The following is a 57,671-nucleotide window of genomic DNA, read 5'->3' as shown; positions in this document are numbered from 1 at the left end:
TGGAGGAAAAAATAATAAAGTTCTTATTGACCTGCCTCTTTTTTATGATGGACGGTGAAGATGTAGAAAATTATAAATGAATAAAATGAGAAAGCCATACGAACTATTGCGTATGGCTTTCCTGGTATAGGGATTTCGATACTATTAATAACCTGTATTTTGTTTTAATTCAGGATTAGCAACAATATCAATTGTTGGAAGTGGTAAGAGTAAATAGTTATCAGACCATGGTTGTTTGTAATCAATTTTGCTAAGTGCTTCGGTTGCTTTGTTTAATCTTTTCAGATCAATAAATCTTGTACCCCATTCACAGAAAAGTTCTGTCTGACGTTCATGATAAATTGCTGTCAGCATAGCCTCTTTTGTAGTGGCGGTTGTATTTGGCAATCCGGCACGCTTGCGGATGATATTCAGATCTTCTGCTGCACCATTGATATCCCCGATTTGTGCTTTCGCTTCTGCTCTGATCAGGTATTGTTCTGCCAGGCGAAGAACATTGTAGTATGGGGGGGCATATGTTTCCATTCCTTCATTTATGAATTTTTCATGTTTTACTGATTCATAGATTGTTTTGCCATAATAAGGTGCAACCTTCGGAACAGGAATGCTATCCATCCATTGTAGCTTACGCTGATCATTTGGTTCGAAAGCATCTACCAGGGAATTGGTCAGATGATATTTACCAAGAAAATATATAACAGCCATTTGTGAGAATAAATCCGGATCTTCAACTATTGCATCAAAAAAACCTGGAGGGGCAAACTTTGTTCTGAATATTCCAACAAGATCATCTGGTTCATAAAGACCACTGAAGGCATCATTTAGGGTAAGTTTTAATTGCCAGATAGCTTCATCACTGTTTGGTTGAAATACCTTGTTAAGTGGAGCCAGGTTATATTTGCCACTGTTGATAACTTTATCCGCTGTTGCAATAGCTTCTCCCCATTTATGATCGAAGAGATAAGCTCTTGATAGGAGGGCGGTTGCAGCCCATTTATTAATGCGTAATTTTTCTCCGCCTGAAACTTTATAATTTTCTGGCAATAAATCAACCGCAGTAGAAAGATCAACAATCATTTGTTTGGTAACATCTTCTAACGAACTACGTTTCAATCTTGTAGTTTGTGTAACGTCGCTCGTCAGCGGCATAGGTACAGGGCCATACAGATTTATCAGATAATAGTAACAAAATGCTCTTGCTGCCCTGGTTTCCCCTGCAATAAGTCTTTTTGTACTATCAGTAAGATTAGGTGAAGTAGAAGCTGCAGCGCCTTCCATCACAGAATTAGCATAAAAAATGGTTTTATACAAATCCCGCCAGAAAAAATCTGATACTCCATTTTGTAAAGTTATATGGCTTGTATAAAACTGATAATATGGATATTCAGGAAGCGCAATCGTTGGTGTTAGTTCATCGGCCATTAATCCGGCATAAATGGTAGTACCGCCATTGGTTGCATTTTCTCCCTCGGTACTCATTAGCAATGAATATACCGACATAAGTGCTGATGTAGCATTTGCATCATTTTTAAAAGTTGTTTCATTACCGGTTGAGTTGATTGGAGGATTGATGGAAATCAGTTTTTTACAACCGGAAACGGGTAATAGACTGCTGATTAACAGCAGGCATTTAATGAATGGTCTGTTATATTTATGAATTGAAAACATTGGCTTGAATTTTTGATATTAGAAGGTAGCACCCAGTGTAAAAGTTATAGTGCGGGTAGGCGGGTTACCACCATAATTCAGATCATGATCCGGATCCAAACCCTTATAATTTGTGATTAATAAGAGATTATTTGAATTCAGTGAAAGATTCAGATTTGCCATCTTTACAGCCTGTGCCCATTTAGCAGGCATTGTGTACTTGAATGATGCATTGCTCAATCTTATTACATTAATCATTTCATATCTAATGTCAGCATCTGAGAAAAGATCCCTGTCAATAGGTAATGTACTGGCTTTAGGGGAAGTGGCGATCTGACCCTCATACTGCCAATGCCCTTTCACCTGTTCATGAGAATAGTTTCTCAACTCACCAAGTTTGCTTGTTAGCACGTTCAGCTGATTATTACGTTTATAACTGAAAACCAGGGTTAGACTGAATTTTTTGTAATTGAGACTGGAAGTTAAGCCTCCTGTAATAGGCGGTGTTGTATTAACAATTTCTGTACGGTCATCTTTTCCGGTTCCTGCAGGTACCGATAAATCATAATCAATTTTGCCATCATTATTGGCATCCTGATAGGTTGGTTGTCCTGTTTTAGGGTCAATACCCGTGAACTTATATTTATAGGCTATGCTAAGTGGATAACCGATCTTATAGGTTGTATAATATGGTGAATACTCAAACAATGGATAGGAAAGCAGTTTGTTTCTATTGATTGAAACGAAGCCGGAGAGCGTCCAGTTGACCTTCGATGATTGAATGATTCTACTGCTCATACTGATATCCCATCCTGAATTCTGTACATTGGCCGGCGAATTGGCTGTATAGCTCATAAATCCGGTATAACTGCCAACAGGATAACTTACCAGCTGGTTATTGCAACGATCTATATAACGCTGAGCATTTAGTAAAATACGGTCTTCCAGCAATCCCAGATCAACAGAGAATTGCATTTTCTTATTTTGCTGCCAGTGATAATCATTGTTTGCCAACAAAAGAGGATAAAGGGATGGGATACCATTATACATCTGTGGGGTAGTACCTGTATTACCCCAACTCGGAAGATATTGATATTCGCCTACACCATCGCTTCCGGTTATACCATAACTACTTTGTACTTTCAGACTACTAATAAATGACGGAAGAATCTTCTTAGCAAAGGCTTCATCACTGATAATCCAGGCAAGACCAACAGACCCGAAATTACCAAACTCCTTACCGGGGCCAAACCGGCTGCTGCCATCTCTTCTTCCGTTCAATGAAGCAATGTAACGGTCTTTTAAGCGATAGGTAATACCTGCGAAAACTCCTGCATATTTATATTCAGTAGAATAATCATGTCCTAAAATTTTTGTGGCATAAGATATAGAACCCATGAGATCGTCAGACAAATATCCATCTGCATTGATGCTATTGGCAACAGTTTTGTTGGCCTGATAGGTCGCCCCGGCAAATGCATTGATTACACTATTTTTGATAGTTACATTATAGTTTAACCTGGGTTCTACGCTGATATTAGTGTTATTGGTATGACCATTGTTGGTTTTACCTGTGTGCGATCCGGGGCTATAAGGGTTTATTCCTTTTATTGGATTGAAGCTAGAACTGTTATTCAAATTTTGTGTTAAACCAAAAGTAGTTGAAAAATCAAGCCCACTTGTAATATTATAGTTTACATCAAGCCCGCCTCTTATATTGTAACTCTTGGAAGTCATACCACTATATAATCCAGCGAATGGAGGTAAATCATTACCATAAGCATGGTAATCATCGAAGTTTAAACTTCCATCCGCTTTTTCAAAATCCGGAGCATTGGGAGGAAGAAATATGAGTTGAGGAGTGTAACTGCCCAATTTATCTACAGTCGTGAAACCATAAGTACCATTAAAGTTTATCTTCAATTTATCGTTAAGGGCCTGAGTTCCTAATGAAACGCCTACACTGGCCGCCTGATTATTACTTCCATTTCCAGAAATATCATTTGCCTTATTATAGTTACCACTAATCCGATAGGTGCTTGCCAAACTTCCACCTGAAACAGAAGCACTCACATTGGTGAAACTGGCAGGATGGTTCCATAATAATTTTTGCCAGTTAACATCTCTTGTAGAATCCCATAACATCAGATCTGGTGCAAAACCTTTTTGCCCGAAAGTTTTGCTCGGAGTAATGCCATCATTAGCAAAAGCTTCCCTTCTCAATGCCAGATATTCAGAGGTGCTTAGCATATCTAAGTAGTGGGTAATATAGGTCTGACCTTGAGTTAGGTTCACATTTATATTGGTTCTTCCCGATTGCCCTCTTTTGGTATTGATAAGAATTACCCCATTAGCGCCCCTGCTCCCATATATAGCTGTTGCATCTGCATCTTTTAATACAGTTATAGAAGAAATATCATCCATGTTCATTCCGTATAATGGACTGATACCTTTAGTATAGCCGCTGGTAATCCCCGTTTGATCCAGACCCGATGAAACAGTGGTGTTATCAGTTCTGTAAGTTTGCGGTCCTGCATCCATGACAGAAAATGGAACACCATCAATTATGTATAATGGTTCACTCGTCATATTCCGATTCAGGGAATTTCTGCCGCGTATTTCAATTTTTACAGGAGAAGCCGGATTTCCATCAGTTTGTGTAATTACCATCCCAGGCACTCTGCCCTGCAGAGCCATAATAGGATTCATTACAGGTTGTTCGGCAATTTCTTTACCACTTATGCTAACAATGCTACCTGTACTGAAACGCTTGGTAGTAGTACCATAGGCTTTAATTACAACATTATCGAGGATATTTTCGCTCGGCTTTAACGTAATGAAATAATCATTTTTTACTTCAATAATAATTTTGTTTTGCTCGTACCCTAAATAGCTGACAATAATTAATTCTCCTCTTTTTACTCCCTTTAATTTGAAACGGCCATGTACATCAGTCATTGCACCACGTTTGGTAATGCTGGTCATAACAGAGGCATTTTCCAAAGCACCTTTGCCTGTTCCGTCGTAGATGATACCAGTTATCGAAATAGTATCTGCTGGTACCGGATCTGCGATCCTTGTCTTTTTTGCGGTATTAACTGATACCAGTTTATCATTTACCTCATAAGCATAGGGAGTACCTTCAAAGATCTTCTCCAACGCTTCTCTGACAGGTTGATTTTTGATATTTACACTTACCGGATAAGACTTATCCTTCAGGTCATTTGCATAAATGAAATAGAATCCGGTTTGCTTTTCAATTTCTTTACAAACTTTTGTAATAGGTTGATTGGTGACAGAAAGGTTCACCAGCTGCGCCTGTACAGTAAATGTCAGAAATGTTGCAAAGACTAAACTAAGCATAACTTTCCCAACACGCTTGTAGCAGCGTGACTTATATTTTGGTTGATTCATGACGATAGTAGTTTCTTTTTTTAGTTTGATGATTGAGCTGTTGGATAAACAGTAACTGTTTTCCCAACTACTTTAAATTGAACCCAGCCTGTGGATTCCAATGCTTTCAGGACTGTAGAAAGCTTCGTGTCGCGCGGAATTTTCCCGTTGAACTGTTTATCTGTTTTACCTTCAAAAATTACATCTACATCATACCACCTTGAGATTTGTCGCATTATTTCCTCGAAGTTGGTATCTTCCATATAAATGAATCCCATCTTCCAGGCTATTGTGGCCTCCATATTGGCTTGCTGTACTTTTATATCTGCATTCTTTGTTAGCAAGGCTTGTTTACCAGGTTGTAATACCACCGCCTGGTTGTTAGTGTTTACACTCACCTTACCGCTAACCAATGAAGTTGTCAGGGCTGGTTCATCGGCATAGGCCTGTATATTAAATTCAGTACCTAAAACTTCAATGTTCATTGGTAAATGCCCGCTAACATTGGTGTTTACACGAAAATGCTGGTTGGCATTCTGTGCAACTTCAAAATACGCTTCCCCACTTAATTCCACGGTTCGTTCATTACCTGTGAAAGCAGTAGGATAGCGTAGGGAGGAGGCAGCGTTTAGCCAAACTTTAGTGCCATCAGGTAAAGTGATAGTATATTGTCCACCTTTCGGCGTTACGATTTTATTATATACAGGAGCCTGATTATTTGTTGATTCATAAGTCAATACCCCTTCTGCATTTTTGACAATCCTGGCATTCCCCTGAATGGTAAGTTCACCTTTGTTGGCGCTATCTAATGTGATGGTACTTCCATCTGCCAGTTGCAGTAGGGCTTTATCGCTGCCCGGTAGTACCTCGTTCTGATAACGCGTGGCCTGTGGCTGACTGGTTGGCTGCTTATTTTCGGGATGACTATTGATATACCACATGCCCGTACCTATAAATAGCAATATTGCGGCAGCAGCTGCCCAATAACTCCAGATCACACGTTTTCCGGGTTTCTGCACATTCAGCCACTCCCTCATTTGTTCTTCCGCTGCTTTGTCATCTATATTATCCAACTTCAGTAGCTCAGCTTCAATCTCTGGCCAGCTGGTAATTTGTGCATAGAATTCCTGGCTGGCTGCCGGTTGTTCTTTTAGCCATTGATTTAATAAGGTAGCTTCTTCTGCTGTTATAGTGCCTTGCAAACGACGTAACAACAGCCTGGCTATCTGTTGCATGGCCTGAAAATCCTGTTCATCTGTTGATGTCATACACTATTCTTTTGGTACATTTTTCTCTTTAAGTTATGCTGCTATAACTTTCAGGTTTGATAGAGTCAGGTAGTAATCAAAATGAGAGCAGCTAAACGGGTAAATGCGGCATCGGTATATTTCGTTCCTGGTAGATTGGAAATAGCATGGTTGATAAAGCACTTATTTTTCCCTGCTGCAAATTACAAAGATCTCGCACAATTATTGCACTTATTTTAAAGCTGTTGAATGGCTTTTTCGGCCACAGACCCGGCATTCGGGCTCTATACAATATGATTTTTTCTAACATAATTCCCAATTAAAGATGATTCATAATCCCTATAAACACACTGAAGTTGGGTTGGAACTACAAGGACTCAGAAAAAAAATCAAAAATTAACATTTGTCAATCTTCCATTGCTGAAATCAGGAATATTATTTAGCTTTAGCCGCTATGAGAAGGCAGCTTCCTGCCAAAAATCTGCTAACAATGGAGAGTCATGACCTGGATGTATTGATGCCCGCTTTTAGAAAGGGCAATGCTGACGCTTATATGGCTTTTTTTAAAACCTACTATAAACCACTGGTTTATTTTGCGGACAAATTTTTGAACGACATACCCGAAGCAGAGGATGTGGTAAAGGATAGCTTTTTCAAATTGTGGTCGAAACATTCAGACTTCGAATATGCTCAGGCGGTAAAAAAATTCCTCTACCTCAGTACTAAAAACGCCTGTCTGAACATTATCCGTCACTCTAAAGTAGTAGGTACTTTCCGCAAGGAAATGGAATATCTCGACTCCCAAACCGATGAGAATCTGGTGCTGCAGAAAATGATTCATACCGAATTGTTACAAGCGATCCATGAAGAAATTGCCAGGTTACCGGAAAAAAGACAACAGGTATTTCGCATGTCTTTCTTCGAAGGATTGAAAAACGAAGAAGTAGCTGCAAAACTGGGGATCTCAGTTTTTACAGTGAAAGAACAGAAAGCCAGAGCCCTGGCACAACTACGATTGAAATTTACGGATAAACAACTCCTGCTATTCCTTGCATTTTCGGCTTTAAATCCGATGCTCATAAAACATTAAAAAATGACTAGTTCATTTTACTGGTTAAAGTGTTTAAGTATTTATCACATTAATTCAGTAAATCAATAATGAACATTACAATTTCAACCAAAATGGGCGCTTGCTATGGCTTACTTGCGCATTTAATTATTCTAATCGGTGGACAATTCATCGCGCTGCTGGTTTTATTCTTCTATCATATTCCTTTTTCTGCAGGCATAGAAATGCTCAAAATCCTGGAGACCAACGTATATGCTTATATATTTTTTATTCTACTCTTAGCCGGTGGATGGATCATGGGTCGGGTAGCCACCAAACAGATAGGAGAGCAAAGGAAAGGTGCTTTTAAAGTTGGTTTGGTTTCAGGGTTTCTGATAGCTACAGCTACAATGGTTTACTGGATTACAATTGACCTGGTAATGAGCGGAGGTGCAACCACTAAATCAATGTTCAGAGAACCAACCGCAGTTGCTTATGGGGTTTTTATATTGAACTGGTTACTGGTAGCAGCGCTTATCAAAAAGAAAATTAAGTAAAATACTTTAATAATAACACGTCGCTTCTCCTTTACGAAGCGGCGTGTTATTATTAAAAAAGATATTTATCGTTTTTAGTTTATCCTTCTTTCAACAGCTTCTTAATAATCGTAATCTGCCCCAAATGATAATGTGTATGTTCTGTTACCCCCAGCAGATTACGGAGATAATTACCATATTTGGCATCAGTAAAGTCTTCAAATAAAATTCCTTCATCCAATTTCTCTATTTCTGCTGCTAAGACTTCAGCTTCCTGAAGTACTTTATTCACAAACTGCCGCCATTCCTCTTCTGTGGTAATTGGAGGTAAATCGAAGCTGAATTTATCTTTAGCATCTAACAGACCACCCTGTAATACTTTCAGGATTGCCCCTACGTAGTAATTGATATGGAATACTAATATGCCTATGGTATTTAAATTTTCGACTTGGGTCAGGGCCTGAGATAGGGTAACATCGGCCAGTGTATCCTTTAGGTTTACAGTAGTCCAGTTTCCGCCAAAATGTACGTCTCTGAAGTGTTTGGCTACTTGCTGTACTTGTGAATGGGTTTTACCTGCTTGCATGTTGAAATATTAAATTATATATTTTAAAATACAATTTTTATTAAAATTCGGTTTCAATATTTTGAGTTTACCTCCGAATAATTAACTTTAAGGTAACAATTAGCCGCTAACTTTGCGGATCGTCAATAGGCTTAATGCTGTATACCACGTGTATGAAATAAAGAGTGAGTTCAAAAATGATGGAGATTTCTGACCAATATCTGCTGACACAAATTGCCAGAAAGGATTTAAAGTGCTTCGAGTCTTTCATGTTTCGTTACGAAGAAAGAGTGTATAATTTTGTGCTAAAACTGGTGAAATTACCGGAGTTGGCCGAAGAGATCACACAAGACACTTTTATCAAAATCTGGGAGAATGCCGGTAAATTATCAGATTTGCAATCTATTCCTGCCTGGTTATATACTACAAGTAAAAACCATTCTCTGAACATGCTTAAACAAATGGCTGCCAGATATTTCAGAGAAACCACTTATTCTGCCTCCCTGCCTCAAACCTCAGATGAAGGCGAAACAGCGCATGAGTATAAAAACCTGCTGTTTTCTTTTGCCAATCATTTACCCCCTAAAAGAAGAGAGATTTTCTTATTGAAAATTGAGAAAGGCCTTACAAATGAAGAAATAGGAAACCAGTTACATATTTCTCCACATACGGTTAAAAGCCAGTTACAAAAGTCTTTTTTTACAATCCGACAACTGCTCTCAGATAATATTACTATCGTATTGATCCTACTTTATTATCGCTCTGAAGATTTTTTTTAATCAGAGTAATCCAATAATCAATTTTGCTTTGTCATATTAGTATGATGGATGAATTAAGGTTGAAAGAACTGTTTGAAAAATACCTGAATGGCCATCTGACAGCTGAAGAGAAAGAGCTTTTCTTTAAAGCAGTATTAGATTCCCGGTATCAGGAAGTGGTAGAAGAAATGGTAGGTACGCTATGGAACAATGGAAACAATAGTATACCAACCGAGCCTTCACCTGAAAGTATCCAAAGAATTAACAGGATCATAAAAAGTGTGCGACCGCCGGTATATAAACGGCTGAATTGGTACAAAATAGCAGCTGCCGCAGTATTGATATCTGCTGTGGTAACAGGTTTGATTAGATTTAGAACGTCAAAACCCACAGCTAAATACCTGGTTACTACGCTAAACGGTGAACGTAAGAATCTCACTTTACCGGATGGCTCACAGGTTTATTTAAACGCTGCCAGCTCTATTGAGTATAGTAAGGATTTTAACAGGAACAATCGAATAATAAAACTAACGGGTGAAGCCTTCTTTGAAGTATCGCCCGCCGGTAATAAGCCTTTTATTGTTAAAAGCAGCCACCAGATCAATACGCAGGTGATTGGTACCTCTTTTAATATTAAAGATTATGAAAACGAACCATCAATTAGCATAGCAGTTATTTCAGGAAAAGTAAAAGTATTAAATAATGATGTTCCACTAAGTGTTCTTGAGAAGGATACCAAATTAATATATGAAAAACAAAATCGGCACTTTCAGTTAGAGAAATCCGATACAACAAGTTGGAATAATGGTTTCCTTGTATTTAAAAATGATTCACTCAAACACGTTATGTCTACGCTTTCAAGAACTTTTGCAACCAAAATTTCAATTTCGCATGAAGTTCCCGACTTCCTGCTGGTTAATGCTTGTTTGGATGAAAACCTGGGCTTACACAAAATACTGGAGCTTATTTGCAAACTCCATGAACTCAAATACTCGGAACGCAATAATCAGATTATAATTTATAAGTATAAATAGATAGACCATGAGTTTCTATTACACAACCTTTAGACCAAAGGGTGAACGGGATAGGCATTTCAAATTTGGCTGCTTTTTCGCTCTGTTATCCTTAACTGCCACGACCCACGTTGCTGCAACAATACCAGCAAGGGCAGTTGTTGTAAGCCAGGGAATCAGCGGCATTGTAAAAGATGAAAACGGTGAACTTGTACCTTTTGTAGTTGTAACCACTTCTAAGAAAAACGTTCATGCTGAAACTGATACCAATGGTAAATTTACAATTAATGCAACGGTAGGGGATACACTGATTTTTTCTGCTATCGGGTATGAGAAACTGGAAGTTGTAATCAAATCAGAAAAACAGTTAAGCATCATCCTAAAAAGGAAAATAAGTGCTATCAATGAAGTAGTAGTAACAGGTTATGGTACTCAGAAGGTAGTAGAAGTAACTTCCTCTATTGCTCACGTTGGAGCAAAGGACTTTAATCAGGGAGGGGTACAATCGCCCCTAGATCTCGTTAGAGGAAGAGTGGCAGGTTTGAGTATTACCCGCCCGGGAAGTAACAATAATCCTAATTCCGGCACTTCTGTTCAGCTCAGAGGCGTAACAACAATAGTAGGTACCAACGAGCCATTAATTGTAATTGATGGAATCCCCGGTGGAAACCTGAATCTGCTGCAACAGGATGATATTGAAACTATCGATGTACTGAAAGATGGATCCGCAGCTGCTATTTATGGTACCAGAGCCAATGCCGGTGTAATCCTGATTACTACTAAAAAGGGAAAATCAGGCACTCCTCAATATGCCTATTCTGGCTATGTTTCACATGATGCCATTCGTAAAAGACCAAAGGTACTAAGCGCCCAGCAATATCGTGATCTCAAAGCCGATCCAAATAATTCTGCTGCTTCCCGTATGTCTGATTTGGGCGATAATGTGGATTATTTTGACTTATTGATCGATAAAAGCAATCTGACACAATATCATAACCTTTCTGCTTCCGGTGGTTCTGATAAAAGTAATTACAGAGCCTCGCTTTTGTACTCAGATAATAATGGTATTGCTTTGCAAAATGGTAATGAACAATACGGCGGACGTATAAATATTAATCACAAAGGGTTGAAAGATATGTTGGATATGCAATTCAACCTTGCTGCCAATATCCGCAGGCAAAATCTAAATGGTGGAAATAGCTCCGACTTTGAACAGGCAATTCAGCAAAATCCTACTCAACCTGTCTTTAATCCTGATGGTACTTATAATGTGCTCACTGGTTCCGGAAGCTATTATAACCCTATCGCCAGATTGAACCAGGAAAAGAAAATGGGAGAAAGAACCCTTCTTTCCGGAGATGCAAAATTTACACTCCATATTCTGCCAGGGCTTAATGCCAGCGTATTTGGTGCCATTACCCGCAATAATTATGGAGAAGACCAATACAGGGTAAGAGCATCCAAATCTTCACTGGAATCTTATAACGGTGGTGGATACGCATATAAGTATAGCGCGTTAACGGTAGACAGAGTATTGGAATCGACTATCGATTATACTCATACTTATGATGGTATGCATACTATCAGCTTAGTTGGAGGTTATAGCTACCAGGATAGAAACTATAATAACTTCAGCGCTAACAACTCAGGTTTCCTTACAGATGCATTACAGGAAAATAACCTTGGTGCAGGTGCTGATCTGCCTTTAGGAAAGGCTGGAATGAGCAGCTCACGTTCCAATAACCGCCTGGTTGCATTTTTCGGAAGAGCCAACTATAGCTATAAAAGTAAATATATGTTATCGTTGATTCTTCGTCATGAAGGCTCTACCAGGTTTGGCGCAAATAACAAATGGGGTAATTTCCCGGCTATTTCTGCGGGCTGGAATATCAGAAGCGAAGAATTTATGTCGGGGGCCAGTTTTATTGATAACCTGAAACTGCGTGCCGGTTATGGTATTACCGGAAATCAGGATCTCGATAACTACATTTCCTTAGTGACTCTGGGTACCGGTGGACAATATCTGAACAATGGTACCTGGTTCCAAACCTATGGCCCGGATAAAAACCCTAATCCAGATCTTCGCTGGGAAAAAAAGAAAGAATTGAATCTGGGGCTTGATTTTGGTTTTTTTCATAACAAGTTGACAGGTAGCCTGGATGTTTATAACCGCAAAACTGTAGACCTGTTGGCCGAGTATAATACTCAGGTTCCGTCTTACGTAATGCCTAAATTATACACCAATGTGGGTACAATTGGAAATAAAGGAATTGAACTTGCCTTACAGGGTGAACTAATGAAAACAAAGGACCTGGTCTGGAGAGTTAATTTCACCGGAAGCTACCAAACCAATAAGCTGATCTCTCTGTCCGACGATATTTATAAAATAACTTACCTGACTTATGGTTCCCTTCCGGCGCCGGGTTCATTGGGTGATGCCATCAGAACTGTTGAAGGAGGTCCTCTCGGTACTTTCTATGGTAAACGATTTGCAGGATTTAATGATAAAGGGCAATGGTTATTTTATAAGAAAGATGGCACTACCGGTCTGGCAAAGGATATGAAAACTGAAGATCAGAGCTTCATAGGTAATGGTGTTCCTAAATATATGTCCTCTCTTGGTACCAGCCTGTCGTATAAAAACTTTGATCTAAGTATCTTCTTCAGAGGTAAGTTTGCTTTTGATGTGCTAAATACTCAGGATATGTATTTTGGTAACCAGAAATGGCTAGGTAGTAACATCTTCGAAAAAGCCTTAACCAAATATGCTCAAATCACAGAAGATCCTCAATACTCAGATTACTATCTACAGAAAGGTGATTTCGTAAAGCTCGATAATATCACCATCGGATATAATGTACCATTAAAAGCTGGTAGCAGCGTCAGAAGCCTGCGTGTTTATGTAAGCGGTCAAAATCTTGCTGTTATCACCAAATACGATGGCCTCGATCCTGAGTTACAGGATACTGGTCTTACCACTGGTATTGATAACCGTAGTTTTTATCCTCAAACCCGTACGTTCACTTTCGGGATTAACCTAAACTTTTAATGAATTGATATATGAATACGAAAACGTTTTTATTATCAGCATTGCTATCAACATCCCTTGTAGCATGTACGAATCTTGATGAAGAAGTATTTTCAAATATTGTTGCCGGTAACTTCTATAAAAGTAAACAGGAAGTAACTGCAGCGGCATTAAGGCCATATACTCACATTGGTGCAAGTATGTTTTCCTGGGGTGGACAAAGAAATTTCTGGCGGCTTAATGAACTGACTGCCGATCAACTGGCCCTTCCTCAGAAAGGCACCAACTGGTACAACGGTGGTGAATTTATTCGCCTTCATTATCATACCTGGACACCAGATGAGTTGAGCATCCAAAACCCATGGGATTTGCTTTACAGAGGGGTTGGGTTTTGTAATAACGTGTTGAGTGAACTTAAAGGAGTAAATCCTCAGAAAATTGGAATGACAACAGCTGAGCTGGATGCTATTAAGGCGGAAGTTCGTGTACTACGAGCGTTTTGCCACCTGAAACTGATGGACCTTTTTGGTAATATTCCAATTGCCACAGAAATCGGTGTGCCTAGCATTCCGGCCTCTCCAAGAAAGGATGTAGTGGCATTCATCGAAAAGGAAGTAAAGGAAGCAGTAGAACAACTGCCAGTACTAAACGATGGTAATATCGGTCGTATGACAAAAGCTGGTGCCTATGCCGTGTTGGCGGAATTATACCTGAATGCTGAAACCTGGACAGGTACCCAACGTTGGGATGATTGTATTGCTGCCTGTAATAAAATATTGAATGGAGAAGTAGGTGGGCAAAACGGAGTGGCTAAACTGGAGAATAATCTGACTTCTATGTTTAGCACGAAAAATGACAAATCTCCTGAAGTTCTTTTCTCAATTGCCTATAACTTTGCGGTCACCAATTATCGCTTCCAATGGAATAATGATTTATGGCATTACAATCAGAAAGATTTCTATAATGCTAATCAGAGCGGAAATAACGGAGTAGTTGTTGCTCCCGATGCTTATGACCAGTTTAAAGATAATGACCTGAGAAAAAGCACCTGGATGCTGATAGGCCCTCAGTATAAATTTGGTACTACCACTCCTGTTGTTGGTACCCAGGAATATAAGGGGAAACCATTGGTTTTTGTAAAGGAAATACGTCGTAACTCTGAAGGGAAAACAGTTTCAGATATGACTCAGGGGGAAGAGAACAGTGGCGCAAGATTCAATAAGTATGTTCCTGGTCAATATACCGATGGAGACTATTGGAGTAATGATCTGGTGATTTACCGGATGGCCGAAATCTATTTCGATAAGGCTGAAGCGATTATGCGAAAAAATGGAAATCAAGCTACTCCTGAAGCAGTAGAATTAATTAATACTACTAGAAAAAGAGCCTTTAAACCAGAAGATTGGGCTACGGAAGCTTATACGGTCGGCACTTTAACAATGGATGAATTGCTGGCAGAAAGAGGAAGGGAATTTATCTTTGAAGGCAAAAGAAGAACCGATTTAGTGCGCTTCAACAAATTCGCCGAAGGAAGCTGGTGGGATCATAAACCTACTGCCACTACAAAGAAGGTGTTCCCGATCCCGGCAACTCAAATAGCAGCTAATCCTAATCTTCATCAAAACGAAGGGTATTAAGGGCGCTGTCATATTGTTTTATGATGCGTAAATTCCTGTCATGTACTATTGTACTATTGTTGATGCACCTATTTGTATCGGCGCAGGAGAATAATGCTTTAAAATTAAAAATTTCAGTAAAAGAGAATAGCTCTTTAACAGATTTACTACAGCAGGTAGAACATCAAACTTCCTACAGGTTTCTTTATGATCCCTCGGAGCTGAAGAAGAACTGTAAACTTCCAATAGCCGGAAGCTATACGTTTACACTCTCTCAGCTTTTATCCAATCTGGGTTTATCTTACCTGGTTGATGGTGTTCAGGTAATTCTTAAACCTGCTGTAGTAAATAAAGATCCCGGAGTACTTAGCGATACTTTGTTGCCATTGCAATTGCTCAATGAAGTATTTGTAATAGGTTATGGAACTATCCAATCTAATTATGTTTCTTCATCTATCAGCAAAATCAATAGCCAGCAATTTCATAAAGGCAGCGTAATTTCCCCGCTTGAAATGATCAGAGGCAAGGTTGCCGGTCTTTCAATCACCCGCGTAGGAGGCAATAATAACCCCAATCAGGTAAGTACCGTACAGCTCCGGGGCGTTACCACACTAAGCTCCTATGATGCCTCCAATCAGCCGCTGATTGTAATTGATGGCGTGCCTGGTGCAAGTCTCGACTTAATTCAACAAGACGATATTTCCTCATTTGATGTACTGAAAGATGGCGCCGCTGCAGCCATATATGGTACCAGGGCAAGTCCGGGGGTGATTCTGATCACTACTAAAAAAGGACGGCCAGATTCAACACTGCTTGAATATAGCAGCTATATTTCTACAGATCAGTTGAGAAAACGTCCTGAAGTCTTATCGGCTGAAGATTACAGGAGACGGATGCTCGACCCGCACAACTCAAGGAGAGGCATAATGATCGACTATGGAGCAACAGAGGATTATTACTCGCAATTAGTGAACAAACAAAACTTAACTCACTATCACTACTTATCCGCCTCCGGAGGAACAGAAAAGAATTTATACAGGGCGGCTCTGTATTATAATTCCCGACAGGGAATTGCCAAAGAGAATGGTAATAATCAATATGGTGGCCGTTTAGGTCTTCAACAAAAGAATAAGGACAATAAAATAGGACTACAGATAAATCTGGCAGCCAACATTAAGGAAATAAATTTAAATGGTGGGAACCTTGAAGATTTTGAACAGGCATTGCAGCAAAATCCTACTCAACCTGTTAAAGATGCCGACGGTGAATATTTCTACACAAGTGGTACTGGCTATTATAACCCCATAGCCAGATTAAACCAGGAGCAACGCTCTGCTACCATCCAAACCCTGGCAGGCGATGTAAAAGGTACCTATCAGCTGCTTCCTCATCTCGAAGCTGCGGTTACCGGGGCTTTTTTTAAGCGCAACAGAACTGAACATAACTATATCAGCAAAAATGCAAAAAATTCTATAGATAACTATAAAGGTGGCGGATTTGAGGAACAGAGCAGCCTGATCGATCAAACACAAACCCTGGAGGCTACATTGAATTATAAACTGGAAAAAGATAAGCAATACCTGAATGCCATTACGGGTTATGCCTATCAACGAAATGTTAGTACCTCTTTTTCAATAGGAAATTCAGGATTCATGGGTGATGGTCTGCCTTGGATTAATATCGGAAGTGGTACAGATCTCGCATTGGGTAAGGGAGATATGAAGAGCAATAAAACGGCTAACAAGCTTGTTGCCTTCTTTGGTCGACTCAACTACGTTTATGCCGATAAGTATATTGCAGCGGTGACTCTCAGAAAAGAAGGCTCTTCGCGTTTTGGTACAAATCATAAATGGGGCATGTTTCCGGCCTTCTCTTTTGCCTGGAATATCAGCAATGAATCCTTTATTCAAGAGTTTTCATTTATAGATGTTCTGAAAATTCGTGCAGGGTATGGTATTACCGGAAATCAGGCTATCCCGGAATATCAATCTCTCATCACATTAGGAACAGGAGGAGCCTACCTCAATAATGGTATCTGGTTCCAGACCTATGGCCCTAACAAAAACCCGAATGTAGATCTGCGATGGGAGAAGAAAAAGGAGTTGAACTGGGGATTGGATTTTGTGTTGTTTTCCAACAAACTCTCCGGAAACCTTGATATTTATAACAGAACAACTATAGATTTATTAGCGAATTACAGCACTCAGGTTCCAACACTTATCACACCAACTATCTATACCAATGTTGGTTCAATAAAGAATAAAGGAGTGGAGCTTACCTTACATTTTAATGCAGTCAGGAAACCTGATTTTAGCTGGAACATAGATTTTATTGGAAGTGCTCAACGTAATAAACTTACAAAACTCTCAGACGATCTCTTCAAAGCTACCTATTTCCAATATGGCTCATTGCCAGCTCCTGGCTCATTAGGGTATGCAATACGCGCAGAAGAAGGAGAGGCGCTTGGTAGCTTCTATGGAAAACGCTTTGCCGGGTTTACCAACGATGGTAAATGGTTATTCTATAAGGCTGATGGCAGTAAAGGCACAGCAGCTGAAATGTCGACAAACGACTTAACGTATATAGGAAATGGAATTCCAAAGTATATGTTATCGTTAGGCTCTGAATGGAAGTATAAACAATGGGAATTCCGATTGTTTTTCCGAAGCAAGTTGAAATATCAGATCCTCAATCTCCCTAATCTTTATTATGCTAATAAAAAGATGCTGGGAAATAATATATTATCCGCTGCCTATTCCAAATATCAATCTCTGAATGATGATCCTCAATATTCGGATTATTATTTAGAGAAGGGCGATTTTCTGAAACTCGATAATGTTACCTGTGCCTACAATTTCAGGACGCGCAATAAGCTTATTCGTGCTGTTAAATGCTATTGTTCTATTGATAATATAGCTACTCTTACTTCCTATTCCGGCCTCGATCCTGAAACAGAAGACACAGGTTTAACAACGGGAATAGATACCCGCGGTGGTTATCCTCCAACCAGAACAATTACAATAGGCGTTAATCTCTCTTTTTAATCTTTTGCTAATAATTTTCTTTGAAGGTTTCGCAAGTCCTGCGGATCATAATGAGGCTTATACCATTCTGTGGTCTGAAGATAAATTGAATCTTCTTTCTGTACCCTGTTGCGGAAATGATAATGATCAATTAGTCGCATTGCTTCTATAGCAAAGGCAGTTACTACATCTTTATCTCTTATTTCGATGAGATTATCTCCATTCTCTGATTCAGCCAGTTGAGCAAGATTACTGCTTCCGCAATAAACAACAGGATTCTTACCTTTAAAGTCGACCACTACGAATTTATGGTGAACACTGATGCCTGGTGTTTTATTTTCTTCTTTAAAAGGTGGTGGAAGTTTACTACCAATACCTTTACCTGCAACCCTAACACCATTGAGTTTTCCAGGTTTGTATAAGGTAACATCCTTGCTGCTGTCAACTATGCCATAGGTAAAAATATCGGTTCTTTTATGGGCTTCTCTTATTTGTTTTAATAGCTCTCCACTTCCAGTTGTATCGTTCATTACAGCAAACAATACATCACTTTTTGCATCAATTACTTTTTGTGCTATTTCATTTATTTCATCTTCCGCGAATGCTTTGTTATGTGGAGAAAAGCGTATCGTTATTGCCGGTATATTCTTTTCTTTACTAAAATCATAAGCCTGCGTTGCGGTATCTGATTTGGCGAATGTCTTCATTTTATCTGTTCCGAAGCTATTTTCAAACACTTCATCATAAGTTGCAGCAATCTTTTTATTTTCAAAAATGATTACGTGGTTGGCGTTTATATATAGTCCATTAGTTGAAAAATTAGTTGATCCTGCCAATACCTTTTCTGCTATACCATTTCTTTTTTGTATAAAAACTTTACTATGGCTAAATCTTTTAAAACGCCCCCTAACCAGGTCACCAGCATTTTTTGCCTGTTTGGAAAAAAGTTTCGCAAACTTGTCTTCAAATTGAACATTGCCTTTACGATCCTTCCCGGTGTGTAAACTTGCATTATCCAGAATAATTCTTACCCGACCCTCTGATGCAAGTGCCAGCAATTGCTCGCAAATGTATGGTTCGTCGAGGTCGTAGGCGAAAATATCTAATGTTAGTGTTTTATCTTTTACTGCTTTATCCAATAGTTCGTAGATTCTTTGGCGTGCCTGCCAACCCATCCATTTAAACTGATCTTCGTAGGTATATGCTTTGATTTTTTCGTTTTTTTCTTTAGGTGCCGGACCACTTTTTTCGCCCAAATCAAATATGAGATCTTTCTCATTAGGTCTTACCGCATTATTCATTCCGAAATGATCTACATAGGCCTGCGATGCCACAAATCCGCGGGTAAACCCAAGTGTAAGATCACCTTTTCTGAAAGGGGTGATTTTGATGGTTGTTTTCACGGTCAGGGAACTATCCAGGGGTTGCAACTCGTTATCTATCAAATATCTTGGAGTTACTTCAAAATTATAATCTCCATAGAAAGTTTTTTTAAGATTGTGCGAAGTAGATGGAACATAAATCCAGTTGAATTTTTGGATAGGTGAAAATTCTGTTGTGATTGGATTATCGTTCTTCTTCTGCGGAACTTTAATTTTATTGGGATCAAAAGTCAGGCGGTTAAATATGAAATATCCATTATTAGTATCATATTGTACTTTAATACTAAAGCCTGCGAAGTTGTTTAACAGTGATTTGTCAAGATCAAATGCCAGCAATGCCATCGCATCACCAGAATAGGCCTTCACACTCACTCCATTGGCTGAATGTTTTGATTTCATAAGGGGATTATTTGGGGAATAAATAATTGAAGGTTACAGTTTGATCTGCAACCTTTCTAAGGTAAGAAGAATTTATAGGGCTGTCAACCGTATTTATACGTATTTACATTAAAATAATGATGAATCTTTTCTTTTAAGTTTCTTATATACAAATAGGTGTTCTATCTATTAAAATCTCCCATCTGTTTTTGATCCATCCCAATATAATTAACCTCTTATTGCAATATTCTGGCTTCCATTCCTCTTATTCCCATATCTACTACTTTTTCGCCTTTAGCTGGTTGCCATTTTCCATCAGCGATTACTTCTTCCCATTCAAAACTATTATTGGTACTCAAAGAAACTTCTATTATAATATTTTCAGTTTCCTGCCCGGTGATTTTCAATTTACTATTTTTAAATGCACCGGTAACTACACAGGAACCGGCTGGGATTGGCGATGTAGCGGCAAGTGGATTGGGAACTGTAGTACTTCCTGCTGGTGCCTGCCCTTCTACCAGGTAGGAAACATTACCAACAGGTGTTGGAATCAATGATTCAAAAGCCCAGTAGCCCTGTAAGCGATTGCCATTAACGGTTACGGATTTATCTTTCACTTTAAAGGATTTAAGATAAGTATTGAATCCAATAAAACTGGCAATAGTACCTGTATTTTCAAGTTTGAATATTTGTCCGCCTATGACCGTATCTATTTGAAATTTTATGGAATAGTTTTGGTAGGCGAGTGAAACCCGCAGGTAATTATATTCTCCTGTTGCTATGTCTTTTAAAGGAATAGAAAAGAACTCTTCGTTATTCCCATATACGGCTTCCTTTTCGAAGTCTATAGCTTTAGTACCTCCGGTGGTTGTTTCATCTGCATAATATAATACCCTGCCAGATCCTAAAGGAGTTGTTGCAGAGGGAGCCAGTTCTATATAATGTGCAGCCATATTATTAAAAACCGGATGCTGACCAGCATGATTAGTTGGCATATTTGCAGCTTGCCCCAGATTGTTTAAACGCTGCTGTGTGGAGTCGAATTTAAATTTAAAAATTAGCCTGGCTTCACGATCGGATGACTTGCTTTTTTGGCAGGAAATCAGTGAAAATGCACTAACTGAAATAATTAAAAATATTAAGAAGTTTGTTTTCATAGATAGGTTTGACTATTCAAATTTATAAAGAAATTATCTACATATTAATTACTGAACGTTGATGTTGCATTTTTATTTTTTTATAGTATCTTAACATCGCTACTTTTTTAATGACCCTCATAAAAAAGTATAATAACCCTGATATCTGTGAAGAGAACTCAATCCCTATTTTAATTTTTTCACTTAATAATATCTGTATTGTTTTAATTCTACCCTATATGAGTTATGTCAACTTTCGTTGTATAAGGCTCTCTCTTATACTACTCATCAGTTGTATTTCTATTTCAGCTTTAGCCCAGAACATTGATCTTTCAAGACCGGTAGGTACTTCCAAAGGGGAGGGGAAGGTCGACAATGCCGGTGCCGCAACGTATAAGATTCCTATTAAAATGTTACCGGGATTACATGGACTTCAACCAGATATAAATCTTGTTTATAATTCCAGGGGTGGTGATGGAATAGCTGGCATTGGCTGGCAGTTATCCTGTATGTCTATGATTACCCGTGGAGGTAAAGACAATTACTACAATGGTATAACTGCACCAATTAAGTTTACGAATGATGATGCATTTGTATTGGATGGGCAACGTTTATTTCCTATTACAGGAGATAATGGTGCACCAGGTACGATTTATGGTTTGGAAGATGAGAATTTTTCAAAAATAGAGTCTATATCTGGCTATGAAACAACAGGGCCAGATTACTTTAAAGTGACTCTAAAAAATGGTACGGTAATGGAATATGGCCGTTTGGAAACATATGGTACCATACCTCCATTTAATTTTCCGAGAACCTCATCTTCAAAAATAGGGGATGGTATGACCCAGCAAAATATGATTTGGTTATTGAACCGGGTAACTGATATTGATGGGAATTATATGAGGTTTAGGTATACAATTGATGTAGCGGAGAGAACTTTTGTATTATCCAATATATATTATTCCGGAAACTCAGGTATTGGTACTCCAAATGAAGTTGTCTTTTATTATGATGTGCGAAATAATTGGGCGAATAATATCACATATGATGCTGGTGCTTCATTGTGCAGTAAGCATTATCTTACTGGAATTAAGATTTTTAACCCAACCCAAATGGCGGCCGGTTATGACCTGGTTTATGATACAACGCGCAGAGGACAGTATTTCCTTAAGTCAATAACTGAAAAAGGATCTGATGGTACTGCCTTAAACCCAATCACATTTACCTATGGTAATAATACCACTGCACCAGATATTGTTACTTCAATTCAATACTCCGGTATGCATATCGGAAACGTATATGCCGGCGATTTCGATGGAAACGGTAAGCAGGATATCCTTTCATCCAACTACTATATAGACAATAACAAAATTCCGCATTATACTTCTTATGATGTACTAAGTAATTTTGGTGTATCTACCCCATCGATCGAGTTTTTTTACAACTATCCAATCACGGATGCTGGTGCTGTGGAAGTTACAGGAACGAGCAATGCAAGTTTTAGCTTCCTTACAAACGATTATGATGGAGATACAAAAGAAGATGTATTATTGATTAATAGCCTGATTAGTGGGGCCGACAGAATTTTCAACGGTATTAGAATCAATTACTCCCGCTATTATAGCGTTTATACCGGTAATAATTACCAATCTGTTGCTTATTCAAGTCTCCCACACTCTATCTCGTATGTACAGGACTTCAAGTATGTTTACAAAAACGGAACTGATTTCGGAAGTTTCTTTGTTCCTGGAGATTTTGACGGAGACGGCGCACAGGACTATATCCTGATTTTAGGGATTAACAATAGCAATGCCTTTAAAGCATTCTTTTCCAGCCCTAAGCTAAATATCTTTAATCAGGAAATCGCACAATTCGGGGTTGAAGGAACAACCTCTGATCCTTTTTATGCTAATTCTGTTGCCAGTGCAAAGCAGCTCATTCCTATTGATTTTGACGGAGATGGTAAACAGGAAATTCTGGTAGTTAAAGATAACCAAAGCTATGTGTTATCAGTTTTCCCGGTTTCCATTACCAGTGGATACAACTATGCTGCCCAGGTACTAGCTACAGTTCCGGCTATTAAAGGTAAATATCCTGTGTTTCCTGGCGATTTCAACGGCGATGGAAAAACAGACCTTCTTTACAGAAATACAGAACATGACGCCTATGCAGGTAACTGGTACGTACTTACAAGTACAGGTAAAGCCTATAACTCCTCCTGGTTTGGTTTTTTAAACAGGGTATTCCTTCCCAAAGATAATGGCGGTAGTGCACATCATCTGATGGTGGCAGATTTGAACGGTGACGGAAAATCCGATATCTGGCATTCCATGGATTTATCCGGCAGTACTTCCAAACACGTAGCATATTTTAGTAGCGGTCTCAATTTCCGCCCTGGAGAAGTTTATAACCAAAATGTTAGTATTAACGGTAGTGAAGATGGTAATACAGTCGTAGGTGACTTTAATGGTGATGGTAAACCCGATATTTTTGGGGTAAACAGTGGAGCATATGGCCGATTTATTTATCCAAGACCCTTCAAGGAAGAAAAGTTGCTTACTACTGTGTATGATGGACTGGGAGCATCTACCAGGTTTAATTACTCTTTGCTTAATCAAACAGGGTCTTATAACCGTACTTATGAATATGAGTATGATGTTAACGGTACTCCGATAGGAAACGGCCAAAATGGAAAGCCTTATAACGTAATGAATATACCCATGTATGTTGTAACGCAATCGTATAAATCAAATGGCTCTTCCTCGCAATTTAACTTTTACCATAATTATACAAACGCTGTATTTCACCGTATCCGAGGGTTCCTCGGATTTAAGAAAATTGCATCAACAGACGAAATCGGATTACAGACTGTTACTGAAATGGAGGTTGACCCTGTATTTCTGGTACCTCGCGTAAAACGTCAGTATACTGCAAGTTTACCTGATTATGTTACCGATACCAAAGTAACAGATACTCTGATGAAGGCTTCTACTTCTTACTCCGATAAGCGGTTTGTTCGTCAGCAACTTAAAACTCTTAATCTGAAAGGACTGACAGGTGAGGGAACTGAGATAACGAATACTTATGATAATTATGGTAATATTACCCAATCAATAATTAAGAAAGGTTCAATTACCAACGATGTAATTACACCAATTGAAACAACAACCGTTACTGCTGTTATTGGAACACACGGAACTCCTTTCCCTGCTTCCATTGAATCGGCCACGGAAAAGATAACACGTAGCGGACAACCAGAGTTTAGTAAGATTACTAATTATACTTACGATGGCAGGAACCGGGTTACATCAAAAGTTGAATTCGCTTCAAAGCCCAAAGCCGTAACTACTAATTATACCTATGATAATAATGGTAACGTAACACAGAAAGATGTTTTAGCTGCCGGTCTGACCACTCGCACTGAGAAATATACATATGATGCTACTGGTAGGTACCTTACCAAAAAAGAAACTGTTGGTAGCGACCTTCCCAAAATTGAAACATATACCTATGAGCCAATATTTGGAAATATAGCCAGCAAGGTTTCAAGTGATGGCCTGACTACCACATTTACCTACGACGTGTTTGGCCGATTGGCAACTACCACTTTGCCTGAAGGATATGTCATTACTCAGTCGCTCGGTTGGGAATCTACCAATGGTAGATACTTTGTAAATGTTTCACGACCCGGCGGTGGAAGGAATGTGAAAACATACTATGATGTAATAAACAGAGAAGTCAGGAAAGAAGAGTCCGGATTTAATAATGGTACTTTAATTTCTACTAAGACATATAACTGGCAAGGACTGGAAGCGTCTTCCACTGAGCCTTATTACGGTAGTGAAACTCCTGTTACCACTTCCAGTCAATATGATTATTTCGGTAGGCTAACTCAGCAAAGCAGAGGAACCAATTCATTAACTTATACATACACCAAACTGGCTGCTGGTCAGTTTAAGGTAACTGCTACAAATGCAGCGGCACAGAGTAATTCTAAAACCCAGGATGCCGCAGGTAAGGTAGTTACTGCAACAGATAATGGCGGAACACTAACATTTACCTATAATAGTCAGGGCAACGTGTTGCAGGCGTCGCTTAATGGTAATCTTATGACCACAACGGCTTATGATGAATATGGAAATCAATCCAGTCTGGCCGATAAAAACGCAGGCACAAATACCTACGTTTATGATGCATTCAAACAGTTGGTAAGCAAAACTAATCCTGCTGGCCAGACTACTACCATGACCTATGATCCTTTTGGCAGAATGGTTAATCGTACAGGTCCTGAAGGTGCTACTGGATTTGAATACTGGAAGGAAGCCGCAACTGGGTATGTTAATGATAACATTACTAAAATATCCGGATTTAGCGGTGAAGTAAAGGAATATACATATGATAATTTGAGAAGAAATACCAGTGAGAAGGTAACGGTAGATGGATTGGCCTATACTACTCAATACGGGTATGATACTTATAGCAATGTTGCTAAGACAACCTACCCTTCAGGAATTATTATTACACGTGTCTATGACCATGATGGTACCGTCACTTCTGTAAAACTGGGAGAAGGATCTACTGCTTCTAATTTGTTCACCGCTACCGGTATGAATGGTTTAGGAAAGTATACCAATTATAGCTATGGTAATGGGAAAACTACCACAGAAACCTATGATCCTGTACTCGGTGCATTAACACAAAGCGTTACTTCTGGTATTCAGCAAATGTCCTTTACTTTTGATCAGACAACGGGCAACCTTACCAGCCGTAAAGACCTGATCAAAAATCTGGAGGAAGTTTTTACCTATGATTATCTTAATAGGTTATCAACAACCAAAGTAAATAATGTACAACAACTGGCAATTACCTACGACGGAGGAAGCGGGTCTTCTGTTGGAAATATAGCTACAAAAACAGATGCCGGTAATTATGTTTACAATAATCAAAAAAATAACGCACTCGCATATATTACAAACCCGGCCGGTGCACAAACGCCTCCTTCTGTAATTTCAACACAAACTCAAAACCTTACTTATACAGGATTCCAGAAAGCAGCTACAGTTACTGAAGGTACCTATGCCCTGGATTATACTTACGGTAGCGATTATCAACGTATAAAGAGTGTTCTTAAGAATAATGGCGCAGTTGCTGAAACCAGGTATTATTTGGGGGATTATGAAAAACAAGTAAAACCAACAACTACCAAACATCTGCATTATATCCAAGGTGGAAACGGAGTTTGCGCAGTTATCAGCCTGGAAGGCGGAACAACTACATCCTTATATACTTATCAGGATTATCTTGGCAGCATCCTCAATGTAACTGATGCTACAGGTGCTGTTGTTGCATCTCAGAACTTTGATGCCTGGGGAAGATACAGGAATCCAACTAACTGGACTTACACAAGTGTGCCTCTTCCTCCGGAGAATATAAGGGGCTTTACCGGTCATGAACACCTAAAAGAGTTTTCACTGATAAATATGAATGGCCGTATTTATGATCCTATACAGGCGAGAATGATGAGCCCTGATAACATTGTGAAGGAGCCCTTCTATTCTCAGATGTATAACAGGTATACCTATGCATTAAATAATCCGTTGAAATATTCAGATCCTTCCGGGAATATCCTTTTTGAATTATTCCTTGTAGGATTTATTGATGGATTCTTTAGTAGCGGTAGCAACAGATGGCAGAATGCGTTGAATGGTGGAGTAAAAAGAGTGGAAACTTTCCACAAAATTCTGGAAGGTCAGATTAAAGGAAATTTCGGTCAGATCTTTAGCAGGCATACCTGGGAGTCGTTCCAAAATGGAATTGGATTGCTATATGCCTTGCATCAAAATGCTGTGAAAGGCGATCTTAATGTAGAGTACTTCGATGGTGCAACTGTTATAACAAGTGATCATATCTTTTCAGGTAAAACTGCTGTTACAATGGGATCATACATTTTTGGTAATAGTAGCAAGCTAAAAGTGGATATTACAAACGATATCTTTATGCATGAATACGGACATTATTTGCAAAGCCAAAAAAGTGGACCTCTGTTTATGTATAAATATGGATTGCCGAGCGCCTTTAAGGTAAACGATCATGATCGTTTCTGGGTAGAAATGGATGCTAATACCCGGGCTTATAATTATTTTTCCACTAAGTATAATGTAACCTGGAACGAGAATGAGAACCCGAGAGGAGAAATAAGAGATTTCCGTTGGTGGGAACCATTCGCGTTTATTATTGATCCGTTATCTGTAATTAGATTTAATATACCATAAGTTATGCTGAAGAATATCTCGAATTGTATTTTATTGTTGCTGCTTTTTGCAATCATAATAGGTTGCAGAAGAGAGCCTCATCAAAATATAAAAATTCGAAATAACTCCGGAAGAACCATAGTAACAACATATTCTCCGGATTATCCAGACAGTATACATTATCAGTTGTCGACCTGTGAAGTAGCAAACGGAATAAGATTTATCTCCTCCGGTGTAACCTGGGTAGATATCTGGCGCAGACCTATGGTTACTGTATTGAATGAGATACCATCTAAAACCCTAATGTACTTTGTTTATGATGCCGATTCTGCAAAGAAGTATTACGAACTGTATCGAAAGGTAAATGGTGCAGATGGCTGTGATTCATTTCGTGTACATACTGAACTGGTCTTAAAGCGATTTGACGTAACAATTGAGTACCTGAATAGTCACGACTGGACGCTGGTTTATCCTTAATCAAACTAAATCTGAAATATTAATGAACACTATAAAATATTTAATATTATCTCTTTTCCTGGTAAGTGGGTTGGCGCTAAATGCCCAAACCCGTATGTTTGAGAAACCAGTAAAAGTCCCAACGGGTAAGGTCTCTATTCCTGCTACAGGAACTGTTGCAGCTATCCGATTATTTGTAGCAATACCAGATACCCTGACATTAGGATATATTCCTGCAGAATCAGGGAACGAAGCATTTAAGTTGATAACTGCAGGTAAAAACAACAGGTGGTTGGATACCCTGGTGGAAAGTAGATATGGAAGCAGTTTTTCACCCGGCGGTAAGCGCCTCCTGTGGGTAATCAGGGATCTATCTATTACCACGGATCTTGATGCCCGGGTTGCCTTCACCCGCTTACGGGCAGAGGTATTTAGCTCCGCTGGTATTAAGCAGTATCACCAGCTTTTACAGGTAGATACTGTGTTAGCCGCTCCTCTGACAGATAAAAGCTATGCCACCTGCGTGACTAATGTATTAGATGAACTTTATAATCTTTCAACCGGCCACATTATTAATCCTGATTCACGGTTATCTGTTAGTAATGCTTATTCTGAAGATACTGTAAATATAATGGCGCGTGAACGCCCGACTATGGCTATCCTTCTTGATTCAAAAATCCAGGCAGGCGTGTATTCATCCTTTTCAGAATTTACCAGAAACAACCCTTCTGTAAAAGGTACATTATGGGCTACCCCTGATACTTCCCGAAGCAGTGGTTATGTGAAAGTTTTCTCAATGGGAGAAGATAGTATTCCTGTACAACATACCAATATCTGGGGTGTTTGTTTCGGAAGAAATGAATTGTATAAATATGAAAACGGCTTACTGATTCCAATTGAGAAAGCAGGAGATGGATTTGTATTATCGCGCTACCAGGAGCCTTCTATACGTAAAAATCAGGCAGTTTATTGGGAAAGAATTGCCAGCTACGGCTGGCCTGGCGATTCAAATCCATTCGATAGAAAGCATTCAATTACTTATAAACAGGTAAAGGCGACAGCAGGACAACAACCAATTGCCACCCGTGTAGACATGCGGACAGGTGAACTTACTTTTTAAGTTTAAAACATTTAACATGAAGAACTTATTGTTCCTTTTAATATTAGCAATCTTCCCACTTGCAAAAGTTTGTGCGCAATCCTTGCCACCCAATACCTGTGGGCTTGTTTATACTTATGATGCAGCCGGTAACCGTACTCAAAGAATGTATGTCTGCAATAACGCCAGAGTAGGTAGGGATACTGCGACGGCAGCAGTGATGAAAGAATTGAATGCAGATGCTATTGTTCAGGTGAATGCAATTTACCCTAATCCAACTACGGGTATATTTCAGATAACATTTACCAAAGCTTTAAAACAGGCAAGAGTATCTTTAATTGATTTAAGCGGACATATCTTAAAGCAACAGGTAGAATCGGGGAGTATCCTGACGTATGATATCTCTAACTATCCGGCGGGAGTGTATTATATTAAGATCACTGAAGGCAGCTTCTCGATTACGCATAAGCTAATTAAACAATAGAATAGAAATCAATATAAAAAGAAAGAAGATTCACAGGAATAACTTCCGGGAATCTTCTTTCTTTTTTATGTGGAAAAATTACTTGTTTGAGACTTCATTTGCAGCCTGCATAATAACAGCAGCTACTTTTTGTGGTTGAGAAACATAGACAGCATGACTCCCCTTAATTTCAGTAACTTTTGTATTGGATCGTTTGTACATTGCCCTCTGGATCTGGGGATTGATACTTTTATCCTCTGTGGCAACTATGCCATATGTTGGTTTTTTTCTCCAGGCAGCATCTGTAATTGGAGTTACAAAACATTTACCATAGAATTCCCCTTGTGAAGCATACATAAATGCAGCTTCCTCCTTGCTTAGATCGCCACAAAAACCGGCGTGGTATTTAGCTTTGTCGTAATAAACAATTCCTTTGTCATCAGCTGGTAGTACACCATTTTCCGGAGCCGGAGGAGCAGTCATAAACCATTGCAGAGCTGTTTCCCCATTATCTGGTTGGAAGGCAGCGATATACACGAGGCCAGCAACTTTAGGATGATTTCCGGCTTGTGTAATTACTGCACCGCCCCATGAGTGACCAGCAAGGATAGTAGGCCCATCCTGCGCATCCAGTGCCACTTTTGTAGCTGTTACATCATCTTCCAATGAAGTTAAAGGATTTTGTACAACAGTAACATGATAGCCATGTTTGGTTAATGCTTCGTAAACGCCTTTATAACCTGAGCCATCGGCAAAAGCGCCATGCACTAACACTACATTTTTTACTGCTTGTGCGTTGGTACTTACTACGGCTGAAGAAGCTATTGTTAATGCTAAAATTGCATTTTTCAGAGTACTTAATATTTGCTTTATCATCTTTTTAGTTGTTGAAGTTTTTGTTTGAATCAACAATACAAAGATGCGATACAAAGCACGTGCAGAAGATTTACTAAATTCCCGGTTTCTTGTAATTATTTCCCTTCTTTAGGTAGACCCATCTTATTTCTGTAGTCTGAAGGGGCAGAGCCCGTGTTTTTTTTGAAGAAGTTAGAAAAGTAAGCGACATCTTCAAAACCTAATTCAAAGGTAATATGCTTTATAGATCTGTCTGTATAGCACAGCAGACGTTTTGCTTCCACTGTAATCCTTTCCTGGATAATCTGAGATGGAGTTTTCTGATTATATAGGGCAAATAGATTGGATAATGTTTTCGGGGATCTGCATAACTGTTGGGCATAAAAATTTACAGAATGTTCTGTTTTAAAATTTGCTTCTACCAATAGGTTGAATTTTCTGACGATATGAAACCTTTCATCCTGCATCTTTTTAGTTGGGGCATATCCTAACTTTGCCAGCTGTGTTACATAAATAATAAGACGTTTTAATAGTACTAATAGCATTTCGTTCTGAATATGATCGGAAGTATTAAATTCTACTATGAAAACATCTGATAATAGTTGCAGTTTTTGTTGTGCTGCTTCAGTCAGATTTACAAATAAATGTTCTGTACTACTAAAGAGGAAGCCTACACAACTCACTTCACTATCGTGATCAATAATGCAATAAAACTCTCTGTTAAATTGCCAGGCAATAATAGTTTCGGAGTTTTCGAAACTAAAAGACTGATTAAATAAAAGGGTTAATAATGAGTTGGCCGGAAAGTCGTGTTCTTCGCCGTCTATCATTACAGTTTGTGTATCTCCGGGGTTCCATGCAATGGTAAAGTATTTATTGAATTTGTCTCGTGAATAAAATAACCTGTCAAAACCTTCTTCATCCTTAAAAAGCAAAATTTCTCCGCCTGTATTACTGTCACTTAATTTGAGTTTCATTATAAGTCGAATGAGGTTATTATAAATTGAAGGATTAATGATACTAAAAATACAAAAGAAGATACTAAGCCCAAAGTTTATAATACTAAAAATGAGAACCCCCATTTACCAACGGGCAAATGGGGGTTCAGAAAAAATAGAAAATCGAAACTATTTACTACCTACTTCAGTAGCTGCTGCAGCTATGAACTCGGCTACTTTCTGTGGCTGAGAAACATAAACGGCGTGACTTCCCTTTACTTCTATAACCTTGGTGTTGGAATGTTTATACATGGCTCTCTGAATGTCGGGGTTGATACTTTTATCTTCTGTTGCGATAATTCCAAAGGTTGGTTTACTTCTCCAGGCTGCATTGGAGATAGGGGTTACAAAACATTCGCCAAAAAAAGCACCTTGGGAAGCATACATGAATGCTGCATCTTCTTTACTAAGGTCGCCGCAAAAGCCAGCATGATATTTATCTTTGTCGTAATAGACGATGCCTTTATCGTCTGGAGGCAGAACTCCATTTTCGGGAGCCGGAGGAGCGGTCTGAAACCATTGTAATGCAGTTTCTCCATTATCTGGTTGGAAAGCAGCGATATATACTAATCCGGCTACCTTAGGATGAGTTCCTGCCTCAGTGATTACTGCACCACCCCATGAGTGACCAGCAAGGATAACCGGACCGTCCTGGTTGTCTAAAGCCAGATGTGTTGCTTTTACATCATCCGCAAGGGAGTTTAAAGGATTTTGTACTACTGTAACCTGAAATCCTTGTTTGGTAAGTGCTTCATATACACCTCTGTAACCAGAGCCATCAGCGAATGCACCATGTACTAATACTATGTTTTTTACTGCTTTTGAGTTTGTTTGATTTTCCATTTTGTTTAAGGTTTAAAGTTTTTTGTGTTGTGTTAACAATACAAAGGTGCGGCTAAAAGAGGGGGTAGGTTATGTAGTTATTTCCCGTCTGTTTGTAATTTTTTCCCTTTTTTAGAAAAATGCCATGGGCTATAATGAGTAATGTTCATAACAAGGGGAAAGGAAAGTTGTTTAAGTGCTACAAAATGAAGAGCTTGTAGTATACTAACTCCAATGACTATGTGAGAATCCAACTTTTTTTCTTATTTACTGTTATCTCAACTGCAATTTTTTACAGCGAATAATATAATCAATATTAGTTTTTATAACACTGGGTTTTTAGCTCTGCTTTTAAGTATTTTTTATTTATAAACCTCAAAATCACTACAATGAAACGTATCTTATTAATTGGTAACAAGTCATGGGAAGTAGAACCTATCCTGAATGCCTTGTTAAACACCAGAATGAGGCCAAGTGAATTACCTAATCCAACTCATTTGAATTATCCATGGACCTTCTTGCAGGGTTCTCCACAGCCACGCGCAATTTGGGATAACTTTCCGCAGGTAACTGTAGAGCTCTGGTGTATTCAGGATATAATGGACAGCCAGTGGAATCCAAGTAGTTCACAAGGGAAACACGAATGTTTGCCTAAGGTGCTTAATTACAGACAGGAGCCACCAGATCTGGTAGTTGCACTTGGTACGGCAGCACTGGGCCTCGATGGTGGTAATAATAATGGTTGTGTAGTAATGGGTAGCAACATTTTTATTCATAATTTTCATCCTAATGGTACAAATCCCCAAAGCGTTTGGGATGATCCCAAAGACTTTGAAAAAGTACTTCCTTCTTCTATATCACCTGATTTCTTCAAGTTGCTGGATAGTGCAACAGCTAATTCAATTGCCTCGCGCTTGCTGAAACCTTATCTGCATCCATCTCCTAATATTGAGATAATGTCTGATAAAGATTATATAGGTCTCAGCGTTGTAAATATTACAAATTATGCCGATTATCAGACTTCTGATCAAAGTGGACTACAGGCTTTGGCCAATACTGGTAATAAACTGCCGGTAGGATCAGTAGAAACTACTCATGGCGTTATCAGACTGTTGTGTGATGCTCCGTTTATTTTTATGTCAGGGATTACCGACCGTGAAGGACATTTTGATGATGATGTAAATGGTAAGGATGCTAACGGAAATGTTAAAACAGAAGCACAGAATTTTACAGCAGCATTTAATATAGGTATTAGTTTAGCATTTATGATTCCTAAAATGGTATCGTATGTAACAACTAAGCAGGCAAAACCTGTTCAGAAAAAAGTGATGGCGTAATCCTGAAGCCTTTAAATTTAGTTATTCTGAACGAAGTAATAAGATTAATAAATTAATTAAATCCCCGGAGCTTAAACTCCGGGGATTTTAGTTATTGGTAAGGGAAATCATTAATTGAAGCAACCATTTGTTTGAATAATTAAATTGTTTTGGAAATGCTGGAATGGGGAAGATGATGACTTTTTGAGAAGCTGCGATTTTATGGAACTGATAGTAAATTAATTATGTGTTTGTTATAATCCATAGATTTTTTTGTATAGTTTGCAACCAGTCTCGTAATTATCAGATAAGTTGTCAACTAGTGAAAAACATAATGAGAAGGAACTGCTTCAGCGTATAGCTGAAGGGGATGAGCAGATTTTTGCCCGGTTTTTTAAAGAAAAAAGCCCGCTAATACAGCATTGGATACGTAGTCTTGTCAAAGACGAAACAGGTTGTCATGAAGTTCTTCAGGATGTTTTTATTCAGATATGGGTATATAGAGATAAGTTGGCAACAGTAGATAATTTAATTCCCTGGCTGAAGAAAGTTACTACCCATCAGTGTTTTAAACATCTGACACGTTGGAAAACCTATTACTCCCGCTCCGGAGGAGATATTGCATTTCATTCAGATGATCTTAGTTCAGATTCAAGAGTAGATGATCATCTGAGTTTCAAGGAGATGCAATCTATTATCCAAGGTGTAATAAATACGCTTACTCCACAGCAAAAACAGATTTACCAGCTAAGCCGGGAAGATGGGCTGAATTCGGAGCAGATAGCGTCCAGACTTCATCTTTCCCGTGGCCACGTAAGAAATACCATTAGTATTATTCTTGCTTTGATAAGGACTCATTTATTACGCACTGGAAAGATTACTTTCATTGGCTGGTTAATTTTTTTAAAATAATTTGCCTTTTCGACATTACACCTTGCTATTTACCTGTCTCTTATATACTGAAGGAACACTTAATTTTCATTAATAATGGAAAAAGAAGAAATCATTTACCTTATTAAAGGATATGCCAACAATTCGCTGAACGAAGCGGAGTTGCAAACTTTTTTTAATGAGGTGATCAAGGAAGAAAATAAGGAGCTTTACCAGGAGGTGGCCGCCACACTGCTGGAAGAAGCACCTGTATTGGATTCATTCGATGAAAAGTTGTGGCCTTTATTTGAAAGAGTACTGCAGGTAGATCGCCCGGCGATAAAGGAAGAAGTACCAAAAGTAAATCACTTCCTGCGCAAATGGGGATGGGCCGCAGCTGCAGCTGTTATATTCTGTATTGGCCTGGGGGCTTACTTCCTGACTGCTAACAGGAATATAGCTCCTGTTGCACTGAAAACAGAGATAACACCGGGAAAAAATGGTGCTATTCTGATGCTGGCAGATGGTAGTAAGGTGGTGTTAGACAGCCTGGGAAACGGTATTGTAGCTTCTCAGAATGGTGCACAGGTGGCATTGAAAAATGGAGAGCTTACTTATGATCAGGTCGGAAATGTTTCCGGTGAAATGGTTTATAATACCATGACTACTCCGAAAGGAAGAGAGTTCCGGATTACACTCCCGGATGGCACACAGGTTTGGCTTAATTCGGCCAGCTCGATCCGCTATCCTACTATATTTACAGGAGCTGAGCGGAAAGTGGAGGTAAACGGAGAAGCATATTTTGAAGTAACGAAAAATGAAAAGCAGCCTTTTAGGGTCATTGTCAATAACAGAGTCGAAATAGAAGTACTGGGTACACATTTCAATGTGAATGCCTATAGGAATGAAGAAATAATCAAAACTACTTTATTGGAAGGAAGTGTGCGTGTGAATGGTATAGTAATCCGGCCAGGCCAACAGGCACAGGTAGCTGAAAGTGTTTACGTAGTAAGCAATCCGGATATCGACAAAGTAATGGCATGGAAAAATGGATTGTTCTATTTTGAAGGATCAACGCTTGCTGAAATTATGCGACAGGTTGAGCGTTGGTATGATATAGAAGTAGTTTATGAAAACGGAATACCAGTACGTGAGTTTGAAGGGAAAATGACAAGAGGAGTATCATTGGATGGGTTATTGATGGTGTTACAAAAACTTGGAGTACACTATAGATTGGAAGGTAGAAAGCTATTTATTATGCCTTAACAACGAGTAAACAATCACAAATTTTACGGAACAGCAGCAATGACTCGTAGCATATTTACGGCTACGGTAAGGGAACATTTTGTTTATACATAACCGGAATTAGTAGAGATTTCATTAAAAGACATAAAAAACATTCTTAATCAACTGTAATCCAAAACTGTAATTTAAATCACGTCTATTCTCAAAACAAAAACCGGAAACGAGTCGATACGTTTCCGGCGAATAGTTCTAATTGGTCCTAAAAAAAGGTCTAGGCAACCACTTTTATTAACAACCAAAACTAAGCGCAAAGCTATGCTAAAAACGGCTATTTGTCGTCAGTTCTTTCATGCTTTATCTTCTTCGCAGGTGATTTATTCTGATCAACCTGGTCGTAGATCCCGCCCCGCGGTCCGCATGTTCCGGCTGCCAACACGAATCCTGAGGGTTAAGAGTGCCCTCTCATTTATTATTTTCGCTGCCTGCCTGTGTATTCCTATTGCCAGCATTGCTCAAAATGTCTCCATTTCAGGTAAGGGGTTGACATTAAAACAGGTATTCTCTGCTATTGAAAAGCAAACAGGTTATGTATTTCTAACCAACAAAGGAGCGCTTGACGGAGCGCAGACAGTTTCTCTTACTGTGAATAATTTACCGTTGCGAAAGTTGCTGGATATCGCTTTAAAAGACCAACCTTTAGAGTATGTTATTCAGGATAAAACCATCATTATTTCCCGGAAAACTCCTGATGGTTCTTCTAAAAATCCTTTACAGGCAGCTACTTCTATTACTTCCATAAGCGGTACAGTGCGCGATATGGATGGAAAAGCGCTGGAAGGTGCCTCTGTCAGATTAAAAGGTATAAACCGGGGAACTACCACAGATGCATCCGGAACGTTTACGTTACGGAATATCGATGATAATGCCACCATTATTATCTCCTCCCTTGGATATGGTGTATTATCGGTACCCATTCCATTATTATCGAGTACTGCCAATGGTGATGTTATACGCCTGGAAAAAGGAAGAATATTAAAAAAATCGACTGTCGATTTTATATTCTCCCTGCAAAACGAAAAAAAACAACTCGATGAGGTGACGGTTAGTACCGGTATGTTTGATCGTAATAAAGAAACATTTACCGGGTTAACCAAAAGCTATTCAGGTAAGGATATAAGAACTGCCAGCCGTACAAATGTTTTGGAAGCACTTAGTTTACTCGATCCCTCCTTTAAGGTAATTCGGGATAACAATCTGGGTTCCGATCCAAATCAGGCTCCAAAAGTGGAGTTAAGAGGTAGCAGAACTGCCCCTCCGCCAACTCCACAGAAATACAGTCAGCAACTGAAAATGCAATATGAAGCCGATCCAAATCAACCCCTCTTCATTTTGGATGGTTTTGAAGCAAGTCTTAATACCATCGTCAATCTGGATATCAACAGGATCGCAAGTATTACTCTATTAAAAGATGCTGCTTCTACTGCCTTATATGGTTCCAGATCAGCAAACGGAGTAGTTGTCATTCAAACCTTAAGACCAGCTCCTGGTAAACTGATGGTTAGCTATTCAGGAACAGGAACGTTAACTATGCCCGATTTATCAGGATACAATATGATGAGCGCGCAGGAGCTACTAAAATTCCAGGAACTTGCCTCACAAGGTACAAATGCTCCGGGACCTTTTGCAGTAAGCTCAACGAACCAGGTGTTGCCCGGTATAAAATATGCATTCAGGAAAAACGCCGTATTGCAAGGTGTGAATTCTGACTGGATGAATGTGCCTCTTCAGAACAGCGGAGTTTTAAATCATAATTTATCCGTTACCGGTGGAGATATCTATTTTACCTATATCGCCGGAATTTCACGGAATTCTACTACTGGGGTAATGAGAGGTTCTGATAACTCAAATACATCAGGTTATCTGAATCTGCAATACCGTACAGGAAAGATTAATGTAGCTAATAACCTGACAATTGCCGGGAATAAACAAAACGGTAGTCCATATGGTTCTTTTGCGGATTATGTAAATGTTCCTTCTTACTATGTAATCAATAGTAAAGACAGATATCTGGAGTCACATGATGTCAGTTACTACGATCCAACAAGTGGTTCTACTGTACCCAACAGTTTCCGTTATCAGAATCCGCTTTATAACGCTACACTGCCAAGTAAAAACACAGTTTCCGGACTTAGTATTACCAACAACATAATGGCTAATTGGGATATATTCCCATTTCTGAGACTATCCGGAAACTTCCAATATAATAAGACAACCGGGGAGACGGATTATTTCATTTCTCCATTAAATACTCAGTTTGATAATACAGAGGCCAACTTAAAAGGGTCTTACAATTATAACAAAAGCGGAACAGAGGCATATAATGGGAATTTTACAATAACCTATAATAAAGTTTTCGCTACAAAACATATTCTGAATGCCAATATCCGAAGTGGATTCTCCCAAACAACAGACAATAGGCTAGGGTTAACTGCTGTAGGATTCTCTGCCACTTCTGAACCGTTGATCTACCTGGCCAATTCCTTTCAGCCGGATGCGCGTCCTGGTGGCTCAACACTGAAAAAAACTTCAATGGAATTGATCGGAAGTGTGAACTATTCATACGACATGAAATATAACCTCGATCTTTCCTATAATATGTCGGGAGCCTCCAGCTTTGGTGTAGATAATCCTTATAAATCGTTTTATGCAGCCGGAATTGGCTGGAACTTAGGTAAGGAGAATTTTCTGAAGCATTCGAAATGGGTAGATCAATTATACCTGACTGCAAATCTCGGGCTCACCGGAAATCAGAATGCCGGAAGCTTTGGATCCCGTACCACTTATATTCTGAATAATACCCCGGTTTTCTTTGGTGAATCAACTACCCTCAAAGGAATTGGTAATCCAAATCTTAACTGGACCAAGACTTACAATCTGTCGTATAACCTTTCCGGAAAATTCTTCAACAATATTTTGTCTACAACCCTTTCCGGTTACCGCAACTTAACCGATCCGCTGATCATGGCGATTCCGGTACCTCCTTCTCTGGGAATAACAGATGGAATTCCGAAGAACATAGGAAAAATAACAACCGTAGGATTTGAAGTGACAATTGATGCGCGTGTGATAAATACCCGTAACTGGACTTTGAATTTAAGTTTTAACTCACCTGTGTATTACAAAAGCAGATATAGCGCGCTGGGTGATGTGCTCAGTAAGTTCAATGACTCTGCACGTAATAATGGGTATATGCAACGCTACTATGATGGCTCCAGTCCTGATGATGTTTGGGCTGTTCGTTCACTGGGCGTTGGGCAAACAAGAGGTTTTGAAGTATTTCTCGATAAGAACGGGAAATCAACCTTTCTGTTCGACAAAAATAATGAAGTTGTAGTAGGAAGCAGCAGACCCGTTACACAAGGGAACTTCAATGTAAGGCTCAGGTATAAGAAGTTTACCATAGCCGTTTATTCTCAGTATATAATCAGTGAGATGAAGTTTAATGATGCTTTGTACAATAAGGTGGAAAATATTTCTGCAGCCGGAATGGAGAACAATCAGGATAAAAGAGCGCTGTATGTACGCTGGAAAAATCCCGGTGATGATGCATCCTTTCTGGGGATTACTAATTTAAGTACAGGTATGTCTTCCAGGTTTCTGCAAAAGGAAAATGCATTGAATGTAAGCAATATCACATTCAATTATGATATACTGGATCAGTATTCCAAAGGTGTGAAATCATATATCAGAAAGAAACTGGGTTTACAAGCCTTTGGTTTTGCATTATCTACTTCCAATATTTTCCAGTTTAAATTATCGAACATTCAAAGGGAAAGAGGTCTGAATTATCCTTTTGCCCGCAGTGTTACTTTAAATCTAAACGCAACTTTTTAACTCAATGATATGAGAAAGATAAACTTTTGTAAGTCTGCTGCCTCCATTTGTATCATTGCTGGCTTCATGACTGTTTTAGGTACTTCCTGTAAGAAATTTCTTCAGGTGCAGCCCAGGGATTATATGTTTGAAGATGAAGCATTTTCTACTGTAAAAGGTACCCAGTCTGCATTAAACGGTATATATCAAACATTAGCTGATTCCGTTTTGTATGGAAATATGCTAACACTAAATGTGACAGAACAACTGGCGCAATATTATGCTCCAGCGAAAGGAACAATTGGTAATTTTTCCTATTATTATTTCCTTGATCCGTCTACTGCCTCGTTGTTGAATACAATGTGGACCCAGTCTTACCATCAGATACTAGGAATTAATAATTTTTGCACCAAACTGGAAGACCCCTCTTTCAATGTGGTAACAGGTGAGGATAAGAATATTATGTTGGGTGAAGCCTATGCTATCCGTGCTTTTCTGCACTTTGATATGTTACGGGTATTTGGACCAGTTTACTTAAAGAACCCACAGAATATTTCCATTCCATACTACCGTCAGGTAGAACGGGTGGCACAACCTATTCTGCCTGCTGCAACAGTTATCAATGAACTTATTCATGATTTGGATTCGTCTTTGGTACTGCTTAAAAATGATCCGGTTCGTACAAAAGGACCCGATTGGTCTAATACTACGGAAGGCGGAGCATCTATTAACTATTTCTCGAACCGCCAACGCCGCATGAATTATTTCGCAGTAAAAACATTGCTGGCACGCGTATTACTCTATGCTGGTAAAAAATCAGATGCATGGACAGCTATTCAGTCAGTGATCGCAGAACAGGAACCTTTCTTCCCCTGGTCGACCGAAGCAGATTATTCAAAAGATCCTTTGCTAAGTAAAGAGACTTTCTTCGGAATCGAGAACAGAAACCTGTATAACAACTACCGGCAGCTTTTCAGTCCTATGTTGAGTGATGATATTATCTATGCACCCAAACCGGGTCGCTTAAATGGAATGTATACCTCTGCATCTGATCTGAGATTGAAATACTGGTTTAACGTTGGGTCTGATGGTAATAAATCATACAAGGTTTTTATCAAATTCAACAATGCCACGATATTGGATAATACCCGAATGTATTACCAACCAATGATACGTAAAGCAGAATTATATCTGATTGCTGCGGAAACAACACCCGATTTGGCAAAGGGATATGATTATCTGAATACCCTGCGTATTAATAAGGGGCTGACACCAATCGCATTTCAAGCCAATAGCAGCTATGGCGAATTACTGACCAAAATTGAAGATGAGTATCAACGGGAATTTATCGGGGAAGGACAAACGTTTTTCATGATTAAACGCCTAAATCTTTCGCCTATTCCTTCATTCACGGATGGTAGCCCCAGATATCTGAGCGCAAACCAATTTGTACTGCCAACTCCGCAAAATGAAACCTATTACCGTTGACAGGCGTGACGTTCTAGTTAATCAACTTTTAATTATCAGATATGTCTGGAAAAATAAATCAATTATATAAAAGTCTCCTTTTGCTAACATTTACAGGCGTGGTTTTAAATGCCTGTAAAAAGGTGGAACCAATCAAATTTGTGGGTAATGATTTTGTTTATTTTATAAACAACCAACAAACCACAGATGGATTGAATACCACCAATATAGCTCAGGGATATGTTAATAGTCAGGAATTTTCCTTCCTTCTATATTTCTATCAGGTAGATACACTTAAAACCAATACTTTCTATGGTGGATGGAGAATGTTCCCGCTTTTTATTGAAGCGGATGGACATATGTCCGATAAAAACAGGCTTGTTAAAGTGGAGGTAGAAGGAGATGGTAAAGAGTTTATCATTTTGCCTAATCCGGATTCAATCTATATTCCGGCGAATGGACGCGAGCGTAAACTGACGGTGCAGATCAAAAGACCTCCGATATCAGATACAACTACTAAAACGGCAACCATTATACTAAAAGACAATGATCCGTTTAAACCAGAACAGCATGTTTGGAGTAAGGTTACTTATAGATTCGGTAATACACTTGTTACGCCTGTTGCCTATTTATGGCTGCAAAGCAGGTTTGGAACTTACTCAGTTCCTAAAATGCTTGCCATTCAGGAGGCGGTTAGCAGATCAGATAAATCTGCATGGGCAGCAGATCCAAATGTGAAGCTCGTCAACCAGGCATTACACAATGTAAATCAAAGAGATCTAAGCTTCGACCCTTTTAACCTCAATGAATTGTATTATTTTATGGATATAGGAAATGCCGCTCTTGGTGTACCCTACGGGTATCCGGATGTCACAAATGCTTATTGGGGAATATCCAACAAAATAATTGCACTGACAAAGGTACTCATTGCAGAGAAAAGGGCTGCCGGACACCCGATCCTGGACCCTTCAGGTGCTGAAATCTCTTTCCCTTAGAATCCATATTATTAACAGAAGAAACTAAAAATAACTAGTATGAGCCATATGCCCCCGATTTTTATATCCAGGCATTCAGGGATATTCAGAAATAGCAGGCTTGCAAAAATAGCACTATGTTATTTGTGTGTCCTGGCCACCAGTGCCTGTCAAAAGGGCCTTAAAGATTTCAATGAAACTGCCCCCACTCACTTCTCTGTTGTGTTGCCAACGAAAGAAACAACAATCATCAGAGGAGGGGTAGATAAAGATACACTTAAGGCACTAATCAAACTACCGGAACAAAATGCCACAGAAACAGATACTTCTCAATATTCCTTTGTCTGGACAACACTTTCAGGCACCCAGGTACTTAGTAGAAAACCTTATCTGACAGTTACTGATTTTAATGGTATTGATCCTACTAAAAATACAGTGCAGCTTACAGTTACTGAGAGAAGTACCGATCTTTTGCAAAAGGTAACTGCTGATGTATTTATTACCACACCAACCCGGGAAGGTTGGATGATTTTAGGAGAAAAATCTGGTAAGGCGCAAATAGGAATGTTGACATACACATCAAATGGCTACAAAAAGATAACAGATGTGAATACTGTTCTTGGAAAAAATATTCCAATAAACGGTAAACCGTTATCTATCAGCGCTATTGGAAGTGATAAGAAATATAATCAGAGCTTACATCAATGGGTAGGTGTTTCTACAGACCAGGAAATCAAAATATTTTCCAGTTTGGATCTGACTGTGGAGACAAATGTTTCCCAGGCTGTTACCAATTCAATGACTCCAAGCGCAGCATCCCCGGTGATAATTGAAAAAACTGGTTATAACTATTTCATGGCCAGGAAAGGAACAGATATGTTTCAGATTGATCTGTATTATCTGAAAAGCCTAAATCTGCCAAGCAAACAGCCAATGAACTCCATTTCAACAGGTGGAGTAAGTAAGGTATTTCCTGTTTCCGGTATAAATGTACAGGTGGGCCCTGAAGTACCTAATTATGCTGGTTGCTATTACCGGATTATATATGATACCGATAGTTGCAGCTTTGTTTGGGATGATGCCTACAATATGTATACCTCCCAGACAAAGTATTTACCGTTGCTATTACCATTTTCTCTGAAAGGATTTCAACCTAAGGCAATCCGGAATACAATGGCTACAGGAACTGTAACGGATGTTTTATATACGTTAATGCATAATCCTTCAACTAAGGAAACATACTTTATACAGTTTCTGTCCAATGGGCTCGTAAAAGATGTGAAACAGCTATCTTTTACAAAAGCCTCGGAAATACTCAACTCTCCGTTTATAGAGATAGATTATAATACTGGTTATGTTATTTATGTCAAAGGTAATGCAGTATATGCTTATGACCCAGGAGCCGATCAGGCATTTTCATTAATAGATTTTGGAAATGAAGCTATCAGCCTTGTAAAATTTGAAAAATTCAATCCGGGTTCCAGCAAAGTACCTGGACGTAAAGAGGTATATACCGAATTGTTTAAGCGATTGGTAGTTTGTACCTACGATCCGGCGAATCCTAATACCAGCGGAACAATCCGCTTGTACAGAATACCGTTGGGACATCAGGCTCCAATTGCAGAAACAGTGGAAACAGGTTTTCCAAAAATCATTGATACAGATTTTATCCCTATCCACTAGCAGGGTTTAACAGGTATCTGTTCAATTATCATTTTTATCCCCGCAGGTTTCAGGCAGCAGTGCCTGCGGGGAATCGTTTGCTCTTACAAAAAGCAATAGTCAGCTATAGGATCGTTAATTCTTTTAATTCAGCAATAAACTATGAGCAGTATTTTAAAAATTGAAAACCTCTCACACAGGTATAGCACGAGTTGGGCTATACGGGATATTAATCTCGAAATCAACCATACGGGTGTTATCGGTTTGCTGGGGTCAAACGGTGCGGGAAAGTCTACCACCATGAGTATCATTTGCGGTGTACTGAATCAAACCGAAGGACAGGTTTGGATTCATGGAAAAGATACACGTAAAGATTCGGAAGCCGCAAAATCAAATATTGGTTTTCTCCCTCAAACACCTCCGTTGTATAACGATTTTACAGTAATGGAGTACCTGACCTATGCTGCCGGATTGAGACAAATTGAATCTCACCGGATCGGGGAAGCTGTATCAGAAGCCATGGAACGTACTGGTATTGCTCACTTTCAATCGAGGCTAATAGGAAATCTGTCGGGAGGCTACAGGCAACGTGTAGGTATCGCACAAGCTATCATTCACAAACCAAAGTTGGTGGTAATGGATGAACCAACAAACGGATTGGATCCCAACCAGATTATTGAAGCCAGAAAACTAATCAAGGAAATAGGAAAAGAGCATACAGTGCTATTGTCTTCCCATATCCTTTCTGAAATTCATCTGCTTTGTAAGGAGATTATTATGATTGAGCAGGGAAGAATTGTATTCTCAGATACAATGGATGCATTCAATAATTATATCCAGCCTGGCTCTCTCTTACTTCGTATGGAAAACCCTCCCTCAGTGGCCGAATTACTATCAGTTGCCGGGGTTACAAGTGTGGAATATATCTCTGAAAAGCAAGCCAGAGTCAATTTTGATGGAAGCCAGGAGGTAAGTGAGCGGATTATTGAAACAGGTGTCAGAAACGGGTGGAGAATCCGGGAAGCCAACCTGGATAAGAATTTACTGGACGACATTTTTAAACAAATATCTACTCAATCAGCCTTATAACATTTAAGACATGAAGACAATTTTTCGGATAACGAAAGCAGAACTACGAAACCTTTTTTATTCGCCAGTGGCCTGGTTCCTGACGGTAGTATTTTCTATACAATGTGGCTATTATTTCTCAGGATCAATTCTCAGATGGACCAAGCAGCAGGAAATGATGCAAAAAAGTCCAACATTTAAAGAGTTTGATTTGTCTCTGACCAAAGATGTTTTCTTATGGGGAGGCGGAGTGTTCTCTAACATTCTTGAAAATCTATACCTGTTTATCCCTTTGCTTACCATGGGTATTTTAAGTCGTGAGGTTAGCAGTGGCAGTATCAAACTTTTATACTCATCACCTATTAAAATCAGGCAGATTGTTTTGGGGAAATATCTCGCCATCATGATCTTTAACTTGTTCCTGGTAGCTATAGTTGGCATATTATTAATTACTTCCTGCTTCAACATTAAATCAATCGATTACGGAATTCTTTTTTCCGCTTGTGTTGCATTTTATTTGTTGACCAATGCCTATGCAGCTGTTGGCTTATTGATGTCGAGTCTTACAACTTACCAGATTGTATCGGCAATATCCACGTTTGTTATCGTTTTAATTTTGAGTAAAATCGGTGGTCTATGGCAAAACATTGATTTTGTACGTGATCTTACCTATTTTCTATCGATGTCCGGACGCACAGGAAAGATGTTATATGGATTGTTAACTACAAAAGACATCTTCTACTTTGTGATAGTGATATCGTTGTTCCTGATGTTTACCATGCTTAAATTACGCTCTGTTAGAGAAACCAAGCCCTGGTATGTGAAAACTGCAAGATATTTAGGAGTTCTTGCCGTAGCATTGATGATAGGATATATTACCTCTCGCCAGGCATTGGTTGGTTACTGGGATACTACAAACCAAAAAGTAAATACAATCCATCCACGGGTACAAAAAATTATCCAGTCTCTTGATGCTCCGCTTGAAGTAACGCTATATACTAATCTTATTGGGGATATGTATTACAATGGTTTACCGGAGTACCGTAACCGTTATCTGTCTGAACTCTGGGAAAAGTATCTGCGCTTTAATAATAATATTGAATTTAAATATGAATATTATTATGATGCTTCGCCCAAGGCTCATTGGTATAAAACATTTCCAGGTAAAGATGTCGAATTTTTTGCCAAAGAACAGGCAAAGAACATAGGAGTTAATGTCGATATGTTCAAAAAGCCAGAGGAAATGAGAAAAATCATAGACCTGGCACCGGAAGACTACCGACTAGTGATGCAATTAAAGTATAAAGGAAAAACTACTTTTTTACGTACCTACAATTATGGAGGTGTTTGGCCTGAGGAAGAACACGTTGCTGCCGCAGTATCGAGACTCCTGATAGATAAAATGCCAACAGTGCTCTTTACTACTGGTAATCTGGAAAGAGGTATTGATATACGTGGAGAAAGAGGAGTTTCCATTGGAACAACCGATAAGTCTGACAGAACATCTTTAATAAATAATGGATTTGATATAGATACTATATCATTAGCTACTCGTGATATTCCTTACGATTCACTGAATATCGCAGCACTGGTATTGGCAGATCCCAAAACTGCATTAAATGATACCGTGAAAAGAAAAATCCAGGAATATATAGATCGTGGTAAAAGTTTTATGGCACTGGGAGAGCCTAAAAAGGCAGCTATCCTGAATCCTGTTTTACAACCATTGGGAATTGAACTGGTTGAAGGTACCTTAATTCAGATTAGCAGAGATAATCCTCCGGATATACTTCAACCTTTCCTTACTAAAACTGCTTTAAACCTGGCAGATGAGCAGGTTTACTATTCAGCAAGACAACGAGGCGGCGGAGATGGAAGTATCTGGATGCGCATGGAAACGGCTATACCTTTTGCCCGTACAGACAGCGCAATTTTCGATATAAAACCTATAGTAACTACAGATACTACTGTATGGTTGAAAAAAGGAGTACTGGTTAGAGATTCCGTTCCTCCTGTCTTAAACCCTGCAGAAGGAGATAGAAAAGACAATTATTATGCTATTGGGCTATCTCTGACCCGTCAGAAAGGTAATACAGAACAGCGTATCCTGGCTCTCGGAGATGCAGACTTTATGAGCAACAAAACACTCGGTAGAGGAAGTGGTGGCTTCTTTGTCAGAGGTTTGTTCAGCTGGCTGGATCATAATCAATTCCCGATTTATGGCCCTAAAGATCCTCCTGAAGATACCTTAATGCTTATTGGCTCTACAACAGCTGAGATTCAAAAGACATTCTTCGTTTGGATTTTCCCGGCAACAGTGCTTTTAATCGGAACCATCATTCTTATCCGCAGAAAAAGAAAGTAATATGAAACTGCAGACAGACGAACAAACTATAGAGGATTTAGGGATTTTCAGCAGAAAGGAAACTCCTGGTATTTATGATCTTTATAATGAAACTAATACCCGCGGTGGAGAAGCCCTGTTGCAGGAAATGTTCCGTAATCCTTTAGGAGAAAGAGATTTGATTAATCAGCGAAGTGCTGTTATTGAAGCCTTTTCACAAGTGAAGATCGCCTTTCCTTACAGCGCATCCTCTTTTGATATGGCTGAAAAGTATTTGAGAAATGCCAATGAATCTGACAAACACTCACCGAATGCTCCGGCATTCGGTGAGAAAGAAATACAGAATGGGGTAACTGGTGTAATAGAACTTATTAAAATAAGCTATGAATTCTATCAGTCGAAAGATATTGCTGCGCTGAAACCCTTTACGGAAGAACGAAAACAAGTATTGTCCTTACTCGCCGATCCGGCTTTTGAACCAGTACTTAAAGACAATAGCCGGCAGAAATTATCTTTTGCTTCCATCACAGCTTTCGACACGCTTTTCAGAGTAAAGGAACACGCTAAGGTCAACAAATTGTTGCAGGCTATCTATTACCTGGATGTTTATATTTCTGTGTCGATAGTTGCCAATAAAAGGAAATTTATATTCCCCAAAGCATCAGCAAAAGGATCTTATGAATTAAAAATAGAAGGCTTGTATCATCCTGAATTAAAAAATCCTGTCAGCAATGATATAACAATGAATGATACTCATCCTCTTCTGTTTCTTACCGGTGCTAATATGGCTGGGAAGTCTACTTTCCTACGAGCCCTAAGCACAGTTGTTTACATTGCACATATGGGTTTTCCGGTTGCTGCCCGTTCTATGAAGTTTCCGGTTATGGATGGTATTTATACTACCATAAACCTACCAGACAATCTGGGAATTGGAGCCAGCCACTTTTATGCTGAAGTATTGCGTGTGAAGAAAGTAGCTGAAGAACTCCACAAGGGTAAAGCTTTATTTATCATTTTTGATGAGCTGTTTAGGGGTACTAATGTAAAAGATGCCCATGAAGCAACTGTAGCTGTTACCGCCTCTTTTTCCAGAAAACGTAATAGCCTTTTTGTAATCTCCTCACACATTGTAGAAGCCGGAGAACAGCTAATGCAAAAACCGGAGATAACTTTTCAATATTTACCCACTATTATGAAAGGGAAAATGCCTGAATATACTTATAAACTTGAAAAAGGAATTACGGAAGACAGGCATGGTATGATCATTATCCGAAATGAAGGAATATTGGAAACCTTGCAGAAAGGGGGCAGACGCAGACAAAAGGCAGCTTCTTTAAACATCAAACATTCGCAGGCATGAGTTTTATTATAGACAAACAAACATTGGAAGAATTGAACCTGCTTGGGAAATTCAGGCATGGAACGGTTTACCATCTGTTTAATAAGGTGAAAACAAGAGGTGGCGAAAAAATTCTGGATGAAATGTTTCATCATCCGTTACTGAAAGAAAATGAAATTAACAGACGAACAGCAGTGTTTCGTTACTTTCAGAATGCCAGGCTTGAGTTTTCTTTTGATGTAGTTCAGATCAATCTGATGAGAGAATACCTCGACTCAGGGTCTTCAAGCAATATGCTAACCGTATGGGCAGATATGCTTGTCAAAAAGGTGTTATCCACCCTCACACGTGACGATCGGTTTAAAAAGGTAGTACTTGGGTTTCAGGCAACTATTGTGACGCTGAAACGATGCACCCTTTTCCTGCAATCTATGCCCTCATCGCATGGTGTATTGGATGGTCGAATCAAAACAGTTAGGCATATTTTAGCGAATAAGCATATCGAAAATCTGTTGAATATAGATATCTATAAAGATCTACCGCTCAATACCATTGCGCATTTCGATTATCTGCTAAAGAATACTCTCTTCAAGGAGATGAAGGAGATCATGCAATTTATTTATGAATTGGATGTAAATATTGCAGTTGCCAATGTAGCCGAAGCACATGGATTTACGTATGCAAGCGCATGGCCTGCCGAGCGGAATATGTTTATAGCAGAAGATCTCAGGCATCCTTGCTTAAGTGCTGCTGTTGGAAATACAATCCAATTGACAGAAGCGCAGAATGTAATATTTCTGACTGGTGCTAATATGGCTGGAAAGTCGACATTGATGAAATCCATTGGGATAGGGCTTTACCTGGCACATATGGGCTTTCCTGTTGCTGCTTCGCAAATGGACTTTTCAGTAAGGGAAGGAATGTATACCTCCATAAACGTTGCAGATAACATTGGTTTGGGATACAGTCACTTTTATGCAGAGGTAGTGAGAGTTAAACAGGCCGCAGAAGCTGCTGCATCCGGCAAAAGATTGTTACTGATGTTCGACGAGTTGTTTAAAGGAACTAATGTTAAGGATGCCTATGACGGTACCCTTGCTGTTTCTGAGGCATTCGCGGAATATATCGACTGTGTCTTTGTTATCTCCACCCATATTATTGAAGTAGGAGAGGCGTTGGCAGGAAACGAAAATATCCAGTTTACTTTTATGCCTACTGTGATGGAAGGACATCGACCGCGCTATACTTATAAGTTACAGCAAGGGATTACGGAAGATCGCCAGGGGATGATGATCATCCGGAATGAGGGAATATTGGAACTCCTGCAGTAATCCGGTATATCGATTTTCAATCTAAAAAATTTTCATTTAATAATGCAACAAATATTTAAACCTGTTCTTCTCAGTACGTTACTGATTGGAGCAACACTTTTTTCATCTGCCCAGGTAAACAAGTTCAGTGATTTTACAAAAGAAGACCTTGTAAAAGATTACAAACTGGCGATGGATATCTTAAAAAAGCAACATCCAAATCCTTATAAATTCATTGATTCTGCAACTTTAGATAAGAGAGTAGATTCACTGATGCAACTGGCTTTGGCACAACAATCGCCTTTGAGCGGCGTGCAATTTTCTCCAATCTATCTGATCAGAGATGTACATACAAGTTGCCGTTTTTCTGAGGACGTTGCAAAGAATGTATTGGGAAGCATGTACTTTTTTCCTTTACCAGTACTTATTGAGAGAGAAAAAATCATTGTTAATATAAAAGGAGAAGCAATCCCTTTTGGCTCAGAAATTTTGTCTGTCAATAAACAAACAGCCAAAGAATTAATTGCTTCTCTGGCTGCTTCTACATACAGCGATGGATATAGTAATACTGGTACAGACAGAGTATCAGGCAATTTCCAGACTATTTTAAGTATGAAATCCCCAGATTGCCGGGAATATGAAATATCTTATACAGAACCGGGAAGTAAAGCAGTGAAAAAACTGCGCTTACCTTCTCTTTTACCCTCTCCTGCCTTCCATTCTACCAAACAAGCCGTTTTACCTGTAAATCAATTAGCCAGATCTTATTGGATCTATAGCAGTTATGAAGATCAAAATAGCACCGGTATACTCACTGTTAATTCGTTCAATCTTCAGGAGTCGTATGCCTATAAAGAGTTCAGCAGCTTTTTTAAAGAAGTAAAAAAGCGTGGATGCAAAAATGTAGTTATTGATATTCGTAGCAACGGTGGTGGAAATCCTGCCATTTCAGCACTGCTCTTTTCTTTTTTAGCAAAAGAATCTTTCAAGAATGTATATAACTACAGGACTAAAACTATAGACCTGGCATACAGCGAATACGCCACAATGGATGGCAGAAAATATTCGGATGATGATATCCGAAACAATAAGAATTTTCTTTACCAACGATTCGATAAGGATAGTGCCTCAGGATTTTATATTGGTAATGCACGTTTGAAAGAAGGACAAATGGAGAACTTCCCGGCCGATAAAGATGCATTTTCCGGAAATGTATATGTATTAACCGGCGGTGGTACTGTATCTGCTGCCACTTACTTTGCTACATTAGTTCAAAAAAACAAACGCGGAATCATCATTGGAAAAGAAACAGGTAGCGGAGAACAATCAACCACGGCAGCCTGGTTTGTCAATTATCAGCTGCCTCTTACTAAGTTTATACTTACCATTCCAATGACAGAGTTGAACTTTTTTAATGCATCTACAGATAATGGCCGTGGAGTTATTCCAGATAAGGAAGTACCATTGGAAAAGTATTTGTCGTATGTCCGGGAGAGTAAGGACCCTGAAATGACATTTGCTTTGGAATATATCAATGGAAAATAACCAACCAACCGTTCAATAGTGATAGTGCTGCACCAGTTCTTGGTGTGGCACTTTTTGCTTTATAAATATATGTACCCCATATACAATAAAATGTTCACTTCCTGCTGGTAAATACACGAATAAGAAACTTACATTGAACATCTCCTGTGTTGTATTATTTTTTGATTAATGATGATAAAGCAATTGGGAAAAGTGCAGAGTAAGTTGCAGGGAAAAGGATTTTATATAATAAAGAACAGATACCAATATTAAGAATGTTTTATACAAAGCAAAACGACCTTAATTCGTTATGATATCGAACTAAGGCCGTATTGTATGAATCTTTTATCTATTTTATCAGAATTTCAGAATAATGAATTCTGTTCGTCTGTTAAGCAAATGTTCTGCTTCGGAACATTGTACTCCATTAGCGCATTTGTTTATCAATCTTGTTTCTCCGTAACCTTTAGCTGTCAGACGTTTGGCATTAATACCTTTTTTAACTAAATAAGCAACAGTAGCGGTTGCACGACGTTGTGAAAGCGCCAGATTATAGGCATCATTGGCTCTCGAGTCGGTATGTGCGCCTAATTCTATTATCCATGTAGGATTATCCTGTAAGATAGTGACCAGCTTATCCAATTCTCTGGCAGCATCTGGTCTGATATCAGATTTGCCTAAGTCGAAGTAAATATTTTCAAGCCTGATAGGTTTACCAATTTCAGGTTGTTCCATTACTTTATCATGCCGGATATTTACGGATGTTGTATAGCCTTTTAATGATACAGTATCACGGGGAATGGTGATATATCTTGTTTTGGTTATTTTCAACTCATATATTGCTCCGCTATCTGCCGGGAATTTATAAGTGCCATCCGTATTCGTTTGTATTAGAGTATCGACATTAGTGGTTTTATTTTTGAATAAGATTTGGACAGTAGGTAATGGCATCCCTGTTTTTTTATCCGTAATGATGCCATTGATAACAAATACAGGCCGCGATGGGGGCACAGGCGCCGGAATAAACCTGTAAATATCATCGCTTCCTTTACCGCCTTCCCGGTTAGATGCAAAGTATAATAAAGTATCTGGTAGGGAAGGAGCGAAGTCATCATGTGTACTGTTTACCGGCACTCCTAAATTTTTAACTTTCCAGGTGTCTGCGTCTCTTACAGCCATGAAAATATCAAGTCCTCCCATGCCGGGATGTCCATCACTGGCAAAATAGAGATCGCCACTTTTACTAAATGTTGGGGTGCGCTCATTACCAGCAGTATTGATCTCTTTTCCAAGATTTATGGGATTTCCCCAGGTCTCATTATTCTTTACTGCATAATAAATATCGGTACCTCCCTGATGGTCTGGGCCCTGACTGGCAACGAAATATAATGTATCTCCACTTGCATTGATCCAGGGATCACCCACAGAATACTGCAGCGTAGCATTAAATGGAATTTCAGGAGCTACTTTCCAATTTTGTTGATCATGTTTTTTTAGCTCTCTTACAGAGATGTTCATGGTAAGTATGGAGTCTTTACCCAAAGCTGAAGCTGCCCTTTTTTTCAACCTGGTAATTGCAAGGAACATTGCATTACCATCTGCACTGTAAGTGGCATTACTACTATGGTATGCTCCGTTGACACCAAAGCGTTGCATAGGTTTGATATCTGTACTGTCGCCATTACTTTCATATAAGTGAAGATAACTGTTACCTGTCCAGGTATACATTTTCTTATGAATATCACTTTCATTGGTAAAGAAAGGTGATTTACGTATATCCTTAAATGGCCTGTCTGAGGCGAAGATGAATTTTTCCTGGAAACGGGTGATGCTCCAATCGCTATAGGGTGAGTTAAGAGCAACCATATTTTCGAGTTTACCGGCTACAGGACTGGCGATCATTTTTGGTGCGGCTTCGCTACCCGAAATCATATTTAAAGCCAGTTGATCAGCTGGTTTTTTTTGCAGGTAATGTTGAAGGTGAACAATGGCTGAATCGTACTTGCCATTGTTCATTAATATAGCTGCATAATTTAATTCTTCTGCCGGAGCATATTCTCCTGTTTTCAATAAGCGGGCATACCAGATTTCGGCTTTTAGATAGTCTTTAGTGAGTCGGTAACTATTTGCAGCGCCTAGTGCGGCTTTAGCTGTAGGTTTCTTATTATAGGCTTTCTCAAAAAGCGGCTTTGCTTTTTCAAAGTTGTAAACTTTATAGGCATTTACAGCTTCAGTATAAACATATTGGGAATAAGTATGAGTGCTTATCCCAATTGTAACCATCAAGGTAGCCAGACGAAGTATATATTTATTACAATGATTCATGTACAAACTATTGGTTAACTATTATTAGAAATAGCGTGGCGATAACATCCTGGCATTCCTTCGTTTGAAGAAATAGCCAACCGATAACTCATGAGTAGGGTAGTTGGTAGCAACAGTTCCATTTACCGTCATGTCATAAGCATACCCTAATCTGAGTTTATCATTCACAAAAACTTCTGCCATAAATACCAGAGCTGAAGGCTTCTTTAAATCTGATGCCAGATTGGATTTTTTAAGAAAGGTGGTCCGGTAGGATGCTCCCAGCCAGAGCTGCTGACTGATCAGCATAAAAGCGTTGAGGTCTAAGCTGGTGGGTCCGGCAAGGTCTTCTTTGATCAGCATGCTTGGCTTCAGTAATAGTTGTTCTGATAATGGTAATAGTCCTCCTATCGTAAAGTAGAGATGTGGTTTTAAAGGAAGATATTCTTTTAAAGCCTGTGATTTCTGGAATGACTGTGAAAGAAGATTGGATGCAGATATCCCGGTAAAGAAACGTTCCCGGTTGTAAAAAATACCAAACCTGGCATCGGGCATAGTTCTGTTGTTTTCTCCATTTACCAGAGCAGGATCAGGAATAGAAGAAGAAGTTGTGAGTAAGGAAATATCAAGCCTTTGCTGGAGGAATCCTCCACTAATACCAACCGCCAGGCGGGAGGAGCCATCTTCGTTCATTGGAATTCGATAAGCATAGGTAAAATAGGCAGAACTGGTATTGGATGCTCCCAATTTATCGCTCATTACCTGTAAGCCAAGACCTACCCGATCATTATTTGCTGTGCCTTCAACCGCTACTGAAAACGTTTTGGGAGCGCCAGGTAAATTAGCCCATTGATTACGATAAAATGCATGGATATTCCATTGTTCCCGATAACCAGCATATGCGGGATTTACATAAATCCCGTTAAACATATACTGGCTAAACTGTGCATCTTGCTGTGCGGAGGCAGTTACTCCGCACAGGATGAAAAACAGAACAGTCAGAACTTTATTCATAGGTATTAGTTTCTGTTTATTGTATTGCATATAACTTCTGTCTTTGTCGGTGGTTATCGAACTAATTGCACCCATCCTTTCATAGATATTTTATTATCGGTGGTCGGACAGATTAATTCATAATAGTATGTTCCTGCATTCAGGCCGGAACCATCCCATTGATTTCTGTAATCGTTGGAACGATATACCACGTTACCCCAGCGGTTCCAGATGATTAGCTGTGAATTTGGATATTTGTCTATACCCAGTATTATAAATTTGTCGTTGATCCCATCACCGTTTGGTGTAAAGGCGGTTGGAATAAAGATATCGGCGCCCTTTAAAGCTGTGCTAACACTTGAGGTGTTATTCTCCGGATTAGGATCTGCATTTTTACCTTCAACAGTCGCTGTATTGTTTATCTGTCCACCGCTTATTAGTTTAGCCACAAGCAGCAACTTCACAGTCTGACCCGGAGCCAGTGTATCTATTTGCCAACTCATGGTTTTAGTTACCGGATCATAATGCGTCAATCCATGATCTGTTTCGGTTTTGATTTCAATATCCCCGACATTATTAGCTAGTATATCTGTAACCACTACGCCACTGGCCCCTTTACGACTATTGTTACTTACTGTAAGTTCGAAGGTGACGTTTTTACCTACTGCAATTTCTGAAGCAGGTGTAATAATCACTTTCTTAATGGAGAGATCAACCTGGCGTTTAGTTACATTAATAGTAACTGTAGAAACATTGGATGCAAACCCTGATTGATCCTGGATATAATAGGTAAAGTAGTCAATGCCGCCAAAACCAGCTTCCGGAGTATAGATGACTGTTCCATCTCCATTGTCTGTTAAGGTACCGTGGAGTGGTTTATCTTTAATATATACGGTATGGCCTGTGTTTCCATAGATGTCATTTTTCACTACATCAATAGTTACAGGATCTGGCTCCTCTGTACTGGCCGCATCATCATTTGTATGAAGTGCTACCGGAACTGGTGTCACCGAGCTACTATTATTGGCAGTATTTCTATCTGTTTCATTTCCTTGAATTACAGCAGTATTGGTATAACTACCTGTTTTATTAACACTGGCGATTATTGTTAAGGTAGCAACAGCATTTTTGGTCATACTACCAATCATCCAAATACCGGTGGCAGGATTATAATTACCGGTTGTTGCTGAAGCAGATTTATAGGAATATCCTGCCGGCAGTATATCTGTTACTGTTATACCTGTACCATCGCTTGGTCCGTTATTCCCGGCCACAATGGTAAATGTAACGTCGGAGCCATGTGGAGGAGCCATATTAGAGACAGACTTATTAATATGCAGATCAACAATAGGATCGGCAAGTATGGTAACAGTACTATTATTGTTACTATTATCGGGATCTTTCTCATTCCCTTTTACAGTAGCAGAATTGGTATAGATGCCGGTGGTATTTACCCTTACATCTACCTGGAGTGTAGCAGATTCTCCTGCATTGAGTGTTCCGATTGTCCAGATACCGGTATTGGCAATGAAGTTTCCTTTATCTGCTGTCGATTGTTGATAGGTGAAGCCATTTTGCATAACATCCGTTACTACCACATTAGTGGCTTTGCTTGGGCCGTTATTAGTTACAACAACCTTGAAGCTAACGATATCACCTGTACCTGGTTTATTGTTACTAATGCTTTTAATTATCTGTAGATCAGTCACCGGTACGGGTACGGGAGGTATTATACTGCTTGCATCATCAGCCGGAGTTTTGTCTTTTTCATTTCCTTTAATCACAACTGTATTAGAATAGTTGCCAGTTGGTAAAACTGTTGCTATAATAGTCAGTGTCTCCTGCTTGTTGTTATTAAGTCTGCCAATGTTCCAGATTCCAGTGGCGATGTCATAGTTACCTGAAGTAGGAACAGCGCTTTTGAACTGATAACCTGATTGTAGTACATCCGTTGCAGTTACATTAGTGGCATCACTAGGCCCTGCATTGGTGGCAGTGATAGTAAAGGTTACTTCACTACCCACATCAGGCGTGCTGTTACTGATAGTTTTTACAATGCTGATGTTGGCAACAGGTACCGGTACCGGTGTTACGCTGCTGTTATTGTTGCTTGGCTTTCTGTCGATTTCATTACCACTGATAGTAGCGGAATTACTGTAGATACCAGTGGCCAGTACTTTGGCAGTAATGGTAAGAGTGGCAGCGGAATCTTTTTCCAGCTCACCAATCGTCCATATACCATTGGTGTAAGTACCAGCAGTAGCGCCTGTATTAACCAGGGAATATCCACTTTGCAGTACATCATTTACAGTAACCCCGGTAGCCTTGCTGGCGCCATGGTTTATTGCTTTAACAGTGAATACAACATTGGTACCTACGTCAGGCGTACTGTGATCAACTGATTTGATTACTTCCAGGTCTGCAACCGGTATACGTGTTACAGTTACATTGCTGCTGTTGTTGGAAGTAGTAGGATCGTGTTCATTGCCTGTAATGCTAGCAGTATTAGTATAATTACCTTCCGGATTTACTGTGGCGGTGATTGTTAAAGTTTGAATATCTCCGCTGCTCATTGTACCGATAGTCCATTTTCCGTTGCTTGCATTGTATGCTGCTGCCGGTGTAGCACTACCGAAAGAATACCCTGAAGGTAAGAGGTCATTCACCACTACTCCGTTGGCGGTACTCGGACCATTGTTAGTAGCGGTTAGCGTAAATGTTACTTCTGTTCCTGCATCGGTAGTATTGTTATCTACTGTTTTAACGATACTGAGATCAGTAATAGGTCTAACTACCGGAGTGGTAATAGTTGATGTATTATCTGTCGGGTCAGTGTCTTTAACCGGTGAAGTAATAGTTGCGGTGTTATTATAGTTACCAGTTGGAAGCACCTTCGCTCTGATGGTGAGCTCGGCCAACTGCCCATTGGTCATAGTACCTATATTCCATATACCAGTAGCATCATCATACGTACCAGTAAGTGTGGTTGCTTCAATTAGTTGATAACCCGATTGCAGTATATCTGTTGCCGTTACACTGGTAGCTTCACTCGGTCCTGCATTGGTGGCAGTGATAGTAAAGGTTACTTCACTACCCGCATCAGGCGTGCTGTTACTGATAGTTTTTACAATGCTGATGTTGGCAACAGGTACCGGCACCGGTGTTACGCTGCTGTTATTGTTGCTTGGCTTTCTGTCGATTTCAGTTCCACTGATAGTAGCGGAATTACTGTAGACGCCAGTGGCCAGTACTTTGGCAGTAATGGTAAGGGTGGCAGCAGAATCTTTTTCCAGCTCACCAATCGTCCATATACCATTGGTGTAAGTACCAGCAGTAGCGCCTGTATTAACCAGGGAATATCCACTTTGCAGTACATCATTTACAGTAACCCCGGTAGCCTTGCTGGCGCCATGATTTATTGCTTTAACAGTGAATACAACATTGGTACCTACATCAGGCGTACTGAGATCAACGGATTTGATTACTTCCAGGTCAGCAACCGGTGTACGTGTTACAGTTACATTGCTGCTGTTGTTGGAAGTAATAGGATCGTGTTCATTACCGGTAATGCCAGCGGTATTGGTATAATTGCCTTCCGGATTTACGGTGGCGGTGATTGTTAAAGTTTGAATATCCCCGCTGTTCATTGTACCGATAGTCCATTTTCC

General features: G+C 39.3%; 35 protein-coding genes. 23 read left to right on the top strand and 12 right to left on the bottom strand.

Annotation, left to right across the window (positions count from 1 at the left end):
- Positions 1 to 144: 144 nt before the first annotated feature.
- The 3 genes from DVR12_RS26660 to DVR12_RS26650 are packed head-to-tail and all read right to left on the bottom strand — an operon-like array spanning position 145 to position 6,308.
- Entirely contained in the window at positions 145 to 1,668 is a 1,524-nt protein-coding gene (locus DVR12_RS26660) for a RagB/SusD family nutrient uptake outer membrane protein (protein ID WP_116978870.1), read from the bottom strand.
- An 18-nt stretch (positions 1,669 to 1,686) separates the two neighbouring features.
- On the bottom strand, positions 1,687 to 5,061 hold the full coding sequence (locus DVR12_RS26655) for a SusC/RagA family TonB-linked outer membrane protein (RefSeq protein WP_116978869.1): 3,375 nt from the start codon (positions 5,059 to 5,061) through the stop codon (positions 1,687 to 1,689).
- Positions 5,062 to 5,081: 20 nt separating this feature from the next.
- On the bottom strand, positions 5,082 to 6,308 hold the full coding sequence (locus tag DVR12_RS26650; protein ID WP_116978868.1) for a FecR family protein: 1,227 nt from the start codon (positions 6,306 to 6,308) through the stop codon (positions 5,082 to 5,084).
- A gap of 433 nt (positions 6,309 to 6,741) precedes the next feature.
- Between DVR12_RS26650 and DVR12_RS26645 the strand changes: the two genes are divergently transcribed.
- Both DVR12_RS26645 and DVR12_RS26640 read left to right on the top strand, forming a co-directional pair.
- Positions 6,742 to 7,377, top strand: coding sequence for an RNA polymerase sigma-70 factor (locus tag DVR12_RS26645; protein WP_116978867.1), 636 nt, complete (start codon positions 6,742 to 6,744; stop codon positions 7,375 to 7,377).
- 68 nt (positions 7,378 to 7,445) lie between these two features.
- The gene (locus DVR12_RS26640; RefSeq protein WP_116978866.1) at positions 7,446 to 7,892 is read left to right on the top strand and encodes a hypothetical protein; all 447 of its coding nucleotides are present in this window, start codon (positions 7,446 to 7,448) and stop codon (positions 7,890 to 7,892) included.
- A 79-nt stretch (positions 7,893 to 7,971) separates the two neighbouring features.
- Here DVR12_RS26640 and DVR12_RS26635 read toward each other — a convergent pair whose 3' ends face one another.
- Positions 7,972 to 8,457 (bottom strand): DUF1572 domain-containing protein, encoded by a 486-nt coding sequence (locus DVR12_RS26635; RefSeq protein ID WP_116978865.1) that lies wholly within the window; start codon positions 8,455 to 8,457, stop codon positions 7,972 to 7,974.
- Between the two features lie 176 nt (positions 8,458 to 8,633).
- On the opposite strand from DVR12_RS26635, the gene DVR12_RS26630 reads away from it, so the two are divergent.
- The 5 genes from DVR12_RS26630 to DVR12_RS26610 are packed head-to-tail and all read left to right on the top strand — an operon-like array spanning position 8,634 to position 17,895.
- Complete coding sequence (locus DVR12_RS26630; protein ID WP_116978864.1) at positions 8,634 to 9,215, top strand: RNA polymerase sigma factor; 582 nt, start codon at positions 8,634 to 8,636, stop codon at positions 9,213 to 9,215.
- Positions 9,216 to 9,256: 41 nt separating this feature from the next.
- Positions 9,257 to 10,228 (top strand): FecR family protein, encoded by a 972-nt coding sequence (locus DVR12_RS26625; RefSeq protein WP_116978863.1) that lies wholly within the window; start codon positions 9,257 to 9,259, stop codon positions 10,226 to 10,228.
- Positions 10,229 to 10,235: 7 nt separating this feature from the next.
- On the top strand, positions 10,236 to 13,256 hold the full coding sequence (locus DVR12_RS26620) for a SusC/RagA family TonB-linked outer membrane protein (RefSeq protein ID WP_116978862.1): 3,021 nt from the start codon (positions 10,236 to 10,238) through the stop codon (positions 13,254 to 13,256).
- 11 nt (positions 13,257 to 13,267) lie between these two features.
- The gene (locus DVR12_RS26615; protein ID WP_116978861.1) at positions 13,268 to 14,872 is read left to right on the top strand and encodes a RagB/SusD family nutrient uptake outer membrane protein; all 1,605 of its coding nucleotides are present in this window, start codon (positions 13,268 to 13,270) and stop codon (positions 14,870 to 14,872) included.
- 23 nt (positions 14,873 to 14,895) lie between these two features.
- Positions 14,896 to 17,895 (top strand): SusC/RagA family TonB-linked outer membrane protein, encoded by a 3,000-nt coding sequence (locus DVR12_RS26610; protein WP_158563384.1) that lies wholly within the window; start codon positions 14,896 to 14,898, stop codon positions 17,893 to 17,895.
- Here the strand turns inward: DVR12_RS26610 and DVR12_RS26605 are convergent.
- Positions 17,892 to 19,655: a phospholipase D-like domain-containing protein gene (locus DVR12_RS26605; protein WP_116978859.1), complete on the bottom strand. Its 1,764-nt coding sequence runs from the start codon at positions 19,653 to 19,655 to the stop codon at positions 17,892 to 17,894. The two genes, DVR12_RS26610 and DVR12_RS26605, sit on opposite strands and share 4 nt — an antisense overlap.
- A 215-nt stretch (positions 19,656 to 19,870) precedes the next feature.
- Complete coding sequence (locus DVR12_RS26600) at positions 19,871 to 20,791, bottom strand: hypothetical protein (RefSeq protein ID WP_116978858.1); 921 nt, start codon at positions 20,789 to 20,791, stop codon at positions 19,871 to 19,873.
- Between the two features lie 218 nt (positions 20,792 to 21,009).
- Between DVR12_RS26600 and DVR12_RS26595 the strand changes: the two genes are divergently transcribed.
- Genes DVR12_RS26595 through DVR12_RS26580 form a run of 4 tightly spaced genes read left to right on the top strand, consistent with a single transcriptional unit; the run spans position 21,010 to position 29,060 of the window.
- Positions 21,010 to 27,042 (top strand): FG-GAP-like repeat-containing protein, encoded by a 6,033-nt coding sequence (locus tag DVR12_RS26595; RefSeq protein WP_158563383.1) that lies wholly within the window; start codon positions 21,010 to 21,012, stop codon positions 27,040 to 27,042.
- A 3-nt stretch (positions 27,043 to 27,045) separates the two neighbouring features.
- The gene (locus DVR12_RS26590) at positions 27,046 to 27,498 is read left to right on the top strand and encodes a hypothetical protein (RefSeq protein WP_116978856.1); all 453 of its coding nucleotides are present in this window, start codon (positions 27,046 to 27,048) and stop codon (positions 27,496 to 27,498) included.
- 22 nt (positions 27,499 to 27,520) lie between these two features.
- The gene (locus DVR12_RS26585) at positions 27,521 to 28,597 is read left to right on the top strand and encodes a hypothetical protein (RefSeq protein ID WP_116978855.1); all 1,077 of its coding nucleotides are present in this window, start codon (positions 27,521 to 27,523) and stop codon (positions 28,595 to 28,597) included.
- Between the two features lie 16 nt (positions 28,598 to 28,613).
- A complete protein-coding gene (locus DVR12_RS26580; RefSeq protein ID WP_116978854.1) occupies positions 28,614 to 29,060 on the top strand; it encodes a T9SS type A sorting domain-containing protein in 447 nt (148 codons plus the stop codon).
- 78 nt (positions 29,061 to 29,138) lie between these two features.
- On the opposite strand, the gene DVR12_RS26575 is transcribed toward DVR12_RS26580, so the two are convergent.
- From DVR12_RS26575 to DVR12_RS26565, 3 genes are all read right to left on the bottom strand, one after another.
- Complete coding sequence (locus DVR12_RS26575) at positions 29,139 to 29,915, bottom strand: alpha/beta hydrolase (RefSeq protein ID WP_116978853.1); 777 nt, start codon at positions 29,913 to 29,915, stop codon at positions 29,139 to 29,141.
- A 95-nt stretch (positions 29,916 to 30,010) separates the two neighbouring features.
- Positions 30,011 to 30,871 (bottom strand): helix-turn-helix domain-containing protein, encoded by an 861-nt coding sequence (locus DVR12_RS26570; protein ID WP_116978852.1) that lies wholly within the window; start codon positions 30,869 to 30,871, stop codon positions 30,011 to 30,013.
- A gap of 150 nt (positions 30,872 to 31,021) precedes the next feature.
- Positions 31,022 to 31,735 (bottom strand): alpha/beta hydrolase, encoded by a 714-nt coding sequence (locus tag DVR12_RS26565; protein ID WP_116978851.1) that lies wholly within the window; start codon positions 31,733 to 31,735, stop codon positions 31,022 to 31,024.
- Positions 31,736 to 32,103: 368 nt separating this feature from the next.
- Here DVR12_RS26565 and DVR12_RS26560 point away from each other — a divergent pair, with 368 nt between their 5' ends.
- From DVR12_RS26560 to DVR12_RS26505, 12 genes are all read left to right on the top strand, one after another.
- The gene (locus tag DVR12_RS26560; RefSeq protein WP_116978850.1) at positions 32,104 to 33,051 is read left to right on the top strand and encodes a hypothetical protein; all 948 of its coding nucleotides are present in this window, start codon (positions 32,104 to 32,106) and stop codon (positions 33,049 to 33,051) included.
- 291 nt (positions 33,052 to 33,342) lie between these two features.
- The gene (locus tag DVR12_RS26555; RefSeq protein WP_116978849.1) at positions 33,343 to 33,942 is read left to right on the top strand and encodes an RNA polymerase sigma factor; all 600 of its coding nucleotides are present in this window, start codon (positions 33,343 to 33,345) and stop codon (positions 33,940 to 33,942) included.
- Positions 33,943 to 34,017: 75 nt separating this feature from the next.
- Complete coding sequence (locus DVR12_RS26550; RefSeq protein ID WP_116978848.1) at positions 34,018 to 35,166, top strand: FecR family protein; 1,149 nt, start codon at positions 34,018 to 34,020, stop codon at positions 35,164 to 35,166.
- Between the two features lie 294 nt (positions 35,167 to 35,460).
- A complete protein-coding gene (locus DVR12_RS26545; RefSeq protein WP_116978847.1) occupies positions 35,461 to 39,039 on the top strand; it encodes a SusC/RagA family TonB-linked outer membrane protein in 3,579 nt (1,192 codons plus the stop codon).
- 9 nt (positions 39,040 to 39,048) lie between these two features.
- The gene (locus tag DVR12_RS26540) at positions 39,049 to 40,506 is read left to right on the top strand and encodes a RagB/SusD family nutrient uptake outer membrane protein (protein ID WP_116978846.1); all 1,458 of its coding nucleotides are present in this window, start codon (positions 39,049 to 39,051) and stop codon (positions 40,504 to 40,506) included.
- 41 nt (positions 40,507 to 40,547) lie between these two features.
- The gene (locus tag DVR12_RS26535) at positions 40,548 to 41,480 is read left to right on the top strand and encodes a hypothetical protein (RefSeq protein ID WP_116978845.1); all 933 of its coding nucleotides are present in this window, start codon (positions 40,548 to 40,550) and stop codon (positions 41,478 to 41,480) included.
- A gap of 39 nt (positions 41,481 to 41,519) precedes the next feature.
- Positions 41,520 to 43,142 carry a PKD-like family lipoprotein gene (locus DVR12_RS26530; RefSeq protein WP_116978844.1) on the top strand — a complete coding sequence of 541 codons (1,623 nt, stop codon included), beginning with the start codon at positions 41,520 to 41,522 and terminating at the stop codon, positions 43,140 to 43,142.
- A gap of 141 nt (positions 43,143 to 43,283) precedes the next feature.
- On the top strand, positions 43,284 to 44,210 hold the full coding sequence (locus tag DVR12_RS26525; protein ID WP_116978843.1) for an ABC transporter ATP-binding protein: 927 nt from the start codon (positions 43,284 to 43,286) through the stop codon (positions 44,208 to 44,210).
- 10 nt (positions 44,211 to 44,220) lie between these two features.
- Positions 44,221 to 46,554, top strand: a complete 2,334-nt coding sequence (locus DVR12_RS26520) for a Gldg family protein (protein WP_116978842.1) — start codon at positions 44,221 to 44,223, stop codon at positions 46,552 to 46,554.
- A 1-nt stretch (position 46,555) separates the two neighbouring features.
- A complete protein-coding gene (locus DVR12_RS26515) occupies positions 46,556 to 47,893 on the top strand; it encodes a MutS-related protein (protein ID WP_116978841.1) in 1,338 nt (445 codons plus the stop codon).
- Complete coding sequence (locus DVR12_RS26510) at positions 47,890 to 49,203, top strand: MutS-related protein (protein ID WP_116978840.1); 1,314 nt, start codon at positions 47,890 to 47,892, stop codon at positions 49,201 to 49,203. Before DVR12_RS26515 ends, DVR12_RS26510 begins: the two co-directional genes overlap by 4 nt.
- 42 nt (positions 49,204 to 49,245) lie before the next feature.
- On the top strand, positions 49,246 to 50,727 hold the full coding sequence (locus DVR12_RS26505) for a S41 family peptidase (protein WP_116978839.1): 1,482 nt from the start codon (positions 49,246 to 49,248) through the stop codon (positions 50,725 to 50,727).
- A gap of 336 nt (positions 50,728 to 51,063) precedes the next feature.
- On the opposite strand, the gene DVR12_RS26500 is transcribed toward DVR12_RS26505, so the two are convergent.
- The 3 genes from DVR12_RS26500 to DVR12_RS26490 all read right to left on the bottom strand — a co-directional run.
- Positions 51,064 to 53,031, bottom strand: coding sequence for an OmpA family protein (locus DVR12_RS26500; RefSeq protein ID WP_116978838.1), 1,968 nt, complete (start codon positions 53,029 to 53,031; stop codon positions 51,064 to 51,066).
- Positions 53,032 to 53,055: 24 nt separating this feature from the next.
- On the bottom strand, positions 53,056 to 54,024 hold the full coding sequence (locus DVR12_RS26495) for a PorP/SprF family type IX secretion system membrane protein (protein WP_116978911.1): 969 nt from the start codon (positions 54,022 to 54,024) through the stop codon (positions 53,056 to 53,058).
- A 53-nt stretch (positions 54,025 to 54,077) separates the two neighbouring features.
- The coding region (locus tag DVR12_RS26490; protein WP_116978837.1) for a T9SS type B sorting domain-containing protein at positions 54,078 to 57,671 on the bottom strand (3,594 nt) is incomplete at its 5' end.

The sequence above is a fragment of the Chitinophaga silvatica genome (assembly GCF_003419895.1).
In the GTDB taxonomy this organism is placed as follows: domain Bacteria; phylum Bacteroidota; class Bacteroidia; order Chitinophagales; family Chitinophagaceae; genus Chitinophaga; species Chitinophaga silvatica.
Note: the sequence above shows the minus strand (reverse complement) of the source record. Positions and strands in the feature narration are given on the sequence as shown.

Excerpts from the sequence above, each read along its gene's own strand:
- DVR12_RS26645 (WP_116978867.1), top strand. The coding sequence starts at position 6,742 with ATGAGAAGGCAGCTTCCTGCCAAAAATCTGCTAACAATGGAGAGTCAT.
- DVR12_RS26600 (WP_116978858.1), bottom strand. The coding sequence starts at position 20,791 with ATGAAAACAAACTTCTTAATATTTTTAATTATTTCAGTTAGTGCATTT.
- DVR12_RS26615 (WP_116978861.1), top strand. The coding sequence starts at position 13,268 with ATGAATACGAAAACGTTTTTATTATCAGCATTGCTATCAACATCCCTT.
- DVR12_RS26550 (WP_116978848.1), top strand. The coding sequence starts at position 34,018 with ATGGAAAAAGAAGAAATCATTTACCTTATTAAAGGATATGCCAACAAT.
- DVR12_RS26495 (WP_116978911.1), bottom strand. The coding sequence starts at position 54,024 with ATGAATAAAGTTCTGACTGTTCTGTTTTTCATCCTGTGCGGAGTAACT.
- DVR12_RS26610 (WP_158563384.1), top strand. The coding sequence starts at position 14,896 with ATGCGTAAATTCCTGTCATGTACTATTGTACTATTGTTGATGCACCTA.
- DVR12_RS26510 (WP_116978840.1), top strand. The coding sequence starts at position 47,890 with ATGAGTTTTATTATAGACAAACAAACATTGGAAGAATTGAACCTGCTT.
- DVR12_RS26575 (WP_116978853.1), bottom strand. The coding sequence starts at position 29,915 with ATGATAAAGCAAATATTAAGTACTCTGAAAAATGCAATTTTAGCATTA.
- DVR12_RS26505 (WP_116978839.1), top strand. The coding sequence starts at position 49,246 with ATGCAACAAATATTTAAACCTGTTCTTCTCAGTACGTTACTGATTGGA.
- DVR12_RS26640 (WP_116978866.1), top strand. The coding sequence starts at position 7,446 with ATGAACATTACAATTTCAACCAAAATGGGCGCTTGCTATGGCTTACTT.
- DVR12_RS26540 (WP_116978846.1), top strand. The coding sequence starts at position 39,049 with ATGAGAAAGATAAACTTTTGTAAGTCTGCTGCCTCCATTTGTATCATT.
- DVR12_RS26635 (WP_116978865.1), bottom strand. The coding sequence starts at position 8,457 with ATGCAAGCAGGTAAAACCCATTCACAAGTACAGCAAGTAGCCAAACAC.
- DVR12_RS26565 (WP_116978851.1), bottom strand. The coding sequence starts at position 31,735 with ATGGAAAATCAAACAAACTCAAAAGCAGTAAAAAACATAGTATTAGTA.
- DVR12_RS26535 (WP_116978845.1), top strand. The coding sequence starts at position 40,548 with ATGTCTGGAAAAATAAATCAATTATATAAAAGTCTCCTTTTGCTAACA.
- DVR12_RS26660 (WP_116978870.1), bottom strand. The coding sequence starts at position 1,668 with ATGTTTTCAATTCATAAATATAACAGACCATTCATTAAATGCCTGCTG.
- DVR12_RS26560 (WP_116978850.1), top strand. The coding sequence starts at position 32,104 with ATGAAACGTATCTTATTAATTGGTAACAAGTCATGGGAAGTAGAACCT.
- DVR12_RS26525 (WP_116978843.1), top strand. The coding sequence starts at position 43,284 with ATGAGCAGTATTTTAAAAATTGAAAACCTCTCACACAGGTATAGCACG.
- DVR12_RS26520 (WP_116978842.1), top strand. The coding sequence starts at position 44,221 with ATGAAGACAATTTTTCGGATAACGAAAGCAGAACTACGAAACCTTTTT.
- DVR12_RS26500 (WP_116978838.1), bottom strand. The coding sequence starts at position 53,031 with ATGAATCATTGTAATAAATATATACTTCGTCTGGCTACCTTGATGGTT.
- DVR12_RS26650 (WP_116978868.1), bottom strand. The coding sequence starts at position 6,308 with ATGACATCAACAGATGAACAGGATTTTCAGGCCATGCAACAGATAGCC.
- DVR12_RS26570 (WP_116978852.1), bottom strand. The coding sequence starts at position 30,871 with ATGAAACTCAAATTAAGTGACAGTAATACAGGCGGAGAAATTTTGCTT.
- DVR12_RS26595 (WP_158563383.1), top strand. The coding sequence starts at position 21,010 with ATGAGTTATGTCAACTTTCGTTGTATAAGGCTCTCTCTTATACTACTC.
- DVR12_RS26605 (WP_116978859.1), bottom strand. The coding sequence starts at position 19,655 with ATGAAATCAAAACATTCAGCCAATGGAGTGAGTGTGAAGGCCTATTCT.
- DVR12_RS26620 (WP_116978862.1), top strand. The coding sequence starts at position 10,236 with ATGAGTTTCTATTACACAACCTTTAGACCAAAGGGTGAACGGGATAGG.
- DVR12_RS26590 (WP_116978856.1), top strand. The coding sequence starts at position 27,046 with ATGCTGAAGAATATCTCGAATTGTATTTTATTGTTGCTGCTTTTTGCA.
- DVR12_RS26530 (WP_116978844.1), top strand. The coding sequence starts at position 41,520 with ATGAGCCATATGCCCCCGATTTTTATATCCAGGCATTCAGGGATATTC.
- DVR12_RS26585 (WP_116978855.1), top strand. The coding sequence starts at position 27,521 with ATGAACACTATAAAATATTTAATATTATCTCTTTTCCTGGTAAGTGGG.
- DVR12_RS26515 (WP_116978841.1), top strand. The coding sequence starts at position 46,556 with ATGAAACTGCAGACAGACGAACAAACTATAGAGGATTTAGGGATTTTC.
- DVR12_RS26545 (WP_116978847.1), top strand. The coding sequence starts at position 35,461 with ATGCTAAAAACGGCTATTTGTCGTCAGTTCTTTCATGCTTTATCTTCT.
- DVR12_RS26625 (WP_116978863.1), top strand. The coding sequence starts at position 9,257 with ATGATGGATGAATTAAGGTTGAAAGAACTGTTTGAAAAATACCTGAAT.
- DVR12_RS26630 (WP_116978864.1), top strand. The coding sequence starts at position 8,634 with ATGATGGAGATTTCTGACCAATATCTGCTGACACAAATTGCCAGAAAG.
- DVR12_RS26655 (WP_116978869.1), bottom strand. The coding sequence starts at position 5,061 with ATGAATCAACCAAAATATAAGTCACGCTGCTACAAGCGTGTTGGGAAA.
- DVR12_RS26580 (WP_116978854.1), top strand. The coding sequence starts at position 28,614 with ATGAAGAACTTATTGTTCCTTTTAATATTAGCAATCTTCCCACTTGCA.